This window comes from Nevskia ramosa DSM 11499 (genome assembly GCF_000420645.1).
GTDB classification, from domain to species: Bacteria; Pseudomonadota; Gammaproteobacteria; order Nevskiales; family Nevskiaceae; genus Nevskia; species Nevskia ramosa.
The window spans coordinates 57672-115342 of the sequence record NZ_ATVI01000010.1 but is presented as its reverse complement, the minus strand read 5'-3'; the positions used below and the strand labels follow the sequence as shown (position 1 = coordinate 115342).

General features: G+C 66.0%; 46 protein-coding genes and 2 pseudogenes (2 of these 48 cut by a window edge). 18 read left to right on the top strand and 30 right to left on the bottom strand.

Annotation, left to right across the window (positions count from 1 at the left end; all coding sequences use genetic code 11):
• The 5 genes from G513_RS0117045 to G513_RS0117025 form a co-directional block, all read right to left on the bottom strand.
• Positions 1-749, bottom strand: the 5' portion of a protein-coding gene (locus G513_RS0117045) for a biotin--[acetyl-CoA-carboxylase] ligase (protein ID WP_022978071.1). Its footprint begins 262 nt before the window's first position; 749 of the gene's 1011 nt are visible here — the first part of the coding sequence; the start codon lies at positions 747-749; the stop codon falls past the left edge of the window.
• On the bottom strand, positions 746-1402 hold the full coding sequence (gene plsY / locus G513_RS23755) for a glycerol-3-phosphate 1-O-acyltransferase PlsY (protein WP_022978070.1): 657 nt from the start codon (positions 1400-1402) through the stop codon (positions 746-748). Before plsY ends, G513_RS0117045 begins: the two co-directional genes overlap by 4 nt.
• A gap of 48 nt (positions 1403-1450) precedes the next feature.
• The gene (locus G513_RS0117035) at positions 1451-1834 is read right to left on the bottom strand and encodes a GFA family protein (RefSeq protein ID WP_022978069.1); all 384 of its coding nucleotides are present in this window, start codon (positions 1832-1834) and stop codon (positions 1451-1453) included.
• Positions 1834-3609 carry a M61 family metallopeptidase gene (locus G513_RS0117030; protein ID WP_022978068.1) on the bottom strand — a complete coding sequence of 592 codons (1776 nt, stop codon included), beginning with the start codon at positions 3607-3609 and terminating at the stop codon, positions 1834-1836. Before G513_RS0117030 ends, G513_RS0117035 begins: the two co-directional genes overlap by 1 nt.
• Positions 3610-3754: 145 nt before the next feature.
• Positions 3755-4675, bottom strand: a complete 921-nt coding sequence (locus G513_RS0117025) for a DUF4394 domain-containing protein (protein ID WP_022978067.1) — start codon at positions 4673-4675, stop codon at positions 3755-3757.
• Positions 4676-4885: 210 nt separating this feature from the next.
• Here G513_RS0117025 and G513_RS0117020 point away from each other — a divergent pair, with 210 nt between their 5' ends.
• Positions 4886-5791, top strand: coding sequence for an alpha/beta hydrolase (locus G513_RS0117020; RefSeq protein WP_022978066.1), 906 nt, complete (start codon positions 4886-4888; stop codon positions 5789-5791).
• Here the strand turns inward: G513_RS0117020 and G513_RS23750 are convergent.
• From G513_RS23750 to bufA2, 5 genes are all read right to left on the bottom strand, one after another.
• Complete coding sequence (locus G513_RS23750) at positions 5767-6711, bottom strand: ROK family protein (protein WP_022978065.1); 945 nt, start codon at positions 6709-6711, stop codon at positions 5767-5769. The genes G513_RS0117020 and G513_RS23750 overlap by 25 nt on opposite strands.
• Positions 6712-6783: 72 nt before the next feature.
• A complete protein-coding gene (locus G513_RS0117010) occupies positions 6784-8565 on the bottom strand; it encodes a thioredoxin domain-containing protein (protein WP_022978064.1) in 1782 nt (593 codons plus the stop codon).
• Complete coding sequence (locus G513_RS0117005; RefSeq protein WP_022978063.1) at positions 8555-9361, bottom strand: HvfC/BufC N-terminal domain-containing protein; 807 nt, start codon at positions 9359-9361, stop codon at positions 8555-8557. The genes G513_RS0117010 and G513_RS0117005 overlap by 11 nt, the downstream gene beginning before the upstream one ends.
• Complete coding sequence (bufB, locus tag G513_RS0117000) at positions 9358-10206, bottom strand: MNIO family bufferin maturase (protein ID WP_051144481.1); 849 nt, start codon at positions 10204-10206, stop codon at positions 9358-9360. Before bufB ends, G513_RS0117005 begins: the two co-directional genes overlap by 4 nt.
• Before the next feature lie 62 nt (positions 10207-10268).
• Positions 10269-10529, bottom strand: a complete 261-nt coding sequence (gene bufA2 / locus G513_RS0116995) for a BufA2 family periplasmic bufferin-type metallophore (protein ID WP_022978061.1) — start codon at positions 10527-10529, stop codon at positions 10269-10271.
• A 405-nt stretch (positions 10530-10934) separates the two neighbouring features.
• Between bufA2 and G513_RS23745 the strand changes: the two genes are divergently transcribed.
• The gene (locus G513_RS23745; protein ID WP_022978060.1) at positions 10935-11411 is read left to right on the top strand and encodes a DoxX family protein; all 477 of its coding nucleotides are present in this window, start codon (positions 10935-10937) and stop codon (positions 11409-11411) included.
• Positions 11412-11441: 30 nt separating this feature from the next.
• On the opposite strand, the gene G513_RS0116985 is transcribed toward G513_RS23745, so the two are convergent.
• The 4 genes from G513_RS0116985 to G513_RS23740 form a co-directional block, all read right to left on the bottom strand.
• The gene (locus G513_RS0116985) at positions 11442-13007 is read right to left on the bottom strand and encodes an ATP-binding protein (RefSeq protein WP_022978059.1); all 1566 of its coding nucleotides are present in this window, start codon (positions 13005-13007) and stop codon (positions 11442-11444) included.
• 10 nt (positions 13008-13017) lie between these two features.
• Entirely contained in the window at positions 13018-14514 is a 1497-nt protein-coding gene (locus G513_RS0116980; protein ID WP_022978058.1) for an ATPase domain-containing protein, read from the bottom strand.
• 116 nt (positions 14515-14630) lie between these two features.
• The gene (locus G513_RS0116975) at positions 14631-15335 is read right to left on the bottom strand and encodes an NAD(P)H-dependent oxidoreductase (protein WP_022978057.1); all 705 of its coding nucleotides are present in this window, start codon (positions 15333-15335) and stop codon (positions 14631-14633) included.
• Positions 15332-16252: an alpha/beta fold hydrolase gene (locus G513_RS23740; protein ID WP_022978056.1), complete on the bottom strand. Its 921-nt coding sequence runs from the start codon at positions 16250-16252 to the stop codon at positions 15332-15334. Before G513_RS23740 ends, G513_RS0116975 begins: the two co-directional genes overlap by 4 nt.
• Before the next feature lie 111 nt (positions 16253-16363).
• Between G513_RS23740 and G513_RS0116965 the strand changes: the two genes are divergently transcribed.
• Genes G513_RS0116965 through G513_RS0116955 form a run of 3 tightly spaced genes read left to right on the top strand, consistent with a single transcriptional unit; the run spans position 16364 to position 18210 of the window.
• A complete protein-coding gene (locus tag G513_RS0116965) occupies positions 16364-16759 on the top strand; it encodes a DUF2237 family protein (protein ID WP_022978055.1) in 396 nt (131 codons plus the stop codon).
• Positions 16760-16786: 27 nt separating this feature from the next.
• Complete coding sequence (locus G513_RS0116960; protein WP_022978054.1) at positions 16787-17413, top strand: fumarylacetoacetate hydrolase family protein; 627 nt, start codon at positions 16787-16789, stop codon at positions 17411-17413.
• Positions 17410-18210 carry a ferritin-like domain-containing protein gene (locus G513_RS0116955; protein WP_022978053.1) on the top strand — a complete coding sequence of 267 codons (801 nt, stop codon included), beginning with the start codon at positions 17410-17412 and terminating at the stop codon, positions 18208-18210. Before G513_RS0116960 ends, G513_RS0116955 begins: the two co-directional genes overlap by 4 nt.
• A 41-nt stretch (positions 18211-18251) precedes the next feature.
• Here the strand turns inward: G513_RS0116955 and G513_RS0116950 are convergent, their stop codons facing one another.
• From G513_RS0116950 to G513_RS25855, 8 genes are all read right to left on the bottom strand, one after another.
• Positions 18252-19046 carry a hypothetical protein gene (locus tag G513_RS0116950; RefSeq protein ID WP_022978052.1) on the bottom strand — a complete coding sequence of 265 codons (795 nt, stop codon included), beginning with the start codon at positions 19044-19046 and terminating at the stop codon, positions 18252-18254.
• A 22-nt stretch (positions 19047-19068) separates the two neighbouring features.
• Positions 19069-19470 carry a tetratricopeptide repeat protein gene (locus G513_RS0116945; protein ID WP_022978051.1) on the bottom strand — a complete coding sequence of 134 codons (402 nt, stop codon included), beginning with the start codon at positions 19468-19470 and terminating at the stop codon, positions 19069-19071.
• A 4-nt stretch (positions 19471-19474) separates the two neighbouring features.
• Positions 19475-23491 carry a cellulose synthase subunit BcsC-related outer membrane protein gene (locus G513_RS0116940; RefSeq protein WP_022978050.1) on the bottom strand — a complete coding sequence of 1339 codons (4017 nt, stop codon included), beginning with the start codon at positions 23489-23491 and terminating at the stop codon, positions 19475-19477.
• A 56-nt stretch (positions 23492-23547) separates the two neighbouring features.
• The gene (bcsZ, locus tag G513_RS0116935) at positions 23548-24666 is read right to left on the bottom strand and encodes a cellulose synthase complex periplasmic endoglucanase BcsZ (protein WP_028475675.1); all 1119 of its coding nucleotides are present in this window, start codon (positions 24664-24666) and stop codon (positions 23548-23550) included.
• Between the two features lie 5 nt (positions 24667-24671).
• Complete coding sequence (gene bcsA / locus G513_RS0116930) at positions 24672-29087, bottom strand: UDP-forming cellulose synthase catalytic subunit (RefSeq protein ID WP_156891773.1); 4416 nt, start codon at positions 29085-29087, stop codon at positions 24672-24674.
• 53 nt (positions 29088-29140) lie between these two features.
• The gene (locus G513_RS0116925) at positions 29141-29557 is read right to left on the bottom strand and encodes a hypothetical protein (RefSeq protein ID WP_156891771.1); all 417 of its coding nucleotides are present in this window, start codon (positions 29555-29557) and stop codon (positions 29141-29143) included.
• Between the two features lie 135 nt (positions 29558-29692).
• The gene (gene bcsD, locus G513_RS23735; RefSeq protein ID WP_156891769.1) at positions 29693-30181 is read right to left on the bottom strand and encodes a cellulose biosynthesis protein BcsD; all 489 of its coding nucleotides are present in this window, start codon (positions 30179-30181) and stop codon (positions 29693-29695) included.
• Positions 30182-30337, bottom strand: a complete 156-nt coding sequence (locus tag G513_RS25855; protein WP_156891767.1) for a hypothetical protein — start codon at positions 30335-30337, stop codon at positions 30182-30184.
• Positions 30338-31058: 721 nt separating this feature from the next.
• Between G513_RS25855 and G513_RS0116910 the strand changes: the two genes are divergently transcribed.
• On the top strand, positions 31059-31586 hold the full coding sequence (locus G513_RS0116910) for an ECF-type sigma factor (RefSeq protein WP_028475674.1): 528 nt from the start codon (positions 31059-31061) through the stop codon (positions 31584-31586).
• Position 31587: 1 nt separating this feature from the next.
• A complete protein-coding gene (locus tag G513_RS25115; RefSeq protein WP_022978044.1) occupies positions 31588-34371 on the top strand; it encodes a serine/threonine-protein kinase in 2784 nt (927 codons plus the stop codon).
• A gap of 66 nt (positions 34372-34437) precedes the next feature.
• Here G513_RS25115 and gpmA read toward each other — a convergent pair whose 3' ends face one another.
• The 3 genes from gpmA to G513_RS23725 are packed head-to-tail and all read right to left on the bottom strand — an operon-like array spanning position 34438 to position 36709.
• Positions 34438-35190, bottom strand: a complete 753-nt coding sequence (gene gpmA, locus G513_RS0116900) for a 2,3-diphosphoglycerate-dependent phosphoglycerate mutase (RefSeq protein WP_022978043.1) — start codon at positions 35188-35190, stop codon at positions 34438-34440.
• 48 nt (positions 35191-35238) lie between these two features.
• Positions 35239-35766, bottom strand: coding sequence for a gamma carbonic anhydrase family protein (locus tag G513_RS0116895; RefSeq protein ID WP_022978042.1), 528 nt, complete (start codon positions 35764-35766; stop codon positions 35239-35241).
• A gap of 7 nt (positions 35767-35773) precedes the next feature.
• Positions 35774-36709 (bottom strand): alpha/beta hydrolase, encoded by a 936-nt coding sequence (locus G513_RS23725; RefSeq protein ID WP_022978041.1) that lies wholly within the window; start codon positions 36707-36709, stop codon positions 35774-35776.
• A 229-nt stretch (positions 36710-36938) separates the two neighbouring features.
• Here G513_RS23725 and G513_RS24480 point away from each other — a divergent pair.
• Positions 36939-38987, top strand: a pseudogene (locus G513_RS24480) (M3 family metallopeptidase).
• Between the two features lie 5 nt (positions 38988-38992).
• Here the strand turns inward: G513_RS24480 and G513_RS0116880 are convergent.
• Positions 38993-40651 carry a bifunctional metallophosphatase/5'-nucleotidase gene (locus G513_RS0116880; RefSeq protein WP_169560685.1) on the bottom strand — a complete coding sequence of 553 codons (1659 nt, stop codon included), beginning with the start codon at positions 40649-40651 and terminating at the stop codon, positions 38993-38995.
• Between G513_RS0116880 and G513_RS25975 the strand changes: the two genes are divergently transcribed.
• Both G513_RS25975 and G513_RS23715 read left to right on the top strand, forming a co-directional pair.
• Positions 40632-40883: a hypothetical protein gene (locus tag G513_RS25975; protein WP_169560683.1), complete on the top strand. Its 252-nt coding sequence runs from the start codon at positions 40632-40634 to the stop codon at positions 40881-40883. The genes G513_RS0116880 and G513_RS25975 overlap by 20 nt on opposite strands.
• Before the next feature lie 161 nt (positions 40884-41044).
• Positions 41045-41521 carry an ExbD/TolR family protein gene (locus G513_RS23715; protein WP_022978039.1) on the top strand — a complete coding sequence of 159 codons (477 nt, stop codon included), beginning with the start codon at positions 41045-41047 and terminating at the stop codon, positions 41519-41521.
• A gap of 2 nt (positions 41522-41523) precedes the next feature.
• Here the strand turns inward: G513_RS23715 and G513_RS0116870 are convergent, their stop codons facing one another.
• Positions 41524-42375, bottom strand: a complete 852-nt coding sequence (locus G513_RS0116870) for a helix-turn-helix domain-containing protein (protein ID WP_022978038.1) — start codon at positions 42373-42375, stop codon at positions 41524-41526.
• Positions 42376-42491: 116 nt separating this feature from the next.
• Between G513_RS0116870 and G513_RS0116865 the strand changes: the two genes are divergently transcribed.
• Positions 42492-42806 carry a DUF2834 domain-containing protein gene (locus G513_RS0116865; protein ID WP_022978037.1) on the top strand — a complete coding sequence of 105 codons (315 nt, stop codon included), beginning with the start codon at positions 42492-42494 and terminating at the stop codon, positions 42804-42806.
• Positions 42807-42939: 133 nt separating this feature from the next.
• On the opposite strand, the gene G513_RS23710 is transcribed toward G513_RS0116865, so the two are convergent.
• Positions 42940-44340 (bottom strand): DcaP family trimeric outer membrane transporter, encoded by a 1401-nt coding sequence (locus G513_RS23710; RefSeq protein ID WP_022978036.1) that lies wholly within the window; start codon positions 44338-44340, stop codon positions 42940-42942.
• 175 nt (positions 44341-44515) lie between these two features.
• On the opposite strand from G513_RS23710, the gene G513_RS23705 reads away from it, so the two are divergent.
• Positions 44516-45223, top strand: a complete 708-nt coding sequence (locus G513_RS23705; RefSeq protein WP_022978035.1) for a response regulator transcription factor — start codon at positions 44516-44518, stop codon at positions 45221-45223.
• Here the strand turns inward: G513_RS23705 and G513_RS23700 are convergent.
• Positions 45196-48732 carry a PAS domain-containing hybrid sensor histidine kinase/response regulator gene (locus tag G513_RS23700; RefSeq protein WP_022978034.1) on the bottom strand — a complete coding sequence of 1179 codons (3537 nt, stop codon included), beginning with the start codon at positions 48730-48732 and terminating at the stop codon, positions 45196-45198. The genes G513_RS23705 and G513_RS23700 overlap by 28 nt on opposite strands.
• 234 nt (positions 48733-48966) lie before the next feature.
• Here G513_RS23700 and G513_RS0116845 point away from each other — a divergent pair, with 234 nt between their 5' ends.
• The 3 genes from G513_RS0116845 (at position 48967) to acs (ending at position 53126) form a co-directional block, all read left to right on the top strand.
• Positions 48967-49290, top strand: a complete 324-nt coding sequence (locus G513_RS0116845; RefSeq protein WP_022978033.1) for a DUF485 domain-containing protein — start codon at positions 48967-48969, stop codon at positions 49288-49290.
• A complete protein-coding gene (locus tag G513_RS0116840; protein ID WP_022978032.1) occupies positions 49287-50945 on the top strand; it encodes a cation acetate symporter in 1659 nt (552 codons plus the stop codon). Before G513_RS0116845 ends, G513_RS0116840 begins: the two co-directional genes overlap by 4 nt.
• Positions 50946-51146: 201 nt before the next feature.
• Positions 51147-53126, top strand: a complete 1980-nt coding sequence (gene acs, locus G513_RS0116835; protein WP_022978031.1) for an acetate--CoA ligase — start codon at positions 51147-51149, stop codon at positions 53124-53126.
• Between the two features lie 160 nt (positions 53127-53286).
• Here the strand turns inward: acs and G513_RS23695 are convergent, their stop codons facing one another.
• A complete protein-coding gene (locus tag G513_RS23695) occupies positions 53287-55080 on the bottom strand; it encodes a sigma-54-dependent Fis family transcriptional regulator (RefSeq protein WP_022978030.1) in 1794 nt (597 codons plus the stop codon).
• A gap of 310 nt (positions 55081-55390) precedes the next feature.
• Between G513_RS23695 and G513_RS0116825 the strand changes: the two genes are divergently transcribed.
• The 3 genes and pseudogenes from G513_RS0116825 to G513_RS24475 form a co-directional block, all read left to right on the top strand.
• Positions 55391-57025, top strand: coding sequence for a flavin-containing monooxygenase (locus G513_RS0116825; RefSeq protein WP_022978029.1), 1635 nt, complete (start codon positions 55391-55393; stop codon positions 57023-57025).
• A 245-nt stretch (positions 57026-57270) separates the two neighbouring features.
• Positions 57271-57516, top strand: coding sequence for an antitoxin (locus G513_RS0116820; protein WP_022978028.1), 246 nt, complete (start codon positions 57271-57273; stop codon positions 57514-57516).
• 59 nt (positions 57517-57575) lie between these two features.
• Positions 57576-57671: pseudogene (locus G513_RS24475) on the top strand (type II toxin-antitoxin system VapC family toxin) (it continues 240 nt past the right edge of the window).

Genomic DNA, 57671 nt, shown 5'->3' with positions numbered 1-57671 from the left:
GCATTCCTCGTAGCCGTCGGCCGGCCGACGGCGAGCTGTGTTGCGTGCACCGAAGTCCAGGCCTGTTCGAGATGCGCACCCTGCCCGGCGGTCATTGCGACATTGAGGCCCAGGCCGATGATCACCCGGCAGGCGCCGCCGATCTCGCTGCGGCTTTCGATCAGGATGCCGCCGAGTTTCGCGTCGCCGATGCGCAGATCGTTCGGCCATTTGAGTTGCACGCTGGACAGGCCGGACGCCGCCAGCGCGCGCGCCGTGGCCACGCCAACCGCGAGCGGCAGGGTGCCGAGCTTCGGTGGCCAGCCGGCGAAGCTCCAGGCCAGCGACAGGTACAGGTTGGCGCCGAACGGCGAGCGCCAGTCACGGCCGCGGCGACCGCGGCCGGCGGTCTGCGCTTCGGCGAACAGCGCCTGCGGATCGTTGGCGGAAGCGGCTTCGATCAGGCGCTGGTTGGTCGAATCGACGCGCAAGGCGACGTCGAGCCCAGCCAGCCGCGCGGCCGATGCCGGCGACAGACCGACGCGAATCGCGGCGGCATCGAGCCGTTCCAGCGGCGCGGTCAGCCGATAGCCGAGACCGGGCCGCGCTTCGATATCGAGCCCCCAGGCTTCGATCTGGGCGATGCGCTTGGCGAGTGCGGCGCGGCTGACGCCGGCGGTTGCCGCCAGTGCTTCGCCGGACACCCAGTCGCCGGCTGCCAAGGCATCAGCCAGCGGCAGCAGCGCTGCGTCATCGAGCGCGCGGGTCATGCGCGCGGGGCGCGATCGAACAGCTTGCCGAGCACGCGTGCCTTCTCGAAGCGCGACTCGGTGCCGGCGAACAGGCGGCCGATATTCTCGCGATGCTTGAACAGGATCAGCGCCAGCATCGCCGCCGTGAAGCCGCCGGCCAGCGACCAGAAGCCGCTGCCGAAGCAGCTCACGTACAGCAGCGCAGCGGTGCCGCCAGCGATCGACGCGAGGCTGACGTAACCGCTCAGCATCACCACCAGCGCGAAGGCCAGGATCAGCCACGGCAAGGCTGCCGGCAGCAGCGCGCCGAACACGCCGGCCAAGGTCGCCACGCCCTTGCCGCCCTTGAAATTCTGGAACACCGGATAGCAATGGCCGAGCGCCGCACACAGGCCACAGGCGTATGGAATTGCCAGGCTCAGCGCCGGGTCAGCGCCGGGCAGCGGAATCAGCGGCAGCACCAGTGCCGCGAGCACGCCCTTGCCGATGTCGATCGCCAGCACGCCGAGCGCGAATTTCGCCCCCCGGGTGCGCAGCGCATTGGTCGCACCGACATTGCCGGAACCGCTGCCGCGCAGATCGGCACCGCCGGCGAGGCGGCGCATCACGTCGCCGCCCATGACGCCGCCGAGCAGGTAGGCGGCGAGAAATTTGAGGATCAGTTCAAGCATGGATCGAAGCTGGGTCAGAAATGCGGATCAAATCGCCGGAACGCGTGCTCATGACTGCGGCAGCTCGTCAGTGATCGGCCACCAGCCTGCTTTCGAGCCCGTGTGGAAGTGAGCTGCGATGGCCACGGACAGCGGTTCGTCGAGCAAGCCGGCCCTGATCCGCAGCACGCCCGGCAAGCTGGCCTTGCTGCTGTAGATCGGCGAGCCGCAGCGGCGACAGAAGAAGCGCTGCTTGCCTGGTGAGGACTCGAACGAGGTCAGCAGTTCGGCGCCGGCAAGCAACTGGAATGCCGCTTCCGACACCGGCGTATTGGTCGCGAAGGGCCCGCCCTGGGCCTTGCGGCATTGCGAGCAATGGCAGACCTGGATCGGTGCCAGCACGGCGTCGATACGGAACCGGATGCCGCCGCACAGGCAGCTGCCGGTAGGCATCAGACGCCCAGCCACGCTTGCCGACGCGTCAGCACTTCGCCGGCAACGTCGGCGAGGGCCAGGGTCCAGGTATCGGGCGCTGGCGCGATCGGCGTGATCGCCGCGCTCAGCAGCTCGTCGCCGCGGAAGAAGGCCAGGGTCACCGTCACGCCGGGCCGCAGGGTTTCCATGCGATTGGCCCAGTTGCCGGCGGTGAGTTTGAGGCCATCGATCGCCAGCAGCTGATCACCGGCCGCGAGTCCCGCGCCTTCGGCCGCGCCACCGCTGAACACCGTGGCGACCGTCGTTTCGCCAGCCCGCAGGTTCAAACCCAGCGTGACCGGCGGCGTGTGCTTCGATTCGCTGCGCCCGCCTTCATCGCTGGCGCCGCTGCTATTGCGCAGGATCGCGGTGACGCCGAACTCGGCGAGCAGTTCTGCCATCGGCAGCTCGGTGGTCGAGCGCAGCCAGGCGTCGAGCGGCAGATCGAGATTGAGGCCGGAAATTTCGGCGGCGACCGCTTCCAGCCCGCCTTCCGGCACGCCGACATCGCGGCTGCCGTAGCGCTGCCAGAGCGTGCGCATCACCTCGTCCAGGGTCACGCTGGAATGGCGGCGCAGCCACAGGTCCAGACAGAGCGTGACCAGCGCACCCTTGACGTAGTAGTTCACCGCCGCGTTCGGCGTCTGCTCGTCCGGCTGGTAGTACTTGATCCAGGCCTCGAAGCTGGCATCGGCCAGGGTCTGCACGAAGCGGCCCGGCGTGCGCGCCAGACGGGTTGCCGCTTCGGCGACCAGATCGAGATAGACCGGCGCATCGATCAGCCCGGCGCGGAGCAGCATCAGATCGTCGTAGTACGACGTCACGCCTTCATAGGCCCAGAGATCTTCGCTGTAGGCCTCGGCGCTGAGATCGTTGTCGGCGAAGCGCGCGGCTGTGATCCGCTTGACGTTCCAGAGATGGAAATACTCGTGGCTGACCAGGCCGAGAAAGCCGCGATAGCCCTTGCGCAGGCCGGACATGCCCGGACGTGGCAGCGCATCGCGCGCGGTGACCAGCGCCGTCGACGTGCGATGTTCGAGGCCGCCGTAACCGTTGCCGGTGACCTGGGTCAGGAACAGGTATTTGTCCATCGCCGGCTGCTGGCCGAACAGCTCGCGCTGCACGTGGCAGATGCGGGTGATGTCGGCGGCAAGGCGCGGCAGATCGGGCTCGCAGCGGCCGGACAGGATCAGGCTGTGCGGGACGCCGTCGACATCGAAGGCCACCTGCTGGAACGCAGCCATCTCGACCGGGCAGTCGATCAGCGTTTCGTAGTCGGCCGCCGCGTATTCACCGAAACCATCGGCATCGATGGCAACCGCAGACAGCGCCGTCGCCAGTTGCCAGTTCGGCGCGATCGCCACGTCCGGACGCTCGACGACGATCTCGTAGCGGCTGCGCTCGAAACCGGCCGGGCAGTAGAACAGCGAGCTGCCGTTGAAGAAGCCGCGCCGGGTATCGAGCCAGGCCTTGCGCACCGAAGGATCGAGCGCATGCACCGCGTATTCGAGACGGATGCGGCCCTGCCCTTCGACCCGGAAACTGCGCTTGTCGAGCCGGGTGATCGCCACCGGCACGTCGTCGGCGAACACGGCGAGGCCCTGCACGTGCTTGGCGAAATCGCGGACCAGGTAGCTGCCGCGTATCCACGACGGCAGCCGCAGGATCGGCGCGCTGACGACGGTGAATTCGCCGCTGATCCGGTAACGGTGGGCCAGCGGTTCACAGCGAACCCAATAACGGACAGTGCTCATGCGCTCCGGAAGTCAGGGAATCTGAAAGGGATGCGCGATGTTAGCGCCGGGCTAGCGGAGCTGCGATGCGCGGGCCTGCAATCTCAACGGAAAAGGCCCGCAAGCAGCGGGCCTTTTCGGGGTGCAGCCCGGATTCATCCGCCGATCAATTACCCAGGCCGTTGCGCTTCGGCGGCTTCGGCGAGACCGCCAGCGAGCGGATCTGCAGGCCGCTGCCGATCTCGCTGCCATTGGTGCCGCTGCCGGTGCCGGAGGTGTTGCCGTCGGTGAGATTGATCTCGTAGAAGCGCGAGGTGTTGTTGCGCTCGGCGATGGCGACATAGGCGGTGCCGATGTCTTCCGGCTTGTTGCCGCGCTCGCGGACGACGTCGAAACCGGCGACCGCAACGAAGCCGCGATCGAGCACGCCGACCGTGGTCAGCACGCCGGCGTTGGTGATGCGCACCAGGCTCTGGGTGTTGAATTCCAGGCCGTAGAGCGTCGTTGTCGTCGCGTCCTGATCGTTGTTGGTGTGGGCGATCGCGGCCAGCTGCACCACTTCGCCGTCGTTGGTGTCGCTGTCGTTGAAGCGCAGCAAGGTGCCATCGCTCTGCAGCAGCGCACCGCTCAGGGGATCGACGCGCAGGATGTTGGTGTCGATCCCGCTATTGCCCGGCTGGTAATCGATGATGCGGATGAAATCCTGCGCCGGATTGATGTCCATCACGGGCTGGTTCAGCGTTGCCCCCGCTGGCAAGAATGGCGTGGCGCTGACCAGGGTCGCGGCGCCAGTGCCCGTGTCGATGGTGGCGATCCGGTTGTTGCTGGTCAGGCCATACAGCACTTCCGTCTCGGCTCGGAAATCGATCTGCAGGATCGATTCGCCATCGGCGAGGCCCGTGATCGTCATCGTGTTGTCGAGCGATTCCGGCTTGTCGGTCTGGAACTTGATCAGCGAGCCGCTATCGGTGATCGCATAGGCATCGCGGCCTTCCTTGCAGCCGACGATCGCGGCACCGGCGGCAACGATCAGAGCGGCGCGCAGCAGATGGCGCAGGCTGGGCAGAGACAGGCGGGAAAACGACATAGGGGGCATTCCGGGTAGTGAACCAGTGCTGACCCGAGGGAACCACAGGCAGCAGCGTCAGCCATCATAACGGCCCGGATGGGACATTTCCGTTGCGCGGCGGTTCCTGCGGACGGTTTCGAGAACCAGCGCACCCATGTCCATCGGTCACATCGATCGGCTACCCTTCGCCGCCCGGCACCCGCCCGGCGCCACCGTCTTCCGTACCCGATGACCTCAAGCTTGAGTCTCCGCGCCCGCCTGTTCGGCCCCGTTTCCCAGTTCCTGCTGCAGCCGGTGCTGGCCAAGCCTGCCCATGAGATGCGGCCGCAGTTGGAGCGCATCGCCAGGTTGATCACCCATGTGCCGCGCGGCACTCGCATCGAAGCGACGACCCTCGCCGGCCGCCCGGCCGACCGTCTGACGCCGAGCGGCGACTCCGGCGATCAGGTCATCTACTACCTGCATGGCGGCGCCTACCTCGGTGGTTCGACGCGCACTCATCGCGGCCTGCTCGCGCATTTCGCCAAGGCGGCCGGCTGCGAAGTGGTGGCCATCGATTACCGCCTGGCGCCGGAACATCCCTACCCGGCTGCGCTCGAAGACGCCGTGGCCGGCTATCAGGAACTGCTCGCCGAAGGCATCCCGGCCGAGCGCATCGTCATCGCCGGTGATTCGGCCGGCGGCAATCTGGCGCTGGTCACCGCCATCGCCCTGCGCGACGCCGGCATGGCGCTGCCGGCCGGGCTGGTGCTGCTGTCGCCATGGACCGACATGAGCTCCAGCGGCAAATCGATGGGCTCACGCGCCGAGCGCGACCGCATCCTCACGGTGCTGGGCATCAGCAAGGCGGCCGAAACCTTTGCCGCCGGCCGCAAGCTCGCCGATCCGCTGCTGTCGCCACTGTTCGCCGATCTGGCCGGCTTGCCGCCGATGCTGATCCAGGTCGGCGACGACGAACTGCTGCTCGACGATTCCACCCGCCTGACCGCCGCCGCCCGCAAGGCCGGCGTGCAGGTGCTGCTCAGCGTAAGGCCGAAGCTCTGGCACGTCTGGCAGGCGATGGCCGGCTGGATGCCGGAAGCCGATCAGGCGATCCGCGAGATGGGCGACTACGTGCGCGGATTGCGCGTCTGATCCGGCTCGGCCAGCGGCCATAACCAGGCCGCACCGCGCACGCCGCTGCTGTCGCCGTGCGTGGCCGGCAACAATCGAGTCGCCACCTGATCGCTGAACACCCAGGCGCGCCATAGCTGCGGCACGGTCTGGTACAGCCGCGCGACTCTCGACAAGCCGCCACCGAGCACGATCACGTCCGGGTCCAGCAGGTTGATGACGCTGGCCAATGCGCGGGCCAGACGATCCTCGTAACGGGCGAGGGTCGCAATACCAGTGGCATTGCCTGCTTCGGCACGCGCGACGACTTCCTCGCCACGCAGATTCTCGCCGCTGACCTCGAGATGATCGCGCGCCAGCGCCACGCCGCTGCACCAGTCCTCGATCGATCCGTGGCGGCCATCCCAGCCCAGCGGGCCCGGCACTTCATGCCAGTCCGCACGCGGCCAGGGCAGCGGGTTGTGGCCCCATTCACCGGCGATCGCATTCGGGCCGGCGCGGAGCTTGCCATCGATGACGATGCCGCCGCCGACGCCGGTGCCGAGGATCACCGCGAACACGCAAGCCGCGCCGGCCGCGGCACCATCGGCCTGCGATTCGCTCAAGGCCAGGCAGTCGGCATCGTTAGCCATCCGCGCTTCGCGGCCGAGCGCGGCTTCGAGATCGGCCTTCAGCGGCCGATCGTTGAGGCAGGTGGAATTGGCGTTCTTGATCAGCCCGGTGAACGGCGAGATCGCGCCCGGATGACCGATGCCGACCGGCAACTCGTGCACCCCGACTTCGCGTTCGAGCGCGGAAACCAATGCCGCAACAGCCGCGACCGTCGCCGCGTAATCGCCACCCGGCGTCGCGATCCGCTGCCGGGCGACGACCTCGGCCGCACCGCGCAGCACGATGCCTTCGATCTTGGTGCCGCCGAGGTCGATGCCGACTCGAAACATGCTGATCTCACCGCTTCAAGGTTCAGAGATCGCGATCTTGTCACCAAGCCAGGGCCGATCGAAGGCTGGCGTTCAGGGCGCGTGCGCCAGCGTCGCCAGACGTATCGAAAATGCCGGGGGCTCGAAGATCGGCAGCGAGCAGCTGCGCTCGGTGCAGATGTAGGCCGCGGCCTTCGGAAACCTGGGGTACTGGACATCGCTGTTGGCCAGCGAGCCTTCCCGACGATCCCACCATTCGGTACGCGTATAGGCCGATGGAAAGGCGGCGGCAGTGGCGAACAGCGCAGCGGCCACCGCGTCATCCTTGTTGCCGACCACGGTGAAGTGCAGAGGCTCGCGGGACAGTTCGTCGCTGGCCAGCAAGGCGCCTGCTGCCGGGAAGCGCCGCGCGATCTCCGGCGCCGCGATGAAACGCATCGCGCGCTGTGCCGACTGCTGATACCGGGCATCGCCGGTGTAGCGGAACAGCCGATTGGCGAAACGGGCCATGCGGACATTCTCGTCGCGCAGCGGCTGGGCTGGCGCGGCGCCCTTGCGACTGGCGGCAGTGCGATAACCGGGTTGGCGGTGGCCGGCGAAATGAGCGTCGATGAACTGCGCGGCCGACTGCGCGCGTGCCAGCCAGCGGCGATCGCCGCTCGCCGAGTAGAGCGCCAGAAAGGCCTGGCCCATCGCCAGCGTGTCGCCGAGATAAGGGCCTGCGGGATCGTGCTGGTCATGGCGGAAGCCACCGCCGGGCAGGCTGCGTTGCTCGACGATAACGCCTGCCGCCTTGATCGCCGCCTGCAGATCGCCTGGCTCGCCGCTGGCGGCGTGGAGCATTGCCAGCGCCTCGATCGCCCAGCCGTTCTCGCGGGCGTAAACGTGGCTGTCGACGGCGGGAACGCCACGGGCGCGCCGCGCGGCATCGGCCAGTGCGAAGTAGTCGGCCGCATGCTCGCCGGGCACGACATCGGCATCCTGGCTGGTCAGGAAGGCGCCATCGGCCCGGGTCAGGAAGCGGGCGAGATAGTCGCGAATGGCCTGGGCCGCCTTCAGATCGGCAGGATCGTGAAACTGTGCCCAGGCCAGCGCGTAGATGCGCAGGTTATTGGCCTGCATCGACATGATCTTTTCGAAGTGCGGCGTCAGCCAGTCACCGCCGGTCGAGTATTGATAGACGCCGCCCCAGACCGGATCGAGCAGCTTCCGTTGCGCATCCAGAGTCTGCCGCGCCATCCGGGTGGCATCGGCATCGCCGCGGCGAGACTGCTGCAGGCAATACTCGACCGAGTCGGCATCGAGAAATTTCTGCGAGAAACCCCAGCCGCCGTGCTCGGCATCGTATTGCTCGACGACCAGCTTCTCGAGCGTGCCGCGCAGCGACGACGCGATCACGGCGGCGCTGAAATCGGGCTTCACCTCGGGCGTGATCGATGGCCCCGGCGTCGGATCGTCGATCACCGCCTGCAATAGCGACACCATGCCCGCGGGCGGGATATAGCCGGAGCGCTTGACCAGTTCGCGGCCATCCGGCGCGTAGATGATCGTCGCCGGCCAGCCGTAATCCTCGTAGCGATTGGACAGGTCCGGCCGCGAATCCTGATCGACCTTGACCGTGATGTAGCGCTCGCGCAGCAGCTTGATGACCGCGGCGTCCCGATAAGTCTGCTGGTCCATCACATGGCACCAGTGGCACCAGACGGCTTCGAGATCGAGCAGCACCAGCTTGTGCTCGCGCTGCGACTGGGCGAACAGATCGTCCGACCAGTTGCGCCACGGAATGCCGTCGCCGGCAGCGTGCGCGGGTAAACCGAACAAGCCCGCGACGATCATCAGCGCTGCACCCCAGGTGCCGCGGCGATCAGCGCGCATCGTGATCGGTGATCAGATCAACGATCAGTTCGGCGATCCACTGCTGCTCGATCCACAGCTTGAGGAAGCCCGCAGCCTGGATCGCCACGCGCTCCTCGGCGTGCCATTCGCAGAGGATGGCGCAAATCTCGGCAAAGCTGGCGCCTGCCGCCGCGCCATCGAAAGCCGCTGCCTCGTCGGCATCCATCTGGCGTTGGTAGACACCCCGGTCCAGCCGCCAGACCACCCATTGCCGATGGGCGTCGAAAGTCTCGACGGCAGGCGGCGTCTCTTCCCGATCGATCGCCCGGCGAATGGCGCCGACGTTGGCGACGAACTGCCGCCGCTGGACCGCTGCCGCCATGCGCAGCTTCATGCCCGGCCATTGTTCCGCCGTCAGCGCTGCGGCGTCGGCCATGGTCACGCTGACTTCGTCGACCGCATCGAAGGCCAGGGTCAGCGTCCATTCGAGCACCGCCATTTCCACAACCGCCGGGCGTTGCGACCCGCATGGACTGCCGGACAGAAAATCAGGCAGGCGGCCGCCGAACCAGCGGATATTGAAGTGGGTAGAGGGATGCGCATCGATGTAGTCGCGGCACAGCGCATCGAAATCGGCAGCGCCGAGCAGATGCAGCAGCCCCGGAAAATCGCCGGTGAGCACTTCGATCAGGCGCAGTCGATAGCCATCTCGATAGACGTTGACGCGCTGCTCCAGCGCTGCCGTTCGATCGCCGACGATCAGGCTGCAGATGCTGGCATCGTCGCGCAGCAGGTAAGCGCTGAAATCGTGTTGCAGTTGCGCAAGCCCGCTCATGCCACTTTCAGGATCGGCTGCGCGATCTCGCGGGCCCGGTCGAGTTCGGCGAGCAATTCGGCCAGCGGAGGGATCTTGTCGTCGCGTTCGATCATCGTCGACACGGCGCCGAAACGGCGGACCGCGTGCGCGTACAGATCCCAGACCGGCTCCGGCACGGGCGCATCGTGGGTATCGATGATCAACGCGCCCTGATAGTCGTGGCCGGCCAGATGGAATTGCTGGACCCGGTCCGGCGGCACGCTATCCAGATAGCGTCGGGGATCGAAGCCATGGTTGTGTCCACTGACATAGATGTTGTTGATGTCGAGCAGGATCAGACTGTCGGCCGCTTCGGCAACGGCGGTGAGAAACTCCCATTCCGGCATCGTCGAATGGCTGTAGGTGACGTAGCTGGAAACGTTCTCCAGCAGGATGCGGCGGCCCAGTGCGTCCTGCACTTGCTGCACGCGATCGGCGACGTGCTTGATCGCTTCTTCCGTATAGGGCAGCGGCATCAAGTCATGCAGATTGTTGCCCGCAACACCGGTCCAGCACAGGTGATCGGAGATCCACGCCGGCTGGACAAGATCGGCCAGTGCCTTCAGCTGTTTCAGATAGCTGCGATCGAGCGGATCGGTGCTCCCGATCGACAAGGAAACGCCATGCATGACCAGTGGATAGCGCTCACGAAAGCGGGCGAGATAGTGCAACGGTCGCCCGCCAGGAATCAGATAGTTCTCGGAAAGAATCTCGAGCCAGTCGATGGCCGGATCACTCTCGAGAATTTCTTCGTAATGCTGGACGCGCAAACCCAGCCCGAAGCCGAGCGGCGCCAATGGAGTCGTTGATGCGTTTGTCGCCATGAGCAGGAATCCAAAGATCCGCAGCCCGGCCCTTGGCCGAGCCGCGGATCACAAGAGCGTTTTTAGCTCTTCTTGGCGTCAGCCTGCGCCTTCGTGCAGTCGGCGGCGCTCTTCACTTCGGTGAAGCCCTGGCCCTTGCAGGCGTTCTGGCCCTTGCAGGAATTGGAGGCCTGCTTGCAGGCGCCCTGACCCTTGCAGGACGAGGCGTGTTCGCACTTCACGCCAGCGGCGTCAGCGGCATACGCGACATTGATGGCGACGGTGCTGAACAGGCCGGCGGCGGCGGTGGCGAGAGCGATGCTGGTCATCTTGACGGTGTTCATGGTGTATCTCCTCGAAAGAGTTGCTGGATTTGTTAAGGAATGAACTGCGACGCTCCCGATCGGCGCTCACCAGAGGGTGACCAGATGGTGGATGTAGCTGACGGGACGCATCTCTATACGTAGCCTTTCGTATTCCAGACGCCGGAACTCGAGAGACTGTTCTGCTGCACTTCGAACTGTCGGTGAATCACTGATGCCGGAGTATCGTGCCGGCCCGTCGCTGCACGAACTGCGGCCTAGCGTTCCGCATTCATGTCGTCTCGTCCCTGATCCGATTTGCTGCCTCTGCGAAAGCTGGCGCATTGAGAAGGCGCATCGGCCGCAAACCTCGGACGCCCTGACATAGCGGGCTGGCAGTGACGCGCCCAGGATGCAAGCACTCAAGCAAGCCCACTGGACAAGACCATGCGTACTTTCGTCGCCGATATCTCAGAGACTCTACTCAAGCTGACCGATCGTCTGGACTGGCTTGCTCCGCTGGCCATGCGTCTGGGCTTTGGATATTTCTGGCTGGAGACCGGCTGGGCAAAACTCCACAACCTCGATGGTTTCACCGAGCGCTTCGTCAGCTGGGGTCTGCCGTTTCCAGCGTTCAGTGCGGGACTGTCGGCCTGGACCGAGTTCCTCGGCGGCGGCCTGATCATGCTCGGGCTGCTGACTCGCCTGGTATCGATCCCGATGTTGATCAACATGGTGGTCGCCATCGCCTTCGTCGTCATCAAGGACGTCACCGATGTCGACAGCTTCTTCGAGCTCGACGAAGTGATCTACATCCTGATCTTCGGCTGGCTGATCATGGCCGGACCGGGCGAGGTCAGCGTCGATACGCTGATCTCGAAGTGGCTCGGGCTCGACGACCGTCGCGCCGCCCGAACGCCCTGAGGCTTTCTGGCGCCGAAGCCCCGCACGGCCTTACGGCGGACGCGGGTGCTCGCGCAGCAAAGTCTGCAGAAGTTCAAGGTTGACCGGCTTGACCAGGTGACGATCGAAGCCGGATTTCAGGGTCCGGCGGATGTCTTCCTCCTGTCCCCAGCCGGTCAGCGCGATCAGGAACAGGCCGCTCAACTCGGGCCGCGCCCGGATCCGCCCGGCCAGTTCCAGGCCGTCCATTCCCTGCATGCCGATATCGAGGATCGCCACGTCGGGTCGGAAATCGCCAAGGATGTCGAGCGCTTCCTGACCGCTGCCGGCCACCTGCGTTTCAGCACCCCAGAGTTCCAGCAGCTGGCACAGGGACGACGCGGCATCGAGGTTGTCGTCGACGACGAGGATCCGCTGCTGGCCCAGTCCGGCCGGCGATGAAGGCTTGGCCAATGGCGCGCTGACCGTCTGCGTCAGATTGCCGGTCAGTGGCAGGCGCACGATGAACTCGCTGCCCTGGCCCGGCCCTTCGCTGATCACCTTGACGGTGCCGCCGTGCAGTTCGACCAGACGCCGGACCAGCATCAGGCCGATGCCGAGACCGCCCTGCGAGCGGCTGGTGATTTCGTCCGCCTGGGCGAACAGTTCGAAGATGCGCGCCTGCATGTCCGGCCGGATGCCGATGCCGTTGTCGCGTACCGAAATGCTCAGCGCTTTCGGCTCCTGCTGGACGCTCAGCCAGATCTGCCCGCCGGGCTCGGTGAACTTCGCGGCGTTGTTGAGCAGGTTGGCGAACACCTGCGACAGACGCAGCGGATCGGCCAGCAGCAGCGGCAGGCCGCTCGGCAAGCTGACATGGAGCTGATGCCGGTGAGTGTCGAGCAGCGGCTGACTGGCCTCGATGGCGGTCTGCAGGATGCTGTCGAGCGTTACCGTCACCTTCTTCAGCTCGATCTTGTCGCGCGTGATCCGCGAGATTTCCAGCAGATCGTCGACCAGCCGATTCAGGTTGCCCACCTGGCGCGTCATCATCTGACCGATCTTCTGCAGCATCGGATCGCTGCTGTCGGCGCGTTTCAGCAGCTCTAGCGCGTTGCTGATCGGCGCCAGCGGATTGCGCAGTTCATGGGCCAGGATCGCCAGGAATTCGTCCTTGCGATGATCGTTGCGCTGCAGCGTGGCGCGGGCGTTTTCGAGATCGGCCAGCTGATCGCGAATCTGGTACTGGCGCTTGCGGGCGCGCAGGGCCACCTGCACCGAACTGAGCAGAGCCGACACGCGCGTCGGCCGCTCCAGGATCGCCACGCTGCCGAGCCGCGCCATCACCGAGGCGACGATCGCCGAATCGGCGCCCGGCCTGGCGATGACCAGCAGCGGCAGATCGGACCAGGTCGGCTGAGCCTGCATCCAGGTACTCAGGCATTCGGCCCGGCTCAGGGTCTCCTCGGCCACCAGGATGGCGCCGGCGCCACGCGCCTCGAGTTCCGAACACAGCTCCACCAGCGAGGCGCAAGACTCGCTGGCGATACCGTTTTCGGCCAGGACCGCGCGCACCAGTTGGGCGTCCCGGCTGGTGGGCCCTACCACCAGTACCCGCAATTCGCTGCTGGAAGTCATGACGTGCGGATCAAGGTTCGATCCGCGCCATCGCCTCCTGATAGATCGGCACTCCCGTCAGGATGCCGCGGAAATTTCTCAGGGGTTCGCCCACCACGATGTTGCCGTCGTTCATGCGGAATTCGCGGATGCTGCGCTCATGGGCACCACCGCGTTTCTTGACCACCGAAATGGCTTGGCGAACTTCGCCTTCGGATTCGAAGTAGCGCATCAGGATCACCGCGTCGGCCAGATAACTGACGTCCACCGGCGAGGTCATGTTGCTGCCGATCAGCCCCTGATGCGCGCTGACCAGCAGGGTCGCGACATCGGAGTGACCGAGGAAGCTCAGCAGCTCGTGCAGCTGAATCATCAGGAAACGCTCGCCGGGCATGGCGTTCAGATAGCCGTTCAGGCTGTCGATGACGATCATCGAAACGCTGCGCTCATCGACGCTCTTGCGGATCGCATGAACGAGTTCGCCCGGCGAGAGTTCCGCCGGGTCGATCGGCTTGATGGTGACGCGCCCGGAGTCGACATGCTTCTGCAGATCGATATGCAGCGCCGAAGTGCGGCTCAACAGGGTGTCGATGCTCTCGTCGAAGATGAACATCGCCGCAGTCTCGCCGCGCTCCGCCGCCGCATAAACGAACTGCGCCGCCACCGACGACTTTCCGGTACCTGCCGCGCCGGACAGCAAGGTGCTGGTGCCGCGCTCGACGCCGCCGCCGAGCAGCGTATCCAGTTCGGCGATCCCGCTCGGCAACCTCTGCCGGCTCGGCAATTTGCGGTGTTCGGTGGCGACCAGACGAGGAAAGACGACGAGGCCGCCTTGGCGGATCGCGTAGTCGTGATAGCCGCCACGGAAGTTCACGCCGCGGTACTTGACCACGCGCAACCGGCGCCGCTCGACGCCGTAATCGGGATTGGCCTGCTCGAGCAGTACCACCGCGTGCGCGATGCTCTGCACCTGCAGGTCGCGATCGGAACTGGTCATGTCATCGAGCATCAGCACCGTGCAATTGCGGCCGGCGAAGAAATGCTTGAGGGCAAGAATCTGCCGGCGGTAGAGCAGCGGGCTGCCGGCGATCAGGCGCAGTTCGGAGAGCGAATCGAAGACCACCCGCTTGGGATTGATCCGGTCCACTTCTTCGAGAATGGTGCGCGTGGTTTCGCCGAGTTCCACCTCGGACGGATGAAACATCGTGTAGTGATCGTCCGGCCGCAGCACCGCCTCGGACGGCACCAGTTCGCGCACGGCGATCCCGTCCAGCGACCAGCCGTGCGATTCGGCGATCGCGCCCAGCTCCTCGGCGGACTCCGACAGCGTGATGTACAGCGTCGGCTCGTTGCGGCTCGCGCCGTCCAGCAGGAACTGCAGCGCCAGGGTGGTCTTGCCGGAACCCGGCACACCCTCGATCAGGTACAGGCGGTTCTTCCGATAGCCGCCGTCAAGAATGTCGTCCAGGCTGTCGATGCCCGTACTCGCTACTGCTTCTTTCTGCTCTGCCTGGGTCGTTTCCGGCATGGGTCAGTACCACTCTCTCGATTTTCAAGTGATGGCTTGGACAGAGCCATGCGGAAAAAATGCGGTTGAACTTGGTGCGGTAGAGCACAGAACAGGGCAGCTTTTCTGCCGTCGGGCTACTTGGTCAGCGGCTTCATCTGGGCATCGAAGTCGGCCAGCTTCGGGAAACTCAGCGGCGTCAGCGTGTCGAGCCTGGCCAGATGGGCGCGGAAGTTTTCCAGGATCGCGGCGCGCTCTTCCTGCTTCAGATACGGCACGTGGAAGCCGACGAAGCTGGGCAGCACGGTCATGCCGGTATAGGCCAGCGTGCCCTGCAGTACCGGCTTGAGGATGTCTTCGATGTCGCCGTGGATGCCGCCTTCGCTGAGCATGTAATCGCGGCCGCCGGTGGTCAGCGCCAGCAGCGCGCGCTTGCCCTTCAGCCCGCCCTGATCGTAGATGCGCCGGCCGCCGTAGGTCTTGCCGGACACCAGCACGCGATCGATCCAGCCCTTGAGAATCGCCGGCACCGAGAACCAGTACAGCGGGAAGCTGAAGATCACCAGATCGGCGGCGAGCAGCTTGGCCAGCTCGGTGGCGATATCCGGCGCCAGGGTGCCGGCGTCGCCGTTGCCGCGCTGTTCGAGCGCGTAGTTCAGGTAGTCGGCATTGCCGCGGGTGCCGAAGTCCGCCGCACTCGCCACCGGGTTGAAGCCCATCGCGTAGAGATCGGAAACGACGACGCTATGGCCAGCCGCCGTGAAATCGGCGACCGCGGCGTTCTTCATTGCCGAGGTGAACGAGGCCGGCTCGGGATGGGCGTGGACGATCAGGATGTTCATGCGTGCTTGGCGTTCGAGGAGGGGGCGGGTTCAGCGCTTTCGGTCTTGATCGGATGCTCGGCGATCCATTCGGCGATGCAGTTGGCGACCTTGTCCGGGTGGCTCAGCAGCAGCCAGTGGCCGGCATCGATCGCGCGGCGGCGCAGCACCTTCACCCAGCGCGACAGGCCTTCGTACAGCTCGGGGCCGACGAAGCGATCGCGGGTCGGAATGATCAGCTGCACCGGCAGGGTGGCAAAGCGCGGCAGCGGCCTGAACAGGCGCGGCAGCATGTTGGCGCGGTAGAGATTGACGCCGTTGCGGCCATCCTTGACTTGGGTCGGGCTGGCTTCGACGGTCGCCCCTTCCATCTGCTTCATGAGCTTCGGCCAGTAACGGCCGAGCGCCAGCCGCCAGGCGGTCGGCGCCAGCACCGGCAGCTGGAAGGCGACGATGTACCAGGAGCGCGCCAGCTGCTTGAGCAACTGCTCGCCGCGCCAGCCCGGCTTGGCATGCTCGCGCAGCCAGTAGCCAACGTGATCGAGGCTGGGGCCACTGATGCTGGTGTAGGTCGCGATGCGCGCATTCAGCGGCGCGGTGGTCACACCTTCCCAGCACTGGATCGAACCCCAGTCGTGAGCAGCCAGATGCACCTGGCCGCCGGGTGCCACGGCATCGATCACAGCTTCGAGATCGCCCATCAGCTCGGCGATGCGGTAATCGCGGATGCGGCTCGGCACGCTCGACTCGCCGGCGCCACGCACGTCATAGCTGACCACATGGAAGCGCTCTGCCAGGCGTTCCGCAATCGCCGTCCAGACCTGGGCGGAATCCGGGTAGCCATGCACCAGTACGAGGGTCTGGCGACCGGGTGCCGCGCCGCGCTCGTAGACGGCGAGGTCGATGGCACCACGGCTGACGGTACGGGTTGGTTTCATCAGGGATCGAGACTGGGTCGGGGTCGCCATCATCGCCGCACGGCGTCGATTTATGAAGTCATCACGCAGCGCTCGCTATCATCGGTCTCCCCACCTGCGCGCGAACCTGTCATGGCTGCCGATGCTTCCTCGTCTTCCGGTCCTGCGCTGAACGTCTTCGGCGAATTGCTGGCCTGCTGCTGCACCAATCCGATGACCGGCTTCTATCGCGACGGCAACTGCCGCACCGGCCCGCAGGACGTCGGCCGCCATCTGGTCTGCGCCCAGGTCACCACCGAATTCCTGACGTTCTCGCGCTCGCGCGGCAACGATCTCAGCACGCCGCGCCCGGAATACGACTTCCCGGGCCTGAAGGACGGTGACCGCTGGTGCCTGTGCGCGCTGCGCTGGCTCGAAGCCTTCGAGGCCGGCATGGCGCCACCGGTGCTGCTCGCCGCCACCCATCTGAAGGCGCTGCAGTTCGTGCCGCGCGCAGCGCTCGATCAGCACGCGCTCGATCGTCGCTGAACAACTCCCTTTCCCCTGACCCAGACCATGAAAATCAACCGCATCTTCTGCATCGGCAAGAACTACGCGGAGCACGTCGAGGAGCTCGCTCACCTTGGCCACAAGCCAGATGGCGAATGCGTGGTGTTCATGAAGCCGCCGTCGGCCGTGGTCGCGCTCGGTGATCCGATCCCGTTGCCCAAAGGCCGTGGCGACACCCATCACGAAGTCGAGCTGGTGGTGATGCTGACCGGCGGTGGCCGCGACATCGCCGTCGAAGACGCACTCGATTCGATTGCCGGCATCACGCTGGGTCTGGATCTGACCCTGCGCGATCTGCAGACCACCTTGAAGAACAAGGGCAAGCCCTGGGAGCTGTCCAAGTCCTACGACGGCTCCGCGCCGCTCGGCGATTTCAAGCCGTTTCTCGAGCAGGATCTGCAGGCGATGGAATTCACGCTGCACGTCAACGGCGAGCTGCGCCAGCACGGCAAGACGGCCGAGATGCTTTATCCGGTCGCGCAGCAGATCGCGATCCTCAGCCAGAGCTGGTCGCTGGAGCCGGGTGACGTGATCTACACCGGCACCCCCAAGGGCGTGGCCGCGTTGAAGCCCGGCGATCACTGCGTGCTGGCCAGCCCGAGCATCGGTTGCTTCGAGTGGGATTGCGAGTGAGCCCAGCGGCACTGCTGGATGCGGTGCACGCAGCGCTTTGCGAGACGGATCCCACCGCGAAGTGCGCCTTGGTTGCCGCGCTGCCGGTAGCCGTGCCGAAAGCGGTGGGTGATGAGCCAGCCGCCGATGCCGCCGATCCACGTGTTCCGGGCCGCCCGGCCAGGCCCGAGCTGATCCGCCCGCGCGACGTGCCGACCCGCGGTCTCGGCACCGTCGCCGGCCGCGCTGCGCTGATCCACGCCGTCGCCCATATCGAGTTCAACGCGATCAACCTCGCGCTCGATGCCGCCTGGCGCTTTCGTGGCCTGCCGGACGACTACTACGTGGACTGGCTCTCCGTGGCCCGCGACGAGGCCCGGCACTACACGATGCTGCGCGCACGGCTGATTTCGCTCGGCTACGACTACGGCGACATGCCCGCCCACAACGGCCTCTGGGAAGCGGCCGAGAAAACCGCGCAGGACGTGCTCGAACGGATGTGCTGCGTGCCGCGCGTACTCGAAGCACGCGGTCTCGATGTGACGCCGGGGATCATCCGCCGGCTCAGCGAAATCGGCGATCCGGAAACCGTCGCGATCCTCGACGTGATCCTCGCCGAAGAAGTCGGCCATGTCGCGATCGGTACGCGCTGGTATCGCTGGCTGTGCGCACAGCGCGGCGTCGATCCCTTGACCACGTCGCAGCGCCTGCTCGCCGAGCAGGGCATGAACATCCGCCTGCCGATCAACGAAGCCGCGCGGCGTGCGGCGGGCTTCGATGACGAGGAGATGAGTCTGCTGTTGCAGACGGCGCGCTGAGTCTGAAAGCCCTCTCCCTTGCGGGAGAGGGGAGACCTGCGTCAGTTCTGCCCGGTCAACCGGAACGACACCGCCGCCGAGCTGTTCGAGCCGGTGAAGATCATCTGCTGGAAGCTGCGGCCGGCGCCGCTGCGGGTGACCACGGTCATCAGGCCGGTGAACACCACGGCGTTGACGTCGCCGACGCAGCTGCGCGAGAAATTCAGGCGGTAGAGGTTGTAGCGCGGGTCGATGACCAGGGCTTCGGCGTTGATGTAACGGCAGCCGTTGGCGTCCAGACCACTGAAGCCGCCGCCGTTGACGAAGGTGAAGCTGACGATGCTGTCGCCGAAGGCATCCGGCGTGGCCCAGGTGCCGACCAGGTTGGCGAGGTCGGCCGGCGTGGCGCTCTGAACGTCGTAGACGAAGTTCATCGAGCCGGCTTCGCCATCGTTGCGCACGTAGGTGCCGGTGAAACTGTCCTGCGCCATGAAGGTGCCGATGAAATCACCGGTCGTTGGCGGCGTCAGCGGCTGGCCATCGGCACCGCGCAGGTTCGGCAGATGGAAGCGCAGCTGCGCATTGATGCCGCTGCCCACCGTCTGATAAAGCCCCGAAGCGAGAAATTCGCCCTGGTCGCCGATCACCGTCATCCGGCCGCCTGGCGCGATCAAGGCAGTGCCTGCCACTTCGGCCGGCGTCGACTGGAACGTGGTGCGGCCGACGAACACGCCGACCGGCAGCTCGTCCATCGGCGAGCTCAGATCGGGCACCTGGATGTCATCGACCTGCGAGGTGCAGCCGGCAACGATGGCAAGCGCTGCGAGCAGCGGGAACAGCAGTACGGCTGGTTTCATCGGAAGGCTCTCGAATCGGATTTCAGCGCGACGGCCACAGCGGCGGCGGCTCGGGCGGGAACGGCTGGCTGGGATCGTCGATCGGCTCGGCCGGCTTGCGCTCGGCCTTGGCGCGGGCCTCGATCCACTTGCCGAGGTTTGTGTTGTTGGCGGTGATCACCGTGTTGTCGGGATCGAGCTGATGCGCCCGGGCCAGTAGTTCGGCGGCGGCATAAGGGTTGTTTTCCTTGAGCCGGATCACCGCGAGGTTGTTCATCGACACCGGATCGAAGGGATTGCCGCCGAGCCGGTCTTCGAGCGTCTTCAGCAGCTGCTCGGCATCGTTCGGGCTGGCGCCGATCAGCGGCGCAGGCGCGTCGGCAGCGTGTGCGAAAACCGGCAAGGCGCAGCCGGCGGCGAGCAGCAGATGATGGAGTCTGTTCATGGCGTCAGTACTGGTAGAACGGCAGGATCGGCGCCGGATCGGTGGCTTCCGGTGGCTGCGGCGAGAAGTACCAGCGCAGATAGCCGTGCGCCTGCAGTTCGCGGAAGTTGCGGGCGTTGTCGATCGAGAACAGGCCGCCGACGGTCAGCCGCGGCGCGATCCGATATTCGCTGAGCGCCTTCGCCGTGTAGCCGAGGCCGGTGCTGCGCTGGGCGGCGTAGCCGGTGGCCTGGGTCGACTGCGGATCCAGCGCCACGACTCTTTCCAGCTCGGCCTGCAGCGCGTCGAAGCCGGGGTAGTAAGGCGCGCCGTCCTCGCGGAAGCTCTGCACGCCGAACGCGGCGCTCAGGTTCCAGCTCAGCGGTCCGGCGACACCGGCCCATTGCACCGGCACCGTCACTGCCGTGAACAGCTGCGGGCTGAAGTAGCCGCCGTGGCCGAAGGTGTAGAAGCGGCGGTTGTCATCGAAGCTGAACACGGTCAGGTTCAGGCCGTAGGTCAGACCGTGATTGGCGGCCAGCGCGGTGCGGCCAAAGACCCCGGCACCGCCGAGCAGCGAAGCATTGGTTTCGACATTGCGGCCGTCGTAGCTGTAGTAGCCGCCGTAGCCGTAGAGGCCGAAGCGGCCGGTATCGTAGGCCACGTCGACTCGGCCGCCGGTGCGCGCCACGCCGCCGAAGCTGCGACCGAGCAGCGGGTCCTTGGCGCCGGAATAGGCGAGCAGACTTTCGCTGACCGCGCGCCGCGACACGTCGACGCCGAGGCGCAGATCGTCCGGGCTGTAGCGCCATGACAGGCCGCCGACCAGGCGCTCGACCTCGAAGCCGATCGGCGTCACGCCGATGTCGGCGCGGAAATCGCCAAGCTTGTAGCCAAGCCCGAAAGCGACACCGCCGGCATCCCGGGTGCCGGTCTCGGTGCCGCCGACCAAGGCACCGGCGCCGATCCGCAACAAACGCGTGCCGCTGGCGGTGCCGCTGTCGATGTAGACCGGGGTTGCGGTCAGCGAAGCCTGGCCGAAGCTGGTTTCCGGCAGATTCAGCGTCACCGGCGTTTCCAGATCGAACAGCTGCGACAGACCACCCTCGCCCTTGCGCGAACGGATCGCCGTTTCGCCACCGACCCAGCCGCTGGTCGATGACTCCAGCCGCGCGATCGGACCGGGGTCGATCGGATAGACCTCGGCGGCATCGGTACCCGGTTTGCCTTTCGGCGCTGCCGGTTCGCTGAGCTTCAGCCACAGCGGTTGGCCGACCTGTGCCGCCTGCCAAGGGCCGACGCCATCGCCGGTGAGGGCATTGCTCGGCCGCAGGCCGATGGCCGCGCCCTGCACGGCGGGGGCTGAGGGCGCGGCTGGCGCACCGGCGCGGCCTACCGCCGACTGCACGGCCGGTGCTGCGGCAACGCCCGTCGCCCGCGGTGCCAGCGGACCGGGGGCATCCGGCGACGTCTCGGCCAGCAGCTCGGCGACCGGCGCCGGCAAGCTCACGCCGGGCTGGCGTGGATCGATCCAGGCCAGTTGCGGTGCCGGCTGCTCGGCTGGCGATTCGCGTTCCAGTTCCTCCGCTCGGCGATAAGCCTTGAGCGCTGCACCCTTGCGGTTCTCCTGTTCGGCCAGCCGGCCCGAAGCACGCCACCAGCGCGGATTGGCGGCATCGAGCGACAGACCGCGATCGATCTCGCGAGTCGCCGCCACCTTGCGATCGCCGGCGAGAAGCGTGTCGACCAGACCAAGGCGGATGTCGATGTCGTCCGGCTCGCGCTGCGCCAGGCTCTGATAGATCGAAGCGGCGGCGTCGATGTCGCGGGCATCGGTCAGCAGCCGCGCCAGCGCCATCTGCACCTGCACGTTGGCCGGATAGCGGGCCACGGCGTCGCGCAACTGCAGGTAGGCCTCCGGATAACGGTGTTCGGTGCGGGCGCGATCGGCGAGCTTGACCCGGTAACCGATCACCAGCTGATCGAGCGCGGCCTGGCCGGCGGGATCGAGATCCTTGCGCGCGGCGAGATCGGCGGCGACCACTTCGAATTCGGCATCCTGGCCGGCGCTGAGCAGCAGCGCGGCGTACTGCGCACGCAGCGCCGGCGTTGCACCGCGACTGTCGCCCATTGCCCGGCGCATGTAAGCAACCGCACGCGCCGGGTCCTGCAGTTCCGCCCAGCCGCTGGCCAGGGCCGACAGCAGTTCGGGATCGCCACCGGCGGCGATGTCGGTATCGGTGAGGATGCGGTGGGCATCGCCCGGCCGGCTGCGACGCAGCGCGATGCGCGCGCGTTCCAGCTGGTACTGCACCCAGGCGCGACGCTGCAGGCCGACGGCGTCGGCGCTGCGCTCGGCGGCGGTGAAGCTTTCCAGGCGATTGAGCACGCCGGCCCAGTCCTGCTGTTCGGCGTCGAAATAGGCTTGCGCCAGGCGCACGTCGCGGTTGCGACCGTGGCTGGAAGCGAGGCCGTCGAGCAGGGTCGCGGCTTCGGCGCGACGGTTCTGCTTGCGGTAGACCTCGGACAGATCGAGACGGATCCAGGGATTGGCCGGCTGTTCGAGCAGCGCGTCGTTGAGCAGGCGCTCGCTGCCGGCGAGATCCCCAGCATCACGAGCCTGCTTGGCGCGGCGGCGCAACTGCTCGCCGCGCAGGGTGGCGACCTGCGGACGCAGTTTGGCGGGCGCCTTGCGCGACAGTTCCAGCGCTTCGGCATCGCGGCCGCTGCGGCTCAGCACGGTCAGCAACACCGCCAGCGCATCGGCGTTCTGGTCATCACGCTTCAGGGCGCTGCGGGCGATCGCTTCGGCCTCGCGATCCTTGCCGCGATTGAGCAGAACGTCAGCATGGGCGAGACGCACCGAATCCGGCACTTCCGACGGCGGTGCGGCGAGCGCCGACGCATAGGCGCTGTCGGCAGCGGCGTAATCGCCGGCCAGCCGCGCCTTTTCGGCGGTCTGCACTCGCGACCAGAAATTCGCCGACGTCAGCGCCTCGCGCCAGCGGCCAGCCGTTGCGGGCGAGGCGGCGCGAGCCTTGTCGAGATAGCTCTTCGATTCCTCGTAACGCTGCTGGCGCAGGCGGATCACGCCCATGCCGCCGAGCGCATCGGCATTGCCGGGGCTGGTCTTGAGGATGCTGGTGAAGCCGGCTTCGGCACCGGCGACGTCGCCGCTATCGGCCTGCTTGAACAGGCCGTTGATGCGCGCGCCGTAAGCCGCACCGGCATCGGCGCGCTGGGCGCTGGCCAGGCCATCGAGCTTGGCGCGGATTTCAGTGTCCTTGTCGTCGGTCGCCAGCCAGGCGCGGTAGCGGCCGGCATCGGCGGGCTGGCCTTCGAGCCAGATCAGCGCCTGGCGCTGCGACTTCCGGGCCTGCGGACCGACCATCGGGTGGGCGCTCAGCGCGGCGAGCTTGTCGATGCCTTCGCGGCGGGTCTTTTCTCGATAGGTCAGATGCTGCGCCAGCGCCAATGCCGCCGCGGAATCCTTGGGATTGTTGGCGGCATTGCTGCGCAGCCAGCGCTCTGCCGGTGCCCAGCCGGCCTCGGTGGCGCCGAGCGTCTGGTAGTACTCCATCGCGTTCGAGCCGCCGGTGGGTTCGCCACCGAAGGCTTCGCGATAGGCGCTGAGCGCAGTTGGATAGTCCTGGCTCGCAGCGGCGGCGCGGGCACGCGCCAGGGCAGCGGCATCGGGACTGCCCTGACCGGCGCGGCCCGGGCCGTTGCCGCCGGCGACCAGACCTTCCGCCTGCTTCAAGGCCGCCGAACCCGGTGCGACCGTCCGCAGACGATCGAGATAGCGCTTGGCGCCGGCACTGTCGTTCTCGCGCGTCGCCAAGCCGACCAGGCGGCTCAGCGCTTCGATATTGCCCGGATCGGCATCGACCACGCGCTGCCAGGCTTCGCGGGCGCGGCCGTACTGCTCGCGTCCTTCCCAGTAGCGACCCTGCTCAGCCAGCGCGTTGACCGCTGCCGCGTCGGGCTTGGCCTGGGCTTGCGCCTGCGCCGGCAGGCTGCCGACGGCTGCAGCGAGGACCATCGGGACGACGCAGATCAGTGATCGTGGCAACGATCGGGGCAGCGGGCGCAACGGCTTCATGGCAGCTCCAGGCGGCCATCTTGGCCAAAGCGGAATCGTTTCTGATCGTGACCTTCGCCGAACAGCGCGAGCACCTGATCGTAATAGCGGGCCGGCGAGCCGAGCAGATCGCCGATCCGGGCCCGGCCCAGACGCTCGCGGGCCTGGGCGGCGAGTTCGCCGGCACCGGCGGCAGCGAGGAACGGCAGCAAGGCGGCGTCGAAACCCGGCGGGCCGATGCCGGCCGGCGCGCGGCCATCGGGATACCAGGCTTCGGGGGTCCGGCCGATGCCGCGCAGCAACGCCAGATAGGGCGTGAGCGCAGTCAGCAGCGCCCGCGTTTCCGGCACGCTTTCGGCGCCGAAACCGGCCCACAGATAGTTGCGGATCGCGTCATAGCTGCCGCGGCCATCGCTGACCGTATCGAGCCGCGGCCCGTCAGCGGTGAGCAGGAACCAGTCCGGAATGCGGCCGCCGGGCGTCAGCGCCGGCAGCAGTTTCAGATAGCTGTTGAGCACCGCCTGCCAGGGACCTTTCGGCCGCACCGAGATCAGATACTTGATCAGGAACGGCGGCAGATAACTGGGATTGACGCGAATGCCGGCCTCGGTCTCGAAACCGACCGGGCCGGGCAGCAGCAAGGTCAAGGGACCGGCGCGGCGCACTTCCTGGGTTTCGATCAAACCGAGCAGCGCGTGGCCCTCGGCGCTGTAGTCGTCGCGCTTCCATAGCCGACCGGCCTGCAGCAGCGCGTAGGCGATCCACAGGTCGGCATCCGAGGCCGAATTGGGATCGACGACACCCCAGCTGGTCTCTCCGGTCTGGCCCCAATGCCAGGCCGGCAGACGGGTCTTGAGATCGCCGCTGGCGAGGTTGTCGCGCGTCCAGGCCAGCACCTGCTCGAAACGCCGCCGATCGCCGGCCACCAGCGCGAAGAACAGCGCATAGGACTGCCCTTCAGAGGTGCTGCGAGCGTTGTCGGTCCAATCGACGACTCGGCCGTCGTCGCGGATGTAGCCGACTGCGAACTGCTCCCAGGCCGGCCAGGCCTCTGCCGCAACGGCGCCGGCCACGGGCACGTTCAAGCACAAGCCGAGACCGACACCGGCCTTCAGCAGGTATCGACGCGAGACCATCGATCTCATTCGCCGCCAGCCTTCAGGCGTCGCGCCGCACGCCGGCTCAGGGACCCATAAAGCAGCAGGGTGGCCAGCACAGCGAAGACCAGCGCCAGCGGCGTCATCAGCCAGGGACGGGCCGCCAGCCAGTTGCGGAACTCGCGGTACCACGGCAAGTGGCCAACGCCCCATTGATCGCCGAGCTGGTAGCCGCTGACCTGGCCGCCACGCAGCAGCGAAACATCGCCGACCACGAACTGCCGGCGCGCCGGATCGATCAGGGTTTCGGCGACGCTGAGCAGGGTCACCTTCGAGCCGGCGGTCAGCCACACGGCGGACTGCGAACCGTAAGGCGAACCGGCACCGATGATCAGGCCCAGTTCGCCGCTGCTGCCGGTCAGCTCGCGTCCCGCATAGGCGCGAGCGCCTCCGATGTCGCGACCGGAAGCCCAGGCCTGCAGGCTGTCGACCGCGCCTACCGGCTTCAGGTTGACGCTGTCCGGGGTCAGCACCAGCGGCAAGGTGTTCAGCCAGCTTTCCGGCATGTTGAGCTGCAGCTGGCGGCCGATCATCAGCACATCGCGATCGCCATGGCTGGCACCATTGCCGATGGTGTCGACGAGGATGCGCAGCGCTGGCGTGCCGGTGACCTGACCGAAATGGCCGGCGACCATCAGCGCCGCCGACAAGGCATCTTCATCGACGGCATCGGGCAGCAGCATCACCGTTTCGCTGAAGTCCGACTGCAGCGAGAACGGCAGGCCGGCGTCGCGGAAGCGACCGAGATCCGGCCAGCGCGCATAGCGGCCGTGCCGGGCGAAACTGATCGTCGAATCAGGGTCCACCGAGCCGCCGAGGGCATCGGCCTGGAACGATTCGCAGGGCTTCGCGGCAATGCGCCGGAACTGGTACTGGAAGCTCAGCCGGTTGTTCGACACCACACGGCCAGCCGGGATGCTGATCCGGGCACGATCGGGTTCGATTCGAGCGTCGCCGGTCGAGGCACCGCCACCGCCGGCCTTGGCCAGGATCGTCGAAGCGACGAAGTCGCCGTTGAGCAAGGTGCTCAGCGTCGCGCCCGGCGCGGTGATCGGCGCGTAGCGATAACGGACATCGATTTCGGCACCGGCGGCGTCATAGAACCAGACGTCGGGCGGCAGCCGGAAGTCGTAGCTGATCGGCCCCGGCGTCAGGCCACGAACGCTGGTCGGGCCGCTGGCCAGCTTGCCGAGCGTTGCCGGGAATTCCGGATCGAGCCAGCGCGGCGCGGTGCCACGCGGCGGCACCGGCGGTAGCGCCAGTTCGAGGATCGGCGCGGCTGCGCCATCGAGCGAAGCCATGCCCAGGCTCAGCGCCTGAGCTGCGCGAACCAGGCCGGCATCGTCAGAGGATTCGAGCACCAGCAGCTTGGCGCCCGGATCGTCCGGATGGGCGACCACGCGCAACTGCACGCCATTCGGTACCGGCCCGAGCTGGGCTTCGAAATCCTTGCCGCTGCGCAGCACCACGGCATGCCCTCGCGGCAGCACATTGCCGTAGCTGACCGGGAATTCGGCGCCGCGATAATCGGCCAGTGCACCGAACCAGCTGGCGGTGATCGCGGCGGCGGTCATCGCATCGCTGCCCGGTCGCGCGGCGAAGGCGATCGGCAGCCGCAGACGGCGCGGATCGTTCGGCTCGAAAAACGGCCGCGGCAGGCGCGACAGGTTCGGCGGCTGCGGCAGCGCGGCCAGGGTCAGCTCCAGGGTCGACTGGTTGCTGATCAGGCTCCACAGGCTGGTATGCGTCGGGTCTTCGCACTCGCGCTCGGTGTCGACGTAGTGCATCACGCCATCGAAGCGGATCTGGTTGAACTCCAGGAACAGCGCCGGATTGATGTCGATCACCCGCTCGCCGCGCGCGGCAGTCGACGGATCGAGCAGGAAGGTATCGACGACCTCGTCGTTGACCAGCGCCGTGAGGCTCGAGAAGCGGCCGACCAGCGACGGCGAATGGGCGTACTTCAGGTGCAGCTTGGCAGCGGTGACCACCTGATCACGGCGCAGCGGCACGGCGACGCTGGCCTGGGCGAACACCGTCGACAGCCGCATCGGAAAGCCGACGCCGAGTTCGGCGAAGCTCAGAATTCGGGTGGTTTCGTGTACCGCGCGATCGGAGGCCGGCTTGGTCGACGCGACGACCGCAAACGGATCGACGATCGGCTTCTGCTCCGTGACCACGCCCGCCTGGCCGTTGGTCGCCACAGCAGTGCCCGGCAGCGATGGCGGTGGTGGCGCTGTCTGCGCCCAGGTCTCGCCATGACTACCGGCGAGCAGCACGGCCGCCAGCAGCAGCGCTGCAGAACGGGTGGGTGGCCGACTGCCGATGCCGATTCTCGAAAAGGTCTGCTGGCCGGCCCAGCGCCAGAACTTGGATGAACCAATCAGCGAGATACGGAAGATCATCGCCATCGCTTTCAGCGGCTTGTCGCGGACTTCACGATCGCGCCAGTCCATCCAGGCGTCGGCGCGGCCGAACAAGGATTGAGTCAGGCTCGATTCCTGAGCCACAGTCATCTTGCCGAACTCCAGGGTCAGCATTTCCTGATCGGCCTTGCGCACCGTTCCCGGCAGCCACAGACGGCGGCCCGGCGATTCCAGCGCCACCTCGATCGGATCGCCGATCGCGTAATCATTCATCTCGGGCGACGGCACCAGGGCCAGACCGCCGGTGGAGATGTCGACGGTCTTGGTCTGCACCACCTTTCGGCTGCCGGGCTTGCGTACCACGGCAGTCAACTCGTCCTCCACTCTCACCGTGCGGCGCAGTTGCCGGCGTTCGCTGGCGACGCTCAATGCGGCACCGAGAATGATCAGGTTGTAGGTCGCCCAGGCCATGTTCAGCCAGACCGTGTTGGTCAGTTCGATATCGGCGAAGAACAGGCGCACGCAGCCGATGACGATGCCGATGACGTTCAGCAGGTAGAGAAAGAAATACGGTTTGGCGATGTCGCCGTCGAAGTAGTCGCGATCGACGATGCCGCCCTTGGCGGTGACGTTGAACTTGCCGAGCTTGGGATTGATCAGCGCCAGCGTGGTCGGCAGGATGATGAAGGTGGCCAGCACGGTCTCGTAGACCTCCGCCCACCAGGAGTGGCGATGCTTGCCCTGCACCCGCGAATTGGTCAGCACGGCGAGCGCCAGATGCGGCAGCGCATAGACGACGATCATCAGTGCTTCGGCCTTGATGATCTGGGCACCGAACATCAGGAAAGCCAGCGGGCTGGTCAGGAAGATCAGTCGCGGAATGCCGTAGAAGAAATGCGCCATCGCGTTCGAGTAGCAGAGCCGTTGGCCGAAGCTCAGGCCCTTGGCGAGCAGCGGATTGTCGATCCGGAAGATCTGCGCCATGCCACGTGCCCAGCGAATGCGCTGACCGATATGGGCGGACAGCGATTCTGTGGCCAGGCCGGCCGCCTGCGGGATGTTGATGTAGGCCGAACTCCAGCCGCGCTGATGCATGCGCAGCGCGGTGTGGGCGTCCTCGGTGACCGTTTCCACGGCAATGCCGCCGATCTCCTCGATCGCCGTGCGTCGGATCACCGCGCAGGAGCCACAGAAGAAGGTCGCGTTCCACAGGTCGTTGCCGTCCTGCAGCAGGCCGTAGAACAGCTCGCCTTCGTTCGGCACCTTGCGGAAGGTACGCAGGTTGCGTTCGAAGGGATCGGGGGAGAAGAAGTGATGCGGCGTCTGCACCAGCGCCATGCGCGAATCGCTGAGCAAGGTGCCCAGGGTCAGCTGCAGGAAGGAGCGGGTGGGAATGTGATCGCAATCGAAGATGGCGATGAACTCGCCCTTGGTCTTGGTCAGCGCGTGATTGATGTTGCCGGCCTTGGCGTGGTTGTTGTCGGGGCGGGTCATGTGAATCGCGCCGACCTGCTTGGCGAAGGTCGCGAACTCCGGCCGCCGACCGTCATCGAGCAGGTAGATCTTGATCCGGTCCTGCGGCCAGTCGATTTCGAGTGCGGCGAGCACCGTCGGCTTCACCACCGACAGCGGCTCGTTGTAGGTCGGGATGTAGACATCGACCATCGGCCACTGATCGTGGTCGTCCGGCAGCGGAATCGGCCGGCGGTGCAGCGGCCACATGACCTGGAAATAACCGAGCACCAGGATCAGGTAGGCATAGGTTTCGGCCGCGAGCAGGCCGCTGGCGAGGAACAGATCGAAGCCGGTATGGCCTTCACCAATCGGCAGCGTCTCGGTGTAGCGCCAGTACAGGTAGCGGGTCGAGAACGCGACCGACAGGCCCATCATCACCAGCAGCACCGCGTGCGAGCGGCTGCGCAGCATCAGCGCCACCAGAACCGCCAGCGCACCGGAAATGAACTGCCAATGCAGCGTCATCGGGGTTGCGGCAAAACCCCAGAACGCGGCAAAAAGCACCGGCAGGCATAGCATCAGAATCGCGGTGCGGAACAATTTTCCAGCGGCGCCACTTTGTCTCGCTGACGTCACGCCTCACCCCGAGGCCGGATCAGGCTGACTGCCGAAGCACCCAGGCGATAGAGACGGTTCAACACCTCGGCCACCAGCAGTTCGCCGCTGGCCACCGGTTTCACTTCCGCGATTCGCGGCAATACCGGCAGATCAAGCCGCAATGCCGAGTTGCGCCGAGCCCGCGGCTCGGTCTGGCGAATCAAGCGACCAAAGGCTTCATCGACCGGCGCCGCGCCGCGCACCTGCTGCGCTGCCACCGACTGGCTCAGTTTCGGTGCCACAGCTGCCGGCGCAGGAGCTGCGGCTGTAACCGGCGGCTTGCGTGGAGCGACAGGCGTTTCGGCCGCTTCGATCGGAGCCGCGGCATCGTACGAAGAACCGTCCTCATGATCACCCGGTCGATCGAAACTCTTGAACCGGAAGGCTGCCATGTTCATCTGCTTCAGCAGACGCTGGACGTCGTCTTCAGGGGGGCTAGGCGGGGTATTCGGGACTGAGCTCACAATCGAAATCTCCTTGATGCAATACGGCGGTGCCACTTGCTGGGCTGGTGCGCGCTTAGACGTTTATTGGAAGCGGCTTTCGTGAGTCAGCCGATAACGCAATTCGCGCGCCGGCCGATCAGTGAGACGAATCTGGCGCAGCTGCAGGCGGTCATCGGCGCCGAGCTGGCGAATCCAGGTTGCGTAAAGCCCTTCGAACAGCGATGACGACCAGGCCAGCCCGGCTTCACCGAACCAGGCTTCCAGCGGAGCGTCGCCATGAATGAAGTCGACGGCATCGTCGTGATGTTCGATCTTCAGCCAGCCCCAGTCGTTGATCGCGAGCCACTCGCGGGCCGCCTGCTCAAGCTCGCCGAGACGCTCGATCTTGCCAACCGGATACACCTCGGCCAGCCGCACGCCGGCAGCATGGAACAGGGCCCGCAACTGCTCGTCACCAACATGGCCCAGCAGTTCGGTCGCCATCGCTTTCAGCACCGGCAGTACGGCGGTGACTCTTGGCCGGTTACGCTCGAAGAACTGTTCGGCTTCCTGAACACCTTGCATTTCCATTCAACTGGCTTCCTTTACGCGCACGACAATATCCAGGCGGCGTCGGAAACCGACGCACTGAAGAAATGGATTGGGATTTCCGAAGAGCACCGCACCGAGTGACGACTCGGTCACATGACGAGAATGCCAGCTAAGACGCTGCTTGTATTCAGACATCCGTCGTTCTCCGGACTGGCCGGAAGCGACCGGAATCCCCGTTGGCGGTCGCAGCCGACCACGGTTCCCCAAGGCTTGAAAGTGACTCAACAGAATTCATGGCGTTGCAGTAGCAATTGTCGACCTGGGATTCCGGACGAGCTCCGTCCTGAAAACCGGACAAGGAACTTTTCTGTATCAACGGTTTGCCGTTGTGAAAAAACGTGACTCTGCTCTCGAAAATTCGACTTTCTGCCCGACAACCGTACTCGGAAGCCTTTGAAAAATTTGACGTCAATCAGATTCCGCGAACTTCGCACCGGCCTCCCCCGGATCTGACGGCGGCAAGCAAATCGAGCGAGTTGGGGTTATTTTTACCACTCCCAATCACCCCTTTTTCAGCCTTTGAAAAGCCCTGACGCGCAACGCTCAATCTTCATCAAATCGAATCGGCCTTCAGGGCCAGCTGGGGTGAATCCCCGGAGCGCATACGGCCGTACGCTGCAAATAGATTCAAATACTTGCAACCACAATTGATTTGACCACCTGGAAAGTATCGTCGATGGTCCCAAGCAGACACGGCCGTTCATACCCGTTCAACATGCCGCCCAGCGGCGCTGGGCCCGATACGTTCTGAATCCCGCCCGGCTTTTTCGCCCCACCGCACTGACTGCCGATCCCAACGCACGCACCCTGCCATGCCCACGTGTCCCGATTCGACCTCGATATGAGCGGCCATTCCATGACCGACAGCATCGAAGGCGAGAGCCTGTCGTCGCTGTGGCAGCACCTGTACCCGGACCTGAAAGCGCTGGCCCGAAGCCGGCTGCGCCGTGCAGGCGAATTCACCCTTCTGGACACCACCGCGCTGGTCAACCAGTCGTATCTGAAGCTGATGGCCAACGGCCCGGAGCGGCTCGACGGCTCGGCGCGGCGCCAGTTCTTCTGCTACGCCTCGAGCGTGATGCGCTCGGTGATCGTCGACCTCGCCCGTGAGCGGCTGACCGAGCGGCGCGGCAGCGGCGAAGTGCTTCGGCTGGAAATGCTCGTCGAGGAGCCGGGCGCGCCAGTCGACGACGATCCGCTGATCGTCGACAACGCCCTCACCGCCCTGCGCGCCCGAGAACCCCGGCTGGCCCAGGTGGTCGAGATGCGCTTCTTCGGCGGCTTTTCCGAAACCGAGATCGCCGAAGCGCTCGGCCTCACCGAACGCACCGTGCGCCGTGACTGGGAAAAGGCCCGCACCCTGATGCGTCTGCTGCTGGCTTGAAATGATCGCTTCGCTGTCTGACCTGCCAGCCGAGCGCTGGCCAAAGTTCTCGACCCTGCTCGACGAGTTGCTGGACCTGCCGGCCGAGGCCCGCGAGCCCTGGCTGCAGCAACTGTCCGATGAGCACACCGATCTCGCGCCGCTGCTTCGAACGGCAGCGCTCGAACATGCCGAGGTCCAGGCCAGGCCGCCTGCCGACCAGCCCCGGCTGCGCGAAGGCCCGGCCGGCGATCCCTGGACCTTCACCGCCGCGCGCCGCATCGGTCCTTACGAGCTGCTGACACCACTCGGCCAGGGCGGCATGGGCGAGGTCTGGAGCGCGCGCCGGATCGACGGCACGCTGAACCGCGAGGTAGCGCTGAAGCTGCCGCACACCTGGCTGCTGAGCGCCGGTGCCCGGCTGCGTCTGAACCGCGAGCGCGACATCCTCGCCGGCCTCAGCCACCCGAACGTCGCCCAGCTCTACGACGCCGGCATCGCCGACGACGGCCAGCCGTGGATGGCACTGGAGAAGGTCGACGGCCAGCGTATCGACGCCTGGTGTCGCGAACGCCGGCTGCCGATCGCAGCGCGGCTGCACCTGTTTATGCAGGTACTCGACGCGGTGTCCGCCGCCCATGCGCGGCTGATCGTCCATCGCGATCTGAAGCCGTCGAACATCCTGGTCACCGACGACGGCCGCGCCAAGCTGCTCGACTTCGGCATCGCCAAGCTGATCGACGACGACGGCCGCGGTGACCTCACCGAGATCACCCGCCTCGCCGGCCGTTCGGCAACGCCGGAATACGCAGCACCCGAGCAACTGGTGGGCGATACGGTAACGGCGGCGACCGATGTCTACTCGCTCGGCGTGGTGCTCCACGAACTGCTTTGCGGCCGCCGGCCTGGCGCGCCGCGGGGCCGCGCCGGCGCTGACGAGCAGGGACGCGGACTGGCCTCGAACCAGACCATCAGCGGCTTCGCCCGCGAGGTCGGCGAAGTCGATGCGAAGGCGCTGGGCCGGGCGCTGCAAGGCGATCTCGACGCCATCCTCGCCAAGGCGCTGTCGCGCCGGCCGGAAGCGCGCTACAGCTCGGTCGAGCGGATGGCCGACGATCTGCGCCGCCATCTCGCCCATCAGCCGATCGAGGCGCGTCATATCACCCGCGTCGAACGTGGCCTGAAGTTCGTTCGCCGTCATCGACTAGCGATCGCATCAGCGACCCTGCTGAGCCTGTCGATCGCCGTCGGCGGCGCCGTCAGCCTGTGGCAGGCGCAGCGGGCGAAGCAGGCCGCGAGCCTGGCGATGAGCGAGGCCAGCCGGGCCAATGCGACGCGCGACTTCCTGCTCAAGGTGCTCGGCGCCAGCGGCCGGCTGGTGGCCAGCGACAGGCCGGCCGGCTCGATCACCGCACGGGAAATGCTCGACCTGATCGTCGACGATCTCGACGGTGAACTGAAGCAGCAACCCGAGACCCGGCTGGAACTGCTGGAACTGGCCCGCAAGCTTTATCGCCAATGGTTCGACTTGCCCCGTGTCGAACAGGCAAACCAGCGCTATCGACTGCTGGTCGCCGAACTGCATGGCAGAGACGACCCGCGCCTTCTTGGCAGTCTGATCGAACAGGCCAACGCCTACATCGAGCACAGCGATTTCAGCTCCGGCCTGCCGCTGCTCGACGAAGCCGCCGGTCTGATCCGCAGTCAGGGACTGGCCGGCTCGCCTGTCGAGGCGCAATGGCTGATGGCGATGGCCCGGCATCACCCGGCCGATACCGGCGACGCTCAACCCGCTTTGAGCTATCTGCAGAAGGCTGCGGCGATCTACGCCAGCCGCGCGCCGCAGGACAGCAGTCAACGCTGGCCGCGTTTCCATCTGGCCCAGGCGCTGGCGGCGGACGGCCAACTGGCCGAAGCACGCCGCACGGCGCTGGAATCGATCGCCATGGAACAGCGGCGGCCGGATCGCAACGACTGGTTCATCGCCTGGCAGACCGTCGAACTGGCTCACTACGAACGCCGACTCGGCCATCGCGACGCCGCGCGCAAAGCCTACGAGGACGGCGAGAAGATGGTGCTGGCGACCTTCGGGCGCACCGTCGATACCCAGCTCGAAGCGGTGCTCTGGCGGGCCACGCTGATGCACTGGGCAGGCGACGATGCCGGCGCGGAGGCGCTGTTCACAAAGGAAAACGGGCTGCTCGAAGCACCGCCAGACCCTGGCAACAGCGATGAACCCACCTCGTCGGGCGAAGGCGGTGCCTGGTTCCGGCTCGCCTATGGCCGTTTTCTGCTCGACCAGGGACGCGCCGCCGCCGCACTGCCCTTGCTGCAGCGTGCCAGCACGGTGGCGATCACCTCGAAGCCGGTCGAGCTGCGCCAGGCCGACGCTGTGCTGGCGCTCGGCGAGGCGCTGGCCGCACTCGGTCGCGATGACGAAGCCGGTCAGCAGTTCGCCGCCGCCCACGGGGCCTATCGCAAGCTCGGCCGTCCGGGCATCGAAGCGGCACTCGACGCCCGTGCCCGCTGGGCGCAGCACCTGGCCGAACACGGTGATCCATCGCTGGCCCGCGCAGAGTTCGCGGCGGTCCTGCTGCACGCCGATGGCCGCGCCCTGCCCGCCGTCGCCGAGGCCCAGATGGGGCTTGCCGAACTGGATGCCAGGCGAGATGGCATATCGACGGCTCTACCGCAGGCCGAGCAAGCACTGCGCACGCTGGATCAGGTGCAGGCGCTGTACGCCCCCCAGATTCGCGTCCGTCTGCAAGCGCGTTTCGAGCGGCTGAAGGCCGCGCCAGCCAAATAGGCGTAGCAACGAAAACGGCCCTGTCCCGCAATGCAGGACAGGGCCGCAGAACGGCTGAACCGCGATTTAGTGCTTCGCCTTTGCCTGGTTGGCCACCGCTTCCGCAGCTCGCTTCGCCGCTTCCGGATCGCCGAGGTAACGATGGCCGACCACCTTCAGCTGCTCGTCCAGTTCGACCAGCAGCGGGATGCCGGTCGGGATATTCACTTCGAGGATTTCGGCTTCGCCGAGGCCCATCAGGTACTTCCACAGCGCCCGCAGGCTGTTGCCGTGGGCGGCGACCAGCACGGTCTGGCCGGCCAGCAGCTGCGGGGCGATCTGGTCATGCCAGTACGGCAGCACGCGGTCGAGCGTGGTGGCCAGTGATTCGGTGCCCGGCAGCGCGTTGATGTCGAGCTTCTTGTAGCGCGCATCGTTGGCCGGATGGCCGGCGTCGCTGAGCTCCATCGCCGGCGGTGGGATGTCATAGCTGCGGCGCCAGATCTTGACCTGCGCCTCGCCGTGCTTGGCGGTGGTCTCGGCCTTGTCCAGACCCTGCAGCGCGCCGTAGTGGCGCTCGTTCAGGCGCCAGGACTTGGTGACCGGAATCCACTGCTGGTCCATCGCGTCGAGGGCGATGTTCAGGGTACGCAGCGCGCGCTTCAGCACCGAGGTGTGGGCGCAGTCGAACTTCAGGCCTTCGGCGAGCATCAGTTCGCCGCCGGCTTTCGCTTCGGCGCGGCCCTGCTCGGTGAGGTCGACATCGACCCAGCCGGTGAAGCGGTTTTCGAGGTTCCACTGGCTCTGGCCGTGGCGCAGCAAGACGAGTTTGCGAGTCATGTCCGACGAGGCTCTTCGGTTGGGGTTGCGATCAATGCTGGCTGAACATCAGCCCTGCAGGTAGTTGTTCTTGACTCTGACGTAATGGGCGGCCGAATAGGCCAGGTTCGACAGTTCCTGCTCGGTGAGCCGGCGCGCCTGCACCGCCGGGCTGCCGCGATACAGCCAGCCGGATTCCAGACGCTTGCCAGGGCCGACCAGCGCTCCGGCGGCGAGGAAGACATCGTCCTCGATCACCGCGCGATCGAGCACCTTGGCACCCATGCCGATCAGGCAGCGGTTGCCGACCGTGCAGCCGTGCAGGATCGCCTGATGGCCGATGGTGACGTCGTCGCCGACGATCAGACCCATACCGCCCGGCAGCAGCGGGCCGTCGTGGGTGACGTGCAGCACCGCACCGTCCTGGACGTTGCTGCGCGCACCGATGCGGATGAAGTTGACGTCGCCCCGGATCACCGCCATCGGCCAGACCGAGGCGTCGTCGCCCAGCTCGACATCACCGATCACGCAGGACTGCTCGTCGATATAGACGTTCTGGCCCAGCCGCGGCAGCGCGCCGCGATACGCACGAATCATGGTCGGATCAGGGCGTCGGAACGATCGTCTGCAGGCCGCCCGGCGCTTCCTGGCGCGGCTTCGGCGCGTTGGCGCCGGTGTTGCGTTTGACGAAATCGTTGACGTAGAACATCACGTCGCTCTGGCCGACCGCGAACTTGATCAGCGAGGAGGTCGCCAAGGTCGCGATGATCTTGCGGTGGCTCATCTCCGGGTAGATAACCGTTTCCACCGGGCCATTGGCTCGCTGGATGCGCGCCGCCAGATGCTCGGTGTTGGTCGAGAACACCGTCTTGTCGTCCTGGCCATGCATCAGCAGCATCGGCGGATTGGTGCCGTCGGCATACATCATCGGCTGGGTCTGGTCGTAGTTTTCCGGCGCACCGAACAGATCACGCAGATCCGGATCGGTGAGCGGCAGGAAATCGTAGGGGCCGGCGAGGCCGATCATGGCGCGGATCCAGGCGCGATCGCCGCCCACCGATTTCATCAGCGCCGGATTCAGGGTCAGCATCGCCGCGTTGTAGGCGCCGGAGGAATGGCCCATCACCACGATCTTGGTGGGATCGCCGCCGTACTGGGCGATCTGGCTGTGTACCCACTTCACGGCCTTGGCGTTGTCGGTCAGGAAGCTCGGGTAACGCACCTGCGGATACAGGCGGTAATTCGGCAGCACGGCGACGAAGCCGCGCGCCGCCAGCGCCTGGCCGACGAACTTGTAGGCTTCCTTGCTGCCTTCCTGCCAGCGGCCGCCGAAGAAGAACACCACCACCGGCGCGTTGGCGACACCGTTCGGGCTGTAGACATCGAGTTGCAGGCCGGTTGCTGCATCGAAGCCGACGTTCGACGACAGTCGATAACCCTTGTCGGGCGTCAGATCATTGGCCAGCTGCTGGCCACTGCAGGCGCTCAGCAACAGAAGTGCAGCGAAGAAGCTCAGGATCAGACTTGAGATAGGGCGCACGGAAACGGGTCTCTCGATGGGCAGCGGGAACCGGCCTGCATGATACCGCGCCCGCTTCAAGGCTCTCGCAGGAAGCGGGCCTGCTCGATGATTGCGATCGGCATTTTCGATAGGCATGGCAGCGCCCGGCCGTGCGACGATCCTCGCTTCCAGCTTTGAACCGCGCTCTTGAACCAGGCACCTGCAGCCTGCATCTCTTGAACTGATCAGAATTTTTCCGGCATTCCCCATGACCAATCCGCTGCTCGCCCCCGTCTCCCCGAACACTCTGCCCGCGTTCGACGCCATCAAGCCCGAGCACGCCGAACCGGCGATCGACGGCGTGCTGACCGACAACCGCGCCGCGCTCGAAGCGCTGCTGTCCGGCGGCAAGGCAACCAGCTGGGAAGGTCTGATCGAGCCGCTGGAAGACCTGAGCGATCGCATGAGCCGCGCCTGGGGGCCGATCCAGCACCTGTTCGGCGTCACGTCGACCAGCGCCTGGCGCAAGGCCTTCAACGCGGTGCAGCCGAAGATCACCGAATACGGGCTGGAGCTGTCGCAGAACGAAGCGCTGTTCCAGGCTTACGAGCAGCTCGCTGCCAGCCCGGCCGCCGCCTCGTTCTCGCCGACCCGCAAGAAGGTGCTGACTGACGCGATCCGCGACTTCAAGCTGTCCGGCATCGCGCTGCCGGCCGAGCAGAAGGCGCGCTACAAGGTGATCGCGCTGCGCCTGTCCGAACTGCAGACCAAGTTCGAGGAAAACCTGCTCGATGCGGTGCAGGCCTGGTCGAAGCCGGTGACCGATGAAGCGCTGCTCGTCGGCATGACCGAGGAAGGCAAGGCTCAGGCCGCCGAGAAGGCGAAAGCCAAGGAACTCGAAGGCTGGCTGCTGACTCTCGATTTCCCGAGCTACGACGCGGTGATCTCCTATGCCGACAACCGCGAGCTGCGCCACGAGCTGTACGAGGCTTATGCGACGCGCGCTTCGGAACTCGGCCCGCAGGGCGGCCAGTTCGACAACACGCCGCTGATGCAGGAAATCATCGCGCTGCGTGATGAGGAAGCGCGGCTGCTCGGCTTCAACAATTTCGCCGAGCTGTCGCTGGCGACCAAGATGGCCGAATCGCCTGACGCCGTCGAAGCCTTTCTGCTCGATCTGGCCGTCAAGGCCAAGCCGTTCGCGCTTGCCGAACTCGACGAACTGCGCGCATTCGCCAAGGCCCGTGACGGCCTGACTGATCTGGCGCCTTGGGACATGGCCTATTACTCCGAGAAGCTGAAAGAACAGAAGCTCGGCTATTCCGAGGAAGAACTGCGCCCCTACTTCCCGGCGCAGCAGGTGATAGCCGGCATGTTCGAAGTCGTCGAGCGCATGTATGGCGTGCGCATCGAAGCCGCCGCCGACATCAAGACCTGGCACAAGGACGTCAGCACCTGGCGCTTGGCGGAAGCCGATGGCAGCGAAATCGGCCTGTTCTATCTCGATCCCTACGCCCGCCAGGACAAGCGCGGCGGCGCCTGGATGGACGAATGCCTGGTGCGCCGCCAGACCGCATCCGGCCTGCAGCGTCCGGTCGCTTACCTGACCTGCAACTTCACGCCGCCGCTCGGTGGCGCACCCGCGCTGCTGACTCACGACGAAGTGGTGACCCTGTTCCACGAGTTCGGCCACGGCCTGCATCACCTGCTGACCCGGGTTGACGAAGCCTCGGTATCCGGTATCCGCGGCGTCGCCTGGGATGCCGTGGAACTGCCAAGCCAGTTCATGGAGAACTGGTGCTATGACCGCGCCACGCTCAATGGCTTCGCGCGTCATTACAAGACCGGTGACACGATCCCCGATGCGCTGCTCGCCAAGCTGCAGGCCGGCCGCGGTTATCAGGCCGGGCTGATGACGCTGCGCTAGGTCGAGTTCTCGCTGTTCGATCTGCGCCTGCATCGCGATACCGCCAGCGGTAACGGCGTGCTCGACGTGCTCAACGCGGCGCGGGCCGAGGTCAGCGTGTTCCCGCCGCCGGCCTGGAACCGCATGCCGAACTCCTTCGGCCACATCTTTGCCGGTGGCTACGCGGCCGGCTACTACAGCTACAAGTGGGCCGAAGTGCTGTCCGCCGATGCCTTCGCGGCATTCGAGGAATCGGACTTCTCGCCGGACACCGGCCGCCGTTTCCGCGACACCGTGCTGGCCAACGGCGGCTCGCAGGACGCGATGGATCTGTTCGTCGCTTTCCGCGGCCGCAAGCCGGAAGTCGAGGCGCTATTGCGCCATTCGGGCCTGGTGCCGAACGCGGCCTGAGACCCTCAATCGAGGCGGCGAATGCGTCCGAGCTTTGGCGGCTTTACGGGCTGCGCTGAGAGGTAATCGATCAGCACGTCGCGATCGATGCCGAACTCGACCCGCTCGGTGCCTTCCAGCAGCACGCGGAAGCCGTCGCCGCCATTGGCCAGAAAGGCATTGACGTTGACCCGGTAGCGGCCGGTCGGCGACAGCGGCTTGCCGCGCAGGCGGATGCTGGCCGGATCGATACGCGCACCCAGCGGCGCACTCGCCCGCCACGCGTACTCGAAACCTTGGGACGGCAGCAGGATCGCGTAGCGGCCATCGGCGCGCCATTGCTGTTCGAGCAGGGCGTCGATCTGCGTGCCGCTCAGGGTCATCGTCATCAGCGCGCCGCCGAACGGCTGCACCGTGTAGACCTGCCCGTAAGTGACCGTGCCAGCGGCATCGAGCGGCGCCAGTTCGGCGCGCACGCCGCCGGGATTCATCAGCGCGAAATCGGCGCGGCGATCGGCCTGTTTCGCAGCCGCTGCAAGCTGGGCATCGGCGATCACGTAGCCGAGCGGCATTTCGCCGGCCGTGTCCTGCTGCCGTGACAGCGCGCTGGCGATGCGGCCGACCGGCTGCAGGCTGCGCTCGCGGGAACGGCGATCGAACTCGGCGACGATTGCGGCGACTTTCGGCTCCGGCGCCAGCGGCGGATAGCGATCAGGCCGGACATTGGCCGCGCTGTCGTTGACGATCGGCACATTGCGCGCCGCCGCGCTCAGCACGTCGCCGGTGTCGGCGGCGAGCTGGAGATCGATGTCGGTGAGGTAGCGGCCAGCCGAACCGGCGCCGGTCACCAGGATGGTTCGCGCCGGGTCCGCCGTCGGCAACCGGCAGCGATAGACGCGATGGGTGTGGCCGCTGATCACCAGATCGATCGCCGGATCGAGCTTCGCAACGATGCCGGTGATTGCGCCGGCAAAGCCGGGGCAGCTTTCGTCGTCGAGATCCGCGCCCACCGGCGGCTCGCCGCCTTCGTGGATCAGCACCACGATCGCCCGCACGCCTTGCTTGGTGAGTGCTGCGGCTTCGCGATTGATCGTCTCGGCTTCGTCGAGGAAACGCAGGCCGGCGATGCCAGTGCGATTGACCAGTTCCGGCGTGCCTTCCAGGGTCAAGCCGATGAAACCGATGCTCAGCGGCATGCGGCCGTCGACGATGAAAGTCTTGATGCCGACCGCCGGCAGCAGCGGAGTGCCTGTCTCGTCGACGACATTGGCTGCCATGTAGCGGAAAGCCGCGCCCGGGAATGGCCCGTTGACGCAGGTGTCCTGACCCAGCGTGCCATCCTCTGCGCAGCCGCCGCGCTGCATGCGTAGCAGCGCGCCACGACCGCGATCGAACTCGTGATTGCCGACGGCGCTGAATTCCAGACCGATGCCGTTCATCACCGCGATCGCCGGCTCGTCATGAAACAGCGAGCTTTGCAGCGGGCTGGCGCTGATCAGGTCACCGGCAGCGACCACGACATTGCGCGGGTTCGCAGCCTTCAGCTGGGCGACCGCCGTCGAGATGTAGGACGCACCGCCCAGTGGCACCGGAATATCCGGCTGGCCGGGACGGTCCGGCAGCAGGGTCGGATCGCGCGGCGGCAGCAGGTTGCCGTGAAAATCGTTGAGCGCGATCAGCTTCACGGCAATGGTCGGCGCTGGCGTGGCAACCGCATCCGGCGCAGTCGCGGGCGTCTGGCAGGCGGCCAGCAGCAGCGCTGTGGCGAGCAGACACAACTGGGGCAACGAACAAGCGCTGGCGTATCGATTCGGCATCGCATCGGCCTTGCAAGCAATGGACCAGAGCATGGCCGGCGCGGATGAAATCTGCCTGAAGGAAAGTCGTGAACGGCCGGCCGTCACGAAATCGTCATGAATTCAGGGCTTTCCCGACTCTGCAAACGGCATTAGACGGCCGATGGACGCTTCAGGAGGCTGCGCGATAAACTCGGAGCCACTCTCCTGGCACCGATCCTGCTCAGCGTAGCCCCACTACGCCCCGCGGCGTGCCCATTCCGAATCAGGACTCAAGACAAGATGGCCAAGAAGCGTGTCCACGCAGAAGCTGACCTTTCACCGGTCGCCGAGATCAACATCACTCCGATGGTCGACGTGATGCTGGTGCTGCTGATCATTTTCATGGTCACCGCGCCGCTGATGATGTCGCAGCTGCCGGTGACCCTGCCGAAGGCCAGCTCGGCCCAGAGCGACAAGCCCAAGGAACCGACCGTGGTGTCGATCGATTCCAACGGCAACTATTTCATCGACGCAGGCGACGGCCTTGGCCCGCTGGCCACCGCGCCGGACGCACTGCAGCCGCGGCTGATCGAACTGTCCCGCCAAGACCCGGACACTTTGGTGTTCGTGCAGGGCGACTCGAAGATCGCCTACGGCCGCGTGGTCGATCTGATCGGTCTGGTCAGCCTGTCCGGCTTCAGCAAGGTCAGCCTGAAATCGAGCAAGGTCGATGGCGGCTTCGGCGGTGACGGCGCAGGACTGACGCCGGTTCCCTGAATTCAGGGCGATCCGGCCATGCCGCGCAGCAGCTGTTCGCTGTCGGCATCGGCCGGATAGAGCGTTTCCACTCTCAGGTCTTCGGCGGTCAGGTCGCGCGGCATGTCGAAGCGCGACAGCATCGCGAACAGGCGCAGATCCTGGCCGGCGATGCGGAAATGGGTCGCCAGCACCGGTGACAGGCGCGCCGATACATCGATGTTGCGCGCCGCCGCCGCGAAGCCCGGATAGGCCATCACCACCTCGCGCAATCGCGCCGATGGCGGATGATCCAGCGCCTCCTGCGACAGCCGCGACAACAACGCCGCAACCACTTCGTCGGCATTGACCACGAACGGCCGCAGGCCCTCCGGATGCAGGCTCATCTGGACCATGTTGCGCGGCCCATCGCCGCAGACTTTCTGCCATAGCGCATCGGCGCTGGCGTGACCGCCGACCATGCTGACCATCGCGATCATTCGTTCGGTCGCCTCGTTGGTCATCACCAGATTCCAGGCGCGATCGATGACCATCGCCGGAAACGGTTCGTGGTGGCGCAGCATCCGCGCCAGCGCTTCGCGCACCGGCGTCATGTCCGGCGCTTCGATCGCGCGCTGCGGGTAGATCGGCGCGAAGCCGGCGGCGATCAGCCAGTGATTGCGGTCGGCCAGGCCCAGGTCCAGCGCTTCGGCCAGCCGCAGCAGCATCGCCCGGCTCGGCTGCGAGCGGCCGGATTCGAGAAAGCTCAGGTGCCGTTGCGACAGCCCGGCCGACAGCGCCAGATCGAGTTGGCTGCGACGCCGTACCGCGCGGGCACGACGCAGGCTATCGCCGAAGCGGGTGGAGGCAGCGGACGTCGGCTGGATCGCGTTCATGGCAGCGATTGTGGCGATGCGTCCGCCTCAAAGCGATGACCTGCGAGGTAATTGCGGCGCCGCAGTCAGACGCGGATTCTGCGCTCGCCGTCCCAGCCCACTCCCGGAGATTTGCCATGAACCTGCCCCGCCCCATCCTGTTCGTCATCCTGCTGCCGTTCTCGATCCTGTCTGCCTACGCGCTGAAGGAAGTCGGCTACTTCGGCATTTTCGCCAGCCACATGCATCCTGCCGGCCTGCAGGTGCTGACCGATCTGGTCATCGCCCTGACCCTGGTCATGGTCTGGATGGTCGGCGATGCCCGCGCCCGCGGCGTCACCGTCTGGCCGTACATCGTTGCAACCCTGGCGCTGGGCTCGTTCGGCCCGCTGGCTTATCTGCTGATGCGCGGTACTGCCAGCAACCCGACGCTGGCGAAAAACTGGGCCTGATTGCCAAGCTCGACACCCGCCGTCATTCCCGCGCAGGCGGGAATCCAGTTTTCTGCAACCAGCGGTGCGCAAACTTCAGAACTGGATCCCCGCCTGCGCGGGGATGACGCCGAAAGAAAGCGCGGCACTCGCTTCAGAAGTTGTAACGCGCCGAGAACTGCAGCCGGCTCATGTCACCCGACAGATTGCCGACCGTGTCACGCCGCGCGTATCGGTATTCGGCGCCGAAGGTGATCTTCGGGATCGGCGAATACAGCAGGTTCAAGGTTGCGCTGCGGACATTGCGCGACACGCCGGGCCCGAAGATCGAGCCTTCGTCGATCTGTCCGGTGTTGGCATGCAGGGCGGACAGCGCCAGGTTCGAGCGCCACTGCTCGTTCCAGGGGTGATGCCAGGCGACGAAGCCGTTGTAGACCTCGACCGTACGCAGCTTGCCGCTGGCGTCGACCACAGCATCGCCGACCGTGTTCAGCGCCATGTAGCGGCCGAAGCCATCGCCGCCGCTGAAGGTGAAGCGCAGATCGTCCTGGCCCCAGAGCGGAATCTTGCCGGCGAAGCTCAGGCCGTAGCCCATCGACGTATCGTTGCCACCGGCCACGGTGCCGCGATCGGTGATCTGGCGGACCACGCCGGACAAGGTGTAATCGCCCCAGGCCGCGGTCTTCAGCGTGTAGCGCCAGACGAGATCCGGCAGCGTGTTGTCGTCGGTCACCGCGAAGGCGTTGCCGCCGAGCGTGGCGACCGTCGATTCGCTGTTTTCAAGCGCGACGGCCAGCGGGCCGTAGGTGTAGCGGATCATCGGCTGGCGCGAGAACACCGTGCCTTCGGACGGCCAGTTGACCAGATCGACGATGTCCGGCAGCGCCACCATGTTCTGCAAGGTGGACCAGTCCTGGCCGATGCGGAAGTTGTCGAAATCGAGATAGCCGAGGCGGAACGCCGGGTTGTAGGGATTGGTCACCGCTTCGTTCGGCGCACCGGCGATGCCCTGGCCGAGCTGGCCGCTGATGAAATCGAACTCGGCATTGATCGCCACCTTGTGGCCATACATCAGGCCCGAGCCGCGCAGGTACAGCCGGGTTTCCTTGGCGTGCAGATCGGTATAGGTGCGGGCGTTCTCGGCGCCGGTGGCAGCCACCGGAATCGAGTTCGGGATGTAGGCATCGCGGCCCAGGCTCTGCGGCACCGCGCCATCGCTGTAGCGCGAGGTGATGAAGTCGGTCTTGATGTACCCGCCCCAGGCCAGCTTGAAATCGCCGCCATTGGTGACGGCTGCCGGCGTCGCTGCTGGCGCCGGTGCCGTCGCAGCAACGACCGGCGCAACAGGCGCGACGGCTGCCGGCGCAGCAACCTCGGCCGCTGGCTGCGCTGCCTTGGCGGAGAGCTGCTGTTCCAGCGCCTCGATGCGCCGCTTCAGATCCTGGATCACTGCGGCGGTGTCTTTATCCACCGGAGCGGCGAACGCAGGCAGCGTCGCCATGCCGAATCCGGCAGCGCACAGGGCGGCGGCAAAGCGGCTGCGGGCAGGCATCATCTCCTCACTCCTCTCATCATTCGTTGCCCGGACAGGTGATCCGGGAGCGGCAGCGATGGCCGCAGACGAAGAGTGGCGATCAGGAGAAGGCGCGACCATTCACCTTAAGTCGTATCGCGACCAAGGTCGTAGGGTGTTGCAATGCGCGTATTGAATGCGCCGCCCGAGGCCGCCCATGTATCGCCTGCCCAAGCACCGACTATTGATTGCCGATGACCATCCGCTGTTCCGCGCCGCGCTGACTGCCGCCGTGGCCGATGCCGTACCCGAAGCGATCGTCGAAGCCACCGCTTCGCTGGTCGAACTGCTCGCCAAGCTCGATGCCCAGCCGGATTGCGATCTGGTGCTGCTCGATCTGCGCATGCCCGGCAGCAGCGGCTTTTCCTCGCTGATCCAGCTGCGCGGCCTGCGCCCGGACCTGCCGGTGGCGATCGTCTCCGGTGAGGAAAACCCGCTGGTGATCCGCCGCGCGATCGATTTCGGCGCCTGCGGCTACATCCCGAAATCGGCGTCGCTGGGGGTCATCGGCGAGGCCGTGCGGGCGATGCTCGATGGCAACGAATGGCTGCCGGAAGGCCTGGCCGATGGCGTCGATCAGGACGCCGCCGAACAGGCGCTGACCCGGCAGATCGCAACGCTGACACCGCAGCAGTTCAAGGTGCTGATGGCGCTCGCCGATGGCCGCCTGAACAAGCAGATCGGCTACGAGCTGAGCATCACCGAAGCGACCGTGAAGGCGCACGTCACCGCCGTACTGCGCAAGCTCGGCCTGTACCGGCGAACGCAAGCGGCGCTGCTGGCCCGGCGCCTGCTCGATGCCAGCGCCGGCAGCCTGACGCCGCCGATGGACGAGCTTCAGTCCGACGTGGCCGACGAAGACTGAGCGTCGCCGTCCGCTTCGACGATGTCCGGACTCTGGATGCGGATCATCCGGCTCATCAGCGCCCTGAGCGCCGCCGGCTTCACCGGCTTCGGCAGCCGCGCAAGGCCGGCGGCACTGGCAGCATTGCGCGCGGCCACGGTCGGATCGGCGGTCAGCACGATTGCCGGCACGGCCACGCCCCAGCGCTGGCGCAACTCGGCCATCACCGCGATGCCGCTGGCACCTTCGCCGAGATGGAAATCGATCAGCGCCAGATCGGGCACTTCGGCATCCGGCCCGAAGCAGGCGTAAGCCTCGCTGGCATTGCGGGCGACGATCACCCGGCAGCCCCAGCGGGTCAGCAGCGCACCGAGTGCATCGAGCGTCGACTGCTCGTTGTCGAGGCAGAACACCAGCCGGCCATGCAGGCGATCAGTCGAGCGTGTCACCGGCGCCGGCCGCAGCGGCGCGATCGAACTGCGATCACCGAACGGCACCTCGATCGAGAAGCGGCTGCCGCGGCCGACCGTTGAGCGCAAGCTCAACCGGTGATGCAGCAGCTTCGACAGCCGATCGGCGATCGACAGTCCGAGCCCCAGCCCCTGATCGAAATCCTGACCCGCTTCGAGCCGGCGGAACTCCTCGAAGATTTCCGGCTGGCGCCCGGCCGGAATGCCCGGCCCGGTGTCCCAGACGCCGATCTCGAGACCGCCGGGCAAGCGCCGGCAGCCGAGCAGCACACAGCCGCTACGGGTATAGCGCACGGCGTTGGACAGGAAGTTCTGCAGGATCCGGCGCAGCAGCGCGGGATCGGTTTCGACGATCGCCGACGACGCCACGTAGCGAAACTCCAGACCGCGCGCCTGAGCGAGTGCGGAGAACTCGTTGGCCAGCGGCGCCAGCACCCGGTCGACCGGAAAATGCTCGCGGCGCACCGGCTGGGCGGCGGCATCGAGCCGGGAAATATCGAGCAGCGCGCCGATCAGGTTCTCGGCCGCGTGCAGCGAGCTTTCCACCTGGCCGACGATCCGCGCCGTTTCCACCGGCACCGCATCACGGTCGATCGAAGTCACGAACAGCCGCGCGGCGTTCAGCGGCTGCACCAGATCGTGAGTGACCGTTGCCAGAAAACGTGACTTCGCCCGGTTGGCGCGCTCGGCCACGCCGCGCGCTTCTTCGAGCGCGGCGGTGCGTTCCGAGACCCGCTCCTCCAGCTGCTCGTTGACCACTTCCAGTGCCTGCTGTGCCTGCTTGTAGGCGGTCACGTCCGAATAGCTGGTGACGTAACCGCCACCGCTCATTGGGCTGCCGCGCACCTCGATGACCCGGCCGTCCGGCATCAGGCGCTCGTGGCTGTTCGGCGTGCCGGCACGCAGATGGGCCAGCCGCCGCTCGACCTGGGGCCCGACCTCGCCCGGCCCGAGCAGGCCGCGCTCGGCGTTGTAGCGGAACACCTCGGCGATCGGCCGGCCGACCTTGATCAGGTCGTCCGGGTAATCGAGCATTTCCAGATAGCGGCGGTTCCAGCCGACCAGGCAGAGATCCTTGTCGACCACCGACACGCCCTGCGACAGATGCTCCAGCGAAGCACGCAGCAGCTCGCGGTTGAACTGGATCTCGTGCGCGGTTTCGTCGAGCAGGCTGATCACGTCTTCCAGCTGCATGTCGCGGCCGCCGAGTGCCGAGCCGAGCACCAGCCGCGCGCTCGATGCACCGAGCGCGCCGGACAGCAGATGCTCGATGTGCCGCGCCTGCTCGGACGACACCCGATCGTCCGGCTTCGGCTCCGGCCGGCCAAGCCGGCGGGCGTGCATTTCCAGCTCGGTGCGGGCGCGTTCGGCGCCGAAGAAGCGTTCCAGCAGCGCCACCAGATCGCCGACGGTGGCGGCAATCTTGGTCGCCGACGCACGGGCCGCGCGGCCGGCGGACGGCGCTTCGAGGAAGCGCCCGGCCTGCAGGCGTTCGCGCAGGCCGGGCTTGAACAGCAGCGGCGTCAGCAGATAGGCCAGCGTGTTGCCGCCAAGACTCCACAGCGTGCCGTGGGTGATGTCGTCCAGCCCGGTCAGCCCGAACAGCGCCTGCGGCCGCAGCCAGCCGATGCCGAGCAGGCCATCGCTGAGCAGGCTGCTGTCGCCACCGGCCAGCAGCGCCGGCAGCAGCAGGGTGTAGAGCCACAGGCCGAAGCCGATGCTCAAGCCCGCCAGCGCGCCGGCATGGCTGCCACCGCGCCAGAGCACGCCGCCGACGATCGCCGGCGCGAACTGGGCCACGGCTGCGAAGGACAACAGGCCGATCGCGGTCAGAGAACCCGGGCCGCTGTAGATCCGGTAGTACAGGTAGGCGGCAGCGATGATCGCGACGATCGCGGCGCGGCGGATGTTCTTCAGCAGGCCGCTCAAGTCGCTGCGTTCGGCGAGCCGGAAGCGCCGCGAGCGCAGCAGCACCGGCAGCACCAGCTCGTTGGAAATCATCGTCGACAGCGCGATGGTCTCGACGATGACCATGCTGGTGGCCGCCGAGAAACCACCGAGGTAAGCGATCAGCGCCAGCCAGCCCTGCCCCTCGGACAGCGGCAGCGCGAGCATGTAGGTATCGCCCGAAGCATCCGCCGACAGACGATCGAGCCCGGCGCTGGCGATCGGCAGCACGAACACGCTGATCGCGAGCAGGAACAGCGGAAACACCCAGCGCGCGCGCTTGAGATCGCGGGTGTCGGCGTTCTCCACCACGGTGACGTGGAACTGCCGCGGCAGGCACAGCACCGCGGCGGCCGCGAGCAGGGTCTGGGCAACGAAGCCTGCCTGCCAGCGGCCATCCTGCTCGTGCGCCTGATTGCCGAGGCGAGTCAGCGCGTGGCTCCAGGCATCGCCGAAGCCGTCGTACAGGTGATAGCAGACGAACAGGCCGACGGCGAGAAAGGCCAGCAGCTTCACCGTCGACTCGAAGGCGATGGCCAGCACCATGCCGTGATGGTTTTCGCTGGCCACCACCTGCCGCGTACCGAACAGGATCGCGAACGCGCCCAACAGCACGGCGACGAACAGCGCGCCGTTGTCGAACAGATGATCATCGGCGCCGACTTCGCCCTGCGAGTGCGCCAGCAGCTCGAAACCGAAGGCCACCGCTTTCAACTGCAGCGCGATGTACGGCACCACGCCGAGCACCGCGACGGCGGTGACGAACATCGCCAGCCGCTGGTTGCGGCCGTAGCGGGCGCCGATGAAGTCGGCAATGGACGTGATGTTGTAGCGCTTGCTGATCCGGATCAGCCGCTCCAGCAGGCCACCTGCGAACAGGAACACCAGCATCGGCCCGAGATAGATCGGCAAAAAATCCCAGCCGCTGGTCGCGGCCCGGCCGACGGCGCCATAGAACGTCCAGGACGTGGCGTAGACACCGAGCGCCAGGCTGTAGGTCCAGGGCTTGCGTGACGAGCCAGCCGCTGCCCGACGATCCCCGTGCGCCGCGATCGCGAACAGCACCGCGACATAGATCGCCGAGATCAGGAACAGCGACCAGACCTCGAGCATCCCGGCGTCCCCTGCCGGACGGCGGCCGGCTGCTGAGGCTCAGCATAGAACACGAGGCGATCTCTGCCGCAGTGCTTGAGACCAAAGTCGCAGACCCGGGCCACCCCGCTTAGACCAACGTCGCATGGAGCGCGGACCCCATCGCCGATAGGCTCCGCCATCAGCATCGCCGTACCCATGACGCACGTGTGAGGAGCATCCATGACAACAAAACAGTATTCCGGCGACGGCAGCATGGCGTCGACCGAGGTCCACGTGGCGCCGGAGATCCTGCGCATCCTTGAAAGTCCGGCATTCACCGAGCTGCGCGCGCGCCGTGGCCGCTTCGCGGCGATCCTGACCACGCTGATGCTGCTGATCTATTACGGCTTCATTCTGGCGATCGCCTTCGCCCCGCACTGGCTGGCGATCCGCATCGACGGCGTCATCACCCTCGGCATTCCGCTGGGGTTGGGCGTGATCCTGTCGGCGATCGTGCTGACCGGCGTCTACGTCCGCCGCGCGAATGGCGAGTTCGACGCACTGACGGTCAAGGCTGTCCGGAGCGCCAACGTATGAACCCGCTGATCCTGAAAGCGCTGGCCGCCACGGTGCTGTTCGCGCCGCTTGCCAGCTTCGCCGCCGCCCTCGAAGGCCAGGCCGAGAAGCAGCCGCTGAACCTGACCGCCATCCTGATGTTCGTCGCCTTCGTGGCGCTGACGCTCGGCATCACTTACTGGGCAAGCCGACGCACGCAGTCGCGCGCTGATTTCTACACGGCGGGCGGTGGCATCACCGGCTTCCAGAACGGGCTCGCCATCGCTGGCGACTACATGAGCGCGGCCTCGTTCCTCGGCATTTCGGCGCTGGTGTTCGGCTCCGGCTTCGATGGCCTGATCTATTCGATCGGCTTCCTGGTCGGCTGGCCGGTGATCATGTTCCTGATCGCCGAACGGCTGCGGAACCTCGGCAAATTCACCTTCGCCGATGTCGCCAGCTACCGGCTGGATCAGACCTCGATCCGCATCCTCGCCGCCGCCGGCACCCTGACCACGGTGGCCTTCTATCTGATCGCGCAGATGGTCGGCGCCGGCCAGTTGATCAAGCTGCTGTTCGGGCTCGACTACAACATCGCCGTGGTGCTGGTCGGCGTGCTGATGATCGTCTACGTCACCTTTGGCGGCATGCTGGCGACCACCTGGGTGCAGATCATCAAGGCGATGCTGCTGCTCGGTGGTGCCAGCTTCATGGCCTTCATGGTCATGCGCCACGTCGGCTTCTCGGTGGAAGCGCTGTTCGAGCAGGCCATCGCCGTGCACAAGGATGGCCAGGCAATCATGGCGCCGGGCAAGCTGGTGAAGGACCCGGTATCGGCGATCTCGCTCGGCCTGGCGCTGATGTTCGGCACCGCCGGCCTGCCGCACATCCTGATGCGCTTCTTCACCGTGAAGAACGCCGCCGAAGCCCGCAAGAGCGTGTTCTACGCGACCGGCTTCATCGGCTACTTCTACATCCTGACTTTCATCATCGGCTTCGGTGCGATCGTGCTGGTCGGCACCAACGTCTTCTATCTTGATGGTGCGGCGCTGCGCGGCGGCGCCAATATGGCGGCGATCCACCTGGCGCATGCAGTCGGTGGCGACGTGTTCCTCGGCTTCATCTCGGCAGTAGCCTTCGCCACCATCCTCGCAGTGGTCGCCGGTCTGACTTTATCCGGTGCCACGGCGGTCTCGCATGACCTGTATGCCCACGTGCTGCGCAAGGGCAAGGTCAACGACAAGGACGAAATCCGCGTCTCGAAGTTCGCCACCATCGGCCTCGGTATCCTGGCGATCATCCTCGGCATCGTCTTCGAGAAGCAGAACGTCGCCTTCATGGTCGGCCTGGCCTTCGCCATCGCGGCCAGCGCCAACTTCCCGATCCTGCTGCTGTCGATCGTCTGGCGCGGCCTCACCACCCGTGGTGCACTGCTCGGCGGCGGCCTGGGGCTTGTGTCAGCCGTGACACTGACCGTCCTCGGCCCGGCCGTCTGGGTCAAGGTGCTCGGCCATGCCACGCCGGTCTTCCCCTACGACGCACCGGCGCTGTTCTCGATGACGCTGGCCTTCCTCGGCTGCTGGATCGGCTCGGTGACCGATCGCAGCGCAAGGGCCAGGATCGAGTCGGCACGCTACATCGAGCAATTGGTCCGGGCCGAAACCGGCTACGGCGCCACCGGCGCGTCGAGTCATTGAACAAGCTGCTGACAATCCACTGAATCGGGTAGCCCGTCAGGAAGCTGGCGGGCTTACTGTATCGGGCGCGATGTTTGCTTTAGCGCCGCACCGGCGCAAACCGCTGCGCCGTGGCTGGCACACTCCGGCCCGAGGAGACGCCCCGTTCACGGGGCCAGAAGCAAAGTCGAACCGACAAGACTCGAACAACGAGGATCAACGATGAGCAGTGACAACTTCCAATCCGTGCTGACCGAGACCCGGGTGTTCCCGCCCTCGGCCGAGTTCGCCGCCGCCGCCCGTGTCAACGCCGCCAAGATGGCCGAGCTGCGCGCCGCCGCGGCTGCCGATTTCACCGGCTTCTGGGGCGCTTACGCCAAGAGCGAGCTGAGCTGGGCAACGCCGTTCAAGACCGTGCTCGATGACAGCAAGGCACCGAACTACCGCTGGTTCCACGACGGCACGCTGAACGCCTCGTACAACTGCCTGGATCGCCACTTGGCGACCAAGGGCGACAAGATCGCCATCCGCTACGAAGGCGAAAAGGGCGACACCCGCAACTACACGTACCGCGAACTGCACGCCGAAGTCTGCAAGCTCGCCAATGCGATCAAGGCCAAGGGCATCGTCAAGGGCGATCGCGTGGTGCTGTATCTGCCGCACTCGCCGGAAGCGGTGATCGCGATGCAGGCCTGCGCCCGCCTCGGCGTCATCCACTCGGTGGTGTTCGGCGGCTTCTCGGCCACCGCGCTGCGTGACCGCATCGAAGACACCGGCGCCAAGCTGGTGATCACGGCGGACGGCAACCAGCGCGGCGGCAATGTCGTCGATCTGAAGAAGGCCTGCGATGAAGCGCTGGCCCTCGGCTGCCCGAGCGTGGAGGGCGTGATCGTCGCCAAGCGCACCGGCCATGCGATCACCATGAAGGACGGTCGCGATGCCTGGTGGCATGAAGCCACTGCGAAGCTGCCGGCGGATTGCGAGCCGGTGAATGTCGAAGCCGAACACCCGCTGTTCCTGCTCTACACCTCCGGCTCCACCGGCAAGCCCAAGGGCATCCAGCACTGCACCGGCGGCTACCTGCTCGGCGCGATGCTCAGCGCCCAGTGGGTGTTCGATCTCAAGGAAGACGATCTGTTCTGGTGTACCGCCGACGTCGGCTGGGTGACCGGCCACAGCTACGTTACCTACGGCCCGCTGGCCAATGGCGCCTCCGTGATGATCTACGAAGGCGTGCCCACCGTCCCGGACGCCGGCCGCTTCTGGAAGATCTGCCAGGACCACGGCGTGACCATCTTCTACACCGCGCCCACCGCGATCCGCGCGCTGATGAAGTCCGGCGAAGAGATTCCGAACCAGTACGACCTGAGCGAGCTGCGCCTGCTGGGAAGTGTCGGCGAACCGATCAATCCGGAAGCCTGGATGTGGTACCACCGCGTCATCGGCAAGGAGAAACTGCCGATCGTCGATACCTGGTGGCAGACCGAAACCGGCAGCATCATGATGAGCCCGCTGCCCGGCGCCACGCCGACCAAGCCCGGCTCGTGCACCCAGCCGCTGCCCGGCCTGTTCGCCGATGTCGTCGATGAAATGGGCGAGCCGGTGGTCGGCAAGACCGCCGGCGGTTATCTGGTCCTCACCAAGCCCTGGCCCTCGATGCTGCGCACCATCTGGGGCGACAACGAGCGTTACAAGAAAACCTACTACGGCCAGTTCCCGGTCCGCCCGGACGGCACCCATCTGTACGTCGCCGGCGATTCCACCCATCGCGACGAGGACGGCTACTACTGGATTCTCGGCCGCACCGACGACGTGCTCAACGTCTCCGGCCACCGCCTGGGCACGATGGAAGTGGAGTCCGCCCTGGTCTCGCATCCCAGAGTCGCCGAAGCCGCCGTCGTCGGCCGCCCGCACGAGGTCAAGGGCGAAGCCGTCTGCGCCTTCGTCATCTGCAAGGGCGTGCGCCCCACCGGCGACGAAGCGCTGGCACTGATCAAGGAACTGCGCGAACACGTCGCCAAGGAAATCGGCCCGATCGCCAAACCAGACGACATCCGCCTCGCCGACGGCCTGCCCAAAACCCGCAGCGGCAAGATCATGCGCCGGCTGCTGCGCTCGATCGCCAAGGGCGAGGAGATTACGCAGGATGTTTCGACGTTGGAGAATCCGGGGATTGTGGCGCAGCTTGCAGGCAAAGCCTGATCGGCTGACATCACTCGTCGCAAACAAGAACGGCGCCTTCGGGCGCAGTTCTCGTTTGGCCCGCACCGTCGACTCAACGTACTACTGCAGTGGCCCTGCAGCGAGGTCATGCGCCGAGTGATCAGAATCCGGAAGCGGCGGATTCTGTTTGCCGACAGACTCAATCAAGCATCGTTCCGCCTTGTTGTCTCTTCACCCGATACTCCACCTGCCCGCGTTGCAGGCGCAGCAGCCGAGCGGCAGCCGACAGGTTCCCGTCCGCCTGCTCCATTGCGCAGTCGACGAGCAGCGTTTCGATTTCCTTCAACGAGGGAACCACCTTCAGCAGATCGGCAGCGAGACGCCGTCGCGGGTCGGTGGCATCCAGAATGCTGGCGCCCCCAGTCGGCACCAGCGCGCCCTGCGCGCCGAGATTGAACGACGCAGGTCGCAGTTTCTCGCCGCCGGCGAACAGATGCTGGACATCGATCGTGCCGCCACTTTCGGCCAGGATCACGGCACGCTGCACCATGTTCTCCAGTTCGCGGACGTTGCCCGGCCAGTCGTAATCCCACAGGGCATCCCAGGCGCGCGGCGTGAGGCCCTGGACAGCCTTCGCGAAGCGCTGCGTATAGCGATCGAGGAACAGCGAGACTAGCAGCGGCACATCCTCGCGACGTTCGCGCAGCGGCGGAATCTCGATCGGGAACACGTTGAGTCGATAGAACAGATCGGTACGGAAGCGGCCGGCTTCCATCTCGACACGCAAGTCGCAGTTCGCGGCGCTGACGATGCGCACGTCGATCTTGCGCACCTGGGTGCCGCCGACGCGTTCGATCTCCCGTTCCTGGATCGCGCGCAGCACCTTGCCCTGCGCGGGCAGCGGCAGACTGGAGATTTCGTCGAGGAACAGCGTGCCGCCGTCGGCGCGCTCGAAGCGGCCGGCGCGAGCGTGATCGGCGCCGGTGTAGGCACCGCGTTCGACACCGAACAGCTCGGCCTCGACCAGTTCGGGCGGGATCGCCGCGCAATTGATCGACACCATCGGCTTGTTGGCGCGCGGGCTGATCGAATGCATCGCGCGTGCGAAGCATTCCTTGCCGACACCGCTTTCGCCGCGGAACAGCACGGTGGAATCGGTCGGCGCGACGCGGCGCACGAGATTGGCCACCGCATTGAAACCGGGCGAGGCGCCCACGAAGCCTTCGAAGTTGGTCGCCGTCGCGGCACGTCCCGCCACGGCCTCGGCAAGCGGGTTGAAGCCGGGTGCCCGCGACTTCACCGGCGCAGTGACGAAGCTGTCGGCCTGCAGGAAGCCGATTTCGGATTCGCTGAGGTCGTCCCAGGCGGCGAGCGGCTTGCCGATGACCCGGCAGTGCGCGTGACCCATGGCCACGCATTCCACTTCGCGCCAGTAGATCGGCACGCCGGTGACTGCGGTGCAGTAGCCGTCGGCATAGCCACGCATCACCCAGCAGGCCGGCTCGCCGCTGAGGCCGATCTGCTGCAGGTGCGCCTCGGCTTCCCAGGGCGCGGTCCACAGGAAGTCGCCCCAGAATTCGCCCTTCGCAGGGTCGAAGCGCATGGCATCGATCGGCAAGGTGCGAACGAAGCCTTCGGTTTCGCGCAGCCGCGGCCCGAGAGCCAGTGCGTGCGCCAAGTCTTCCGGATTCAGCGCCCGCACCCGCTGGCCATCGTCGAAGCCCTGCCGGTAGCCGAGCCGGGTCAGCAGTTCGCGGGTGCCGGCGAGGCCCAGCCGGGTGATCAGTTCGCGGCGCAGTTCAGCGAACGACTGCGCGTGCATCAACAGCATGCGCTGGCCGAACAGCTGGATGTGGCCGGCATCCGGCGAGAAGCGCAGGTGTTCGGCAACCGCACGCGACAGGCGCGCGGCTTCGTCTTCGCCAGCCGCCGACAAGGCTTCGGCTTTCGGGCGACGGCGTCGGCTGGTCTTCGCAGATTCGGGGCTGGGCATCGCGGCAACTCTGGTCGGCAGAGGCTTGAGCGTGATCCAAAAAAATCGGCACTGCAATTGGCCCTCAATGAAGAAAAATAAGAAAAAGCAATTCCTTGAGTGCTCGCTCTAGATGGAGACAAGGAAATTAAATCATCAATAACAACGGGTTGAATATTGAAAAATGCTTGGCAAACGCTTTGCAGTGAATATCACGAAACCGGAACACGATTCACATTTTTAGCCTGCACCTCGCGAAGAGACGCCGTGTCCTGAATGACGCCGAACCGGCCCGAACACCAACCAGAACATCCTTGAGGAGGAGAAACCCATGGACGCATCGCTGTCCCCGAGCCCGGACAAGAGCTCCACCACCCCGTACGACGCCGTCGTCGTCGGCGCCGGCATCGCCGGCCTGTACATGCTTCACCGACTGAGACAGGCCGGCCTGAAGGCGATCTGTTTCGAGGCTGGCGAAGGCGTCGGTGGCACCTGGTACTGGAACCGCTATCCCGGCGCGGCCTGCGACTTCGAGAGCCTCGAATACTCCTACTCGTTCAGCGCGGAACTGGAACAGGACTGGAAGTGGTCGACACGCATGGCGCGGCAGCCCGAGATCCTGGCCTACCTGAACCACGTCACCGACCGCTTCGACCTGCGCCGCGACATCCACTTCTCGACACGGGTGAGCGCCGCGCACTTCGACGACAGTACCCAGCTATGGGCCATCCGCACGGACCAGGGCGACAGCATTTCCGCTCGTCACTGCGTGATGGCCACCGGCTGCCTGTCCACGCCGAAGCCGATCGAGTACCCGGGTGCCGACAGCTTCAAGGGCCGCATCCTGCGCACCGCGTTCTGGCCGAAGGAGTCAGTCGACTTCGTCGGCCTGAGGGTCGGTGTAGTCGGTACCGGTTCGTCGGCGATCCAGGCCATTCCGATCATTGCCGAACAGGCAAAGCACCTGACCGTCTTTCAACGCACGCCCAACTTCAGCGTGCCGGCCGGCAACGGGCCGATGAATCCGGACGACGAGCGCCGGGTCAAGGCGAGCTATGCCGATCTGCGCGCCCGCGAGTGGGATTCCGATGTCGGCATCTGCGCACGCCTGGCGCCGGAAACGCGACGCGCGCTCGACGTCAGCGAGCAGGAGCGCGAAGCCGAGTACGAGAAGCGCTGGGCGGCTGGCGGCCTGTACTTCTACTGCAGCTTCGTCGACCTGCTCACCGACAAGGCTGCGAACGAGACGATCACCGCGTTCGCGCAGAAGAAAATTCGCGAGAAGGTCAAAGACCCTGTCGTTGCCGAACGGCTGGTACCGAAGGACTATCCATTCGGCGCCAAGCGCATCTGCGCCGATACCGGCTATTACGAGACCTACAACCGCGACAACGTGCGACTGGTGGATGTGAAAGCCGAACCGATCCGCGAGATCGTGCCGGAAGGGCTGAAGGTGGGCAGCGAGATCCACGAACTCGAAGTGATCATCTTCGCCACCGGCTTCGATGCGATGACCGGCACCCTGCTCAACATCGACATCCGCGGCCGCGACGGACTTGCGTTCAAGGAACACTGGAATGAAGGGCCGCGCAGCCTGTACGGGATCATGCCGTCCGGCTTCCCGAACCTGTACATCACCACCGGACCGGGCAGCCCGTCCGTGCTCTACAACATGGTGCTCGGCAACCAATACCACGTGGACTGGATCATGGGCTGCATCGAGCACCTGGCAAGCTCCGGCCTCACGACCATCGAGGCGAAGCCGGAGCCCGAAAGCGCCTGGCGCGACACGGTCAACGCGATCGGCAAGATGACCTTGTTCGGCGAAGCCAGCTCCTGGTACATGGGTGACAACGTGCCCGGCAAGCCGCGCGTCGTGTTGCCTTATCTCGGCGGCTTCCGGTCCTACAAGAAGATCTGCGACGAAGAAGCCGAACGCGGCTATCCCAGTTGCTTGATCGCCTGAAGGGCATTCGGTCTCTCCCAAACCCTTAGCAGCAAGATCATGCGCCGCTTGCTGCGCTCGATCGCAACAGGGGGGATCAAAGAGGAAGCGGCTGCGCCAGTGATAGCGTGACGACGTTCGCAAAAAGCGGCAGCCCTCGTGCTGCCGCTTTTAATTGGCCAATCGCTAATCCAGCGAACAAACGACTTGGCGCGAAACGTCTAGAGATGTATCTCTTTGATATCCACCAATTTGGGAGCCCTGTCATGGAAACCGCCAAGCTGTTCTGGTCTGGCCGCTCGCAAGCAGTGCGACTGCCGAAAGACTTCCGCATCGACGGCAGCGAGGTCCGCATTCGCCGTCACGGCGCGTCCGTGATCCTCGAACCGATCGCCAGCGACTGGGCCTGGCTCAATGCGCTATCCGGTCCGGTTGACGACGACTTCCGCGAGGCCGTAGAGCAGCAACCAGCACCCGATGCGCGCTCGGACCTCGATACGCTGTTCCGATGATGCGCTAACTGCTGGAAAGCAACGCTGTCATTGCCGCACTCAACGATGCCGAGGGGCCGTTGTTCAGGTAGCAGCGTTCACAGCAGCCGAGTGATGTCGGCATCAGCGCCGTGGTCATGCACGAACTTTACTTCGGAGCGTTCCGCAGCCAGCGC

Excerpts from the sequence above, each read along its gene's own strand:
- G513_RS0117035 (WP_022978069.1), bottom strand. The coding sequence starts at position 1,834 with ATGCCTACCGGCAGCTGCCTGTGCGGCGGCATCCGGTTCCGTATCGAC.
- G513_RS0116985 (WP_022978059.1), bottom strand. The coding sequence starts at position 13,007 with ATGACTTCCAGCAGCGAATTGCGGGTACTGGTGGTAGGGCCCACCAGC.
- G513_RS0116940 (WP_022978050.1), bottom strand. The coding sequence starts at position 23,491 with ATGGTCCTCGCTGCAGCCGTCGGCAGCCTGCCGGCGCAGGCGCAAGCC.
- gpmA (WP_022978043.1), bottom strand. The coding sequence starts at position 35,190 with ATGACTCGCAAACTCGTCTTGCTGCGCCACGGCCAGAGCCAGTGGAAC.
- G513_RS0117005 (WP_022978063.1), bottom strand. The coding sequence starts at position 9,361 with ATGAGCGGGCTTGCGCAACTGCAACACGATTTCAGCGCTTACCTGCTG.
- G513_RS23695 (WP_022978030.1), bottom strand. The coding sequence starts at position 55,080 with ATGCCCAGCCCCGAATCTGCGAAGACCAGCCGACGCCGTCGCCCGAAA.
- G513_RS0116845 (WP_022978033.1), top strand. The coding sequence starts at position 48,967 with ATGGCGTCGACCGAGGTCCACGTGGCGCCGGAGATCCTGCGCATCCTT.
- G513_RS0116950 (WP_022978052.1), bottom strand. The coding sequence starts at position 19,046 with ATGAAACCAGCCGTACTGCTGTTCCCGCTGCTCGCAGCGCTTGCCATC.
- G513_RS23710 (WP_022978036.1), bottom strand. The coding sequence starts at position 44,340 with ATGATGCCTGCCCGCAGCCGCTTTGCCGCCGCCCTGTGCGCTGCCGGA.
- G513_RS0116825 (WP_022978029.1), top strand. The coding sequence starts at position 55,391 with ATGGACGCATCGCTGTCCCCGAGCCCGGACAAGAGCTCCACCACCCCG.
- G513_RS25115 (WP_022978044.1), top strand. The coding sequence starts at position 31,588 with ATGATCGCTTCGCTGTCTGACCTGCCAGCCGAGCGCTGGCCAAAGTTC.
- G513_RS0116925 (WP_156891771.1), bottom strand. The coding sequence starts at position 29,557 with ATGGCAGCCTTCCGGTTCAAGAGTTTCGATCGACCGGGTGATCATGAG.
- G513_RS0117010 (WP_022978064.1), bottom strand. The coding sequence starts at position 8,565 with ATGCGCGCTGATCGCCGCGGCACCTGGGGTGCAGCGCTGATGATCGTC.
- G513_RS0116865 (WP_022978037.1), top strand. The coding sequence starts at position 42,492 with ATGAACCTGCCCCGCCCCATCCTGTTCGTCATCCTGCTGCCGTTCTCG.
- bcsA (WP_156891773.1), bottom strand. The coding sequence starts at position 29,087 with ATGCTATGCCTGCCGGTGCTTTTTGCCGCGTTCTGGGGTTTTGCCGCA.
- G513_RS0116820 (WP_022978028.1), top strand. The coding sequence starts at position 57,271 with ATGGAAACCGCCAAGCTGTTCTGGTCTGGCCGCTCGCAAGCAGTGCGA.
- G513_RS23745 (WP_022978060.1), top strand. The coding sequence starts at position 10,935 with ATGCGTACTTTCGTCGCCGATATCTCAGAGACTCTACTCAAGCTGACC.
- G513_RS0116895 (WP_022978042.1), bottom strand. The coding sequence starts at position 35,766 with ATGATTCGTGCGTATCGCGGCGCGCTGCCGCGGCTGGGCCAGAACGTC.
- bcsZ (WP_028475675.1), bottom strand. The coding sequence starts at position 24,666 with ATGGTCTCGCGTCGATACCTGCTGAAGGCCGGTGTCGGTCTCGGCTTG.
- G513_RS23700 (WP_022978034.1), bottom strand. The coding sequence starts at position 48,732 with ATGCTCGAGGTCTGGTCGCTGTTCCTGATCTCGGCGATCTATGTCGCG.
- G513_RS0116870 (WP_022978038.1), bottom strand. The coding sequence starts at position 42,375 with ATGAACGCGATCCAGCCGACGTCCGCTGCCTCCACCCGCTTCGGCGAT.
- plsY (WP_022978070.1), bottom strand. The coding sequence starts at position 1,402 with ATGCTTGAACTGATCCTCAAATTTCTCGCCGCCTACCTGCTCGGCGGC.
- G513_RS0117030 (WP_022978068.1), bottom strand. The coding sequence starts at position 3,609 with ATGAGCACTGTCCGTTATTGGGTTCGCTGTGAACCGCTGGCCCACCGT.
- bufA2 (WP_022978061.1), bottom strand. The coding sequence starts at position 10,529 with ATGAACACCGTCAAGATGACCAGCATCGCTCTCGCCACCGCCGCCGCC.
- acs (WP_022978031.1), top strand. The coding sequence starts at position 51,147 with ATGAGCAGTGACAACTTCCAATCCGTGCTGACCGAGACCCGGGTGTTC.
- G513_RS23740 (WP_022978056.1), bottom strand. The coding sequence starts at position 16,252 with ATGAAACCAACCCGTACCGTCAGCCGTGGTGCCATCGACCTCGCCGTC.
- bcsD (WP_156891769.1), bottom strand. The coding sequence starts at position 30,181 with ATGGAAATGCAAGGTGTTCAGGAAGCCGAACAGTTCTTCGAGCGTAAC.
- G513_RS0116910 (WP_028475674.1), top strand. The coding sequence starts at position 31,059 with ATGACCGACAGCATCGAAGGCGAGAGCCTGTCGTCGCTGTGGCAGCAC.
- G513_RS0116965 (WP_022978055.1), top strand. The coding sequence starts at position 16,364 with ATGGCTGCCGATGCTTCCTCGTCTTCCGGTCCTGCGCTGAACGTCTTC.
- G513_RS23705 (WP_022978035.1), top strand. The coding sequence starts at position 44,516 with ATGTATCGCCTGCCCAAGCACCGACTATTGATTGCCGATGACCATCCG.
- G513_RS25855 (WP_156891767.1), bottom strand. The coding sequence starts at position 30,337 with ATGTCTGAATACAAGCAGCGTCTTAGCTGGCATTCTCGTCATGTGACC.
- G513_RS0116960 (WP_022978054.1), top strand. The coding sequence starts at position 16,787 with ATGAAAATCAACCGCATCTTCTGCATCGGCAAGAACTACGCGGAGCAC.
- G513_RS0116945 (WP_022978051.1), bottom strand. The coding sequence starts at position 19,470 with ATGAACAGACTCCATCATCTGCTGCTCGCCGCCGGCTGCGCCTTGCCG.
- bufB (WP_051144481.1), bottom strand. The coding sequence starts at position 10,206 with ATGGCGACAAACGCATCAACGACTCCATTGGCGCCGCTCGGCTTCGGG.
- G513_RS0116980 (WP_022978058.1), bottom strand. The coding sequence starts at position 14,514 with ATGCCGGAAACGACCCAGGCAGAGCAGAAAGAAGCAGTAGCGAGTACG.
- G513_RS23750 (WP_022978065.1), bottom strand. The coding sequence starts at position 6,711 with ATGTTTCGAGTCGGCATCGACCTCGGCGGCACCAAGATCGAAGGCATC.
- G513_RS0117025 (WP_022978067.1), bottom strand. The coding sequence starts at position 4,675 with ATGTCGTTTTCCCGCCTGTCTCTGCCCAGCCTGCGCCATCTGCTGCGC.
- G513_RS23715 (WP_022978039.1), top strand. The coding sequence starts at position 41,045 with ATGGCCAAGAAGCGTGTCCACGCAGAAGCTGACCTTTCACCGGTCGCC.
- G513_RS0117020 (WP_022978066.1), top strand. The coding sequence starts at position 4,886 with ATGACCTCAAGCTTGAGTCTCCGCGCCCGCCTGTTCGGCCCCGTTTCC.
- G513_RS0116840 (WP_022978032.1), top strand. The coding sequence starts at position 49,287 with ATGAACCCGCTGATCCTGAAAGCGCTGGCCGCCACGGTGCTGTTCGCG.
- G513_RS0116975 (WP_022978057.1), bottom strand. The coding sequence starts at position 15,335 with ATGAACATCCTGATCGTCCACGCCCATCCCGAGCCGGCCTCGTTCACC.